The organism is Pseudomonas sp. 4CAES_32.4, from assembly GCF_058136335.1.
The window spans coordinates 5712844-5770514 of the sequence record NZ_CM176882.1; the positions used below are offsets into that span (position 1 = coordinate 5712844).

General features: G+C 60.2%; 50 protein-coding genes (2 of these 50 only partly in view). 26 read left to right on the plus strand and 24 right to left on the minus strand.

The features are described 5' to 3' along the window. Window positions 1–356, plus strand: partial view of a hypothetical protein gene (locus tag AC3Y64_RS25800; protein WP_489985689.1) — the 3' portion only. The gene continues 193 nt to the left of window position 1, outside the view; only the last 356 of its 549 coding nucleotides appear in the window; its start codon lies beyond the left edge, outside the window; it ends in the stop codon at window positions 354–356. 91 nt (window positions 357–447) lie between these two features. Here the strand turns inward: AC3Y64_RS25800 and fdhA are convergent, their stop codons facing one another. From fdhA to AC3Y64_RS25840, 8 genes are all read right to left on the minus strand, one after another. Then, window positions 448–1647 (minus strand): formaldehyde dehydrogenase, glutathione-independent, encoded by a 1200-nt coding sequence (gene fdhA, locus AC3Y64_RS25805; protein WP_489985690.1) that lies wholly within the window; start codon window positions 1645–1647, stop codon window positions 448–450. Window positions 1648–1848: 201 nt separating this feature from the next. After that, window positions 1849–2706 (minus strand): formyltetrahydrofolate deformylase, encoded by an 858-nt coding sequence (gene purU, locus AC3Y64_RS25810; RefSeq protein WP_008086918.1) that lies wholly within the window; start codon window positions 2704–2706, stop codon window positions 1849–1851. A 124-nt stretch (window positions 2707–2830) separates the two neighbouring features. After that, window positions 2831–3463, minus strand: a complete 633-nt coding sequence (locus tag AC3Y64_RS25815) for a sarcosine oxidase subunit gamma (RefSeq protein ID WP_064388160.1) — start codon at window positions 3461–3463, stop codon at window positions 2831–2833. 129 nt (window positions 3464–3592) lie between these two features. Continuing rightward, entirely contained in the window at window positions 3593–6610 is a 3018-nt protein-coding gene (locus AC3Y64_RS25820) for a sarcosine oxidase subunit alpha (protein WP_489985691.1), read from the minus strand. Then, complete coding sequence (locus AC3Y64_RS25825; protein ID WP_016986286.1) at window positions 6607–6936, minus strand: sarcosine oxidase subunit delta; 330 nt, start codon at window positions 6934–6936, stop codon at window positions 6607–6609. The genes AC3Y64_RS25820 and AC3Y64_RS25825 overlap by 4 nt, the downstream gene beginning before the upstream one ends. 14 nt (window positions 6937–6950) lie before the next feature. Beyond that, entirely contained in the window at window positions 6951–8201 is a 1251-nt protein-coding gene (locus AC3Y64_RS25830) for a sarcosine oxidase subunit beta (RefSeq protein WP_129395820.1), read from the minus strand. Between the two features lie 20 nt (window positions 8202–8221). After that, window positions 8222–9475: a serine hydroxymethyltransferase gene (locus AC3Y64_RS25835; protein WP_008086924.1), complete on the minus strand. Its 1254-nt coding sequence runs from the start codon at window positions 9473–9475 to the stop codon at window positions 8222–8224. A gap of 285 nt (window positions 9476–9760) precedes the next feature. Beyond that, on the minus strand, window positions 9761–10471 hold the full coding sequence (locus AC3Y64_RS25840; RefSeq protein WP_489985692.1) for a TraX family protein: 711 nt from the start codon (window positions 10469–10471) through the stop codon (window positions 9761–9763). Between the two features lie 126 nt (window positions 10472–10597). Here AC3Y64_RS25840 and AC3Y64_RS25845 point away from each other — a divergent pair, with 126 nt between their 5' ends. The 3 genes from AC3Y64_RS25845 to AC3Y64_RS25855 all read left to right on the plus strand — a co-directional run bounded on the left by AC3Y64_RS25845 (window position 10598) and on the right by AC3Y64_RS25855 (window position 13557). Further along, window positions 10598–11638, plus strand: coding sequence for a threonine aldolase family protein (locus tag AC3Y64_RS25845; protein WP_236431625.1), 1041 nt, complete (start codon window positions 10598–10600; stop codon window positions 11636–11638). Window positions 11639–11938: 300 nt separating this feature from the next. Further along, window positions 11939–12472 (plus strand): REP-associated tyrosine transposase, encoded by a 534-nt coding sequence (locus AC3Y64_RS25850; RefSeq protein ID WP_489985693.1) that lies wholly within the window; start codon window positions 11939–11941, stop codon window positions 12470–12472. A 260-nt stretch (window positions 12473–12732) separates the two neighbouring features. Beyond that, window positions 12733–13557 (plus strand): SDR family oxidoreductase, encoded by an 825-nt coding sequence (locus AC3Y64_RS25855; RefSeq protein ID WP_489985694.1) that lies wholly within the window; start codon window positions 12733–12735, stop codon window positions 13555–13557. Window positions 13558–13662: 105 nt separating this feature from the next. On the opposite strand, the gene gbcB is transcribed toward AC3Y64_RS25855, so the two are convergent. Then, entirely contained in the window at window positions 13663–14763 is a 1101-nt protein-coding gene (gbcB, locus tag AC3Y64_RS25860) for a glycine betaine monooxygenase reductase subunit (protein ID WP_489985695.1), read from the minus strand. 295 nt (window positions 14764–15058) lie between these two features. Here gbcB and gbca point away from each other — a divergent pair, with 295 nt between their 5' ends. After that, window positions 15059–16354, plus strand: a complete 1296-nt coding sequence (gene gbca / locus AC3Y64_RS25865; protein ID WP_008083155.1) for a glycine betaine monooxygenase oxygenase subunit — start codon at window positions 15059–15061, stop codon at window positions 16352–16354. A gap of 278 nt (window positions 16355–16632) precedes the next feature. After that, a complete protein-coding gene (locus AC3Y64_RS25870) occupies window positions 16633–16863 on the plus strand; it encodes a hypothetical protein (protein WP_489985696.1) in 231 nt (76 codons plus the stop codon). Window positions 16864–17164: 301 nt separating this feature from the next. On the opposite strand, the gene etfB is transcribed toward AC3Y64_RS25870, so the two are convergent. The 6 genes from etfB to AC3Y64_RS25900 form a co-directional block, all read right to left on the minus strand. Continuing rightward, window positions 17165–17935: an electron transfer flavoprotein subunit beta gene (gene etfB / locus AC3Y64_RS25875; RefSeq protein ID WP_489985697.1), complete on the minus strand. Its 771-nt coding sequence runs from the start codon at window positions 17933–17935 to the stop codon at window positions 17165–17167. Between the two features lie 9 nt (window positions 17936–17944). Beyond that, the gene (gene etfA / locus AC3Y64_RS25880) at window positions 17945–19165 is read right to left on the minus strand and encodes an electron transfer flavoprotein subunit alpha (protein WP_489985698.1); all 1221 of its coding nucleotides are present in this window, start codon (window positions 19163–19165) and stop codon (window positions 17945–17947) included. Continuing rightward, complete coding sequence (gene dgcB / locus AC3Y64_RS25885) at window positions 19165–21114, minus strand: dimethylglycine demethylation protein DgcB (protein WP_489985699.1); 1950 nt, start codon at window positions 21112–21114, stop codon at window positions 19165–19167. The genes etfA and dgcB overlap by 1 nt, the downstream gene beginning before the upstream one ends. A gap of 162 nt (window positions 21115–21276) precedes the next feature. Beyond that, window positions 21277–23337, minus strand: a complete 2061-nt coding sequence (dgcA, locus tag AC3Y64_RS25890; protein ID WP_489985700.1) for a dimethylglycine demethylation protein DgcA — start codon at window positions 23335–23337, stop codon at window positions 21277–21279. A 15-nt stretch (window positions 23338–23352) separates the two neighbouring features. After that, the gene (locus tag AC3Y64_RS25895; protein WP_005792152.1) at window positions 23353–23883 is read right to left on the minus strand and encodes a DUF5943 domain-containing protein; all 531 of its coding nucleotides are present in this window, start codon (window positions 23881–23883) and stop codon (window positions 23353–23355) included. Window positions 23884–23961: 78 nt separating this feature from the next. Then, on the minus strand, window positions 23962–24939 hold the full coding sequence (locus AC3Y64_RS25900; protein WP_008083166.1) for a dipeptidase: 978 nt from the start codon (window positions 24937–24939) through the stop codon (window positions 23962–23964). A 234-nt stretch (window positions 24940–25173) separates the two neighbouring features. Here AC3Y64_RS25900 and AC3Y64_RS25905 point away from each other — a divergent pair, with 234 nt between their 5' ends. Together AC3Y64_RS25905 and AC3Y64_RS25910 are read left to right on the plus strand one after the other, a co-directional pair. Further along, the gene (locus AC3Y64_RS25905) at window positions 25174–25575 is read left to right on the plus strand and encodes a lysozyme inhibitor LprI family protein (protein ID WP_463555965.1); all 402 of its coding nucleotides are present in this window, start codon (window positions 25174–25176) and stop codon (window positions 25573–25575) included. Between the two features lie 47 nt (window positions 25576–25622). Further along, window positions 25623–26039 (plus strand): DUF3010 family protein, encoded by a 417-nt coding sequence (locus tag AC3Y64_RS25910; RefSeq protein ID WP_053124561.1) that lies wholly within the window; start codon window positions 25623–25625, stop codon window positions 26037–26039. Between the two features lie 143 nt (window positions 26040–26182). Here AC3Y64_RS25910 and AC3Y64_RS25915 read toward each other — a convergent pair whose 3' ends face one another. Then, the gene (locus tag AC3Y64_RS25915; protein WP_489985701.1) at window positions 26183–27127 is read right to left on the minus strand and encodes a GlxA family transcriptional regulator; all 945 of its coding nucleotides are present in this window, start codon (window positions 27125–27127) and stop codon (window positions 26183–26185) included. Window positions 27128–27319: 192 nt separating this feature from the next. On the opposite strand from AC3Y64_RS25915, the gene AC3Y64_RS25920 reads away from it, so the two are divergent. From AC3Y64_RS25920 to AC3Y64_RS25940, 5 genes are all read left to right on the plus strand, one after another. Further along, window positions 27320–28264: a choline ABC transporter substrate-binding protein gene (locus AC3Y64_RS25920; protein ID WP_489985702.1), complete on the plus strand. Its 945-nt coding sequence runs from the start codon at window positions 27320–27322 to the stop codon at window positions 28262–28264. A 109-nt stretch (window positions 28265–28373) separates the two neighbouring features. Continuing rightward, on the plus strand, window positions 28374–29261 hold the full coding sequence (gene cdhC / locus AC3Y64_RS25925) for a 3-dehydrocarnitine:acetyl-CoA trimethylamine transferase CdhC (protein ID WP_016983621.1): 888 nt from the start codon (window positions 28374–28376) through the stop codon (window positions 29259–29261). Between the two features lie 141 nt (window positions 29262–29402). Then, window positions 29403–30368 carry an L-carnitine dehydrogenase gene (locus tag AC3Y64_RS25930; RefSeq protein WP_123454176.1) on the plus strand — a complete coding sequence of 322 codons (966 nt, stop codon included), beginning with the start codon at window positions 29403–29405 and terminating at the stop codon, window positions 30366–30368. A 133-nt stretch (window positions 30369–30501) separates the two neighbouring features. Further along, window positions 30502–30978 (plus strand): thioesterase family protein, encoded by a 477-nt coding sequence (locus AC3Y64_RS25935; RefSeq protein ID WP_489985703.1) that lies wholly within the window; start codon window positions 30502–30504, stop codon window positions 30976–30978. Window positions 30979–31369: 391 nt separating this feature from the next. Beyond that, window positions 31370–31633, plus strand: a complete 264-nt coding sequence (locus AC3Y64_RS25940; RefSeq protein WP_008083190.1) for a hypothetical protein — start codon at window positions 31370–31372, stop codon at window positions 31631–31633. A gap of 112 nt (window positions 31634–31745) precedes the next feature. Here AC3Y64_RS25940 and gbdR read toward each other — a convergent pair whose 3' ends face one another. Both gbdR and AC3Y64_RS25950 read right to left on the minus strand, forming a co-directional pair. After that, a complete protein-coding gene (gene gbdR, locus AC3Y64_RS25945; RefSeq protein ID WP_122594743.1) occupies window positions 31746–32849 on the minus strand; it encodes a choline metabolism transcriptional regulator GbdR in 1104 nt (367 codons plus the stop codon). Window positions 32850–33374: 525 nt separating this feature from the next. Next, complete coding sequence (locus tag AC3Y64_RS25950; protein ID WP_489985704.1) at window positions 33375–34751, minus strand: L-serine ammonia-lyase; 1377 nt, start codon at window positions 34749–34751, stop codon at window positions 33375–33377. Window positions 34752–35186: 435 nt separating this feature from the next. On the opposite strand from AC3Y64_RS25950, the gene AC3Y64_RS25955 reads away from it, so the two are divergent. From AC3Y64_RS25955 to choV, 3 genes are all read left to right on the plus strand, one after another. Continuing rightward, window positions 35187–36134 carry a choline ABC transporter substrate-binding protein gene (locus tag AC3Y64_RS25955; RefSeq protein ID WP_008085762.1) on the plus strand — a complete coding sequence of 316 codons (948 nt, stop codon included), beginning with the start codon at window positions 35187–35189 and terminating at the stop codon, window positions 36132–36134. Between the two features lie 66 nt (window positions 36135–36200). Then, on the plus strand, window positions 36201–37046 hold the full coding sequence (gene choW / locus AC3Y64_RS25960) for a choline ABC transporter permease subunit (protein ID WP_236427356.1): 846 nt from the start codon (window positions 36201–36203) through the stop codon (window positions 37044–37046). Continuing rightward, a complete protein-coding gene (choV, locus tag AC3Y64_RS25965; protein WP_158958442.1) occupies window positions 37043–38221 on the plus strand; it encodes a choline ABC transporter ATP-binding protein in 1179 nt (392 codons plus the stop codon). Before choW ends, choV begins: the two co-directional genes overlap by 4 nt. Before the next feature lie 190 nt (window positions 38222–38411). On the opposite strand, the gene AC3Y64_RS25970 is transcribed toward choV, so the two are convergent. Further along, window positions 38412–40352 (minus strand): BCCT family transporter, encoded by a 1941-nt coding sequence (locus AC3Y64_RS25970; protein WP_489988031.1) that lies wholly within the window; start codon window positions 40350–40352, stop codon window positions 38412–38414. Window positions 40353–40472: 120 nt separating this feature from the next. Further along, a complete protein-coding gene (locus tag AC3Y64_RS25975; RefSeq protein WP_064388135.1) occupies window positions 40473–40667 on the minus strand; it encodes a hypothetical protein in 195 nt (64 codons plus the stop codon). A 171-nt stretch (window positions 40668–40838) separates the two neighbouring features. Between AC3Y64_RS25975 and betI the strand changes: the two genes are divergently transcribed. The 9 genes from betI (at window position 40839) to yccS (ending at window position 54713) form a co-directional block, all read left to right on the plus strand. Further along, window positions 40839–41432, plus strand: a complete 594-nt coding sequence (gene betI / locus AC3Y64_RS25980) for a transcriptional regulator BetI (protein ID WP_038363121.1) — start codon at window positions 40839–40841, stop codon at window positions 41430–41432. Between the two features lie 88 nt (window positions 41433–41520). Next, window positions 41521–42993 (plus strand): betaine-aldehyde dehydrogenase, encoded by a 1473-nt coding sequence (gene betB, locus AC3Y64_RS25985; protein WP_489985705.1) that lies wholly within the window; start codon window positions 41521–41523, stop codon window positions 42991–42993. 145 nt (window positions 42994–43138) lie between these two features. Beyond that, a complete protein-coding gene (gene betA / locus AC3Y64_RS25990; RefSeq protein ID WP_489985706.1) occupies window positions 43139–44842 on the plus strand; it encodes a choline dehydrogenase in 1704 nt (567 codons plus the stop codon). A gap of 280 nt (window positions 44843–45122) precedes the next feature. Then, on the plus strand, window positions 45123–46565 hold the full coding sequence (locus AC3Y64_RS25995) for a TldD/PmbA family protein (protein WP_489985707.1): 1443 nt from the start codon (window positions 45123–45125) through the stop codon (window positions 46563–46565). Continuing rightward, window positions 46565–47902: a TldD/PmbA family protein gene (locus tag AC3Y64_RS26000; protein ID WP_158958450.1), complete on the plus strand. Its 1338-nt coding sequence runs from the start codon at window positions 46565–46567 to the stop codon at window positions 47900–47902. The genes AC3Y64_RS25995 and AC3Y64_RS26000 overlap by 1 nt, the downstream gene beginning before the upstream one ends. Window positions 47903–48041: 139 nt before the next feature. Further along, complete coding sequence (mdtD, locus tag AC3Y64_RS26005) at window positions 48042–49469, plus strand: multidrug transporter subunit MdtD (RefSeq protein WP_150729902.1); 1428 nt, start codon at window positions 48042–48044, stop codon at window positions 49467–49469. 128 nt (window positions 49470–49597) lie between these two features. Beyond that, window positions 49598–50935: an ATP-dependent RNA helicase DbpA gene (gene dbpA, locus AC3Y64_RS26010; protein ID WP_230669476.1), complete on the plus strand. Its 1338-nt coding sequence runs from the start codon at window positions 49598–49600 to the stop codon at window positions 50933–50935. Window positions 50936–51072: 137 nt separating this feature from the next. Continuing rightward, window positions 51073–52251 carry a BaiN/RdsA family NAD(P)/FAD-dependent oxidoreductase gene (locus AC3Y64_RS26015; protein ID WP_489985708.1) on the plus strand — a complete coding sequence of 393 codons (1179 nt, stop codon included), beginning with the start codon at window positions 51073–51075 and terminating at the stop codon, window positions 52249–52251. 278 nt (window positions 52252–52529) lie between these two features. Further along, window positions 52530–54713, plus strand: a complete 2184-nt coding sequence (gene yccS, locus AC3Y64_RS26020) for a YccS family putative transporter (RefSeq protein ID WP_489985709.1) — start codon at window positions 52530–52532, stop codon at window positions 54711–54713. A gap of 142 nt (window positions 54714–54855) precedes the next feature. Here the strand turns inward: yccS and AC3Y64_RS26025 are convergent, their stop codons facing one another. Then, on the minus strand, window positions 54856–55593 hold the full coding sequence (locus AC3Y64_RS26025; RefSeq protein ID WP_242209559.1) for a substrate-binding periplasmic protein: 738 nt from the start codon (window positions 55591–55593) through the stop codon (window positions 54856–54858). A gap of 255 nt (window positions 55594–55848) precedes the next feature. On the opposite strand from AC3Y64_RS26025, the gene AC3Y64_RS26030 reads away from it, so the two are divergent. Beyond that, window positions 55849–56301: a GNAT family N-acetyltransferase gene (locus AC3Y64_RS26030; protein WP_158958458.1), complete on the plus strand. Its 453-nt coding sequence runs from the start codon at window positions 55849–55851 to the stop codon at window positions 56299–56301. Between the two features lie 123 nt (window positions 56302–56424). On the opposite strand, the gene AC3Y64_RS26035 is transcribed toward AC3Y64_RS26030, so the two are convergent. The 3 genes in view from AC3Y64_RS26035 to AC3Y64_RS26045 are tightly spaced (at most 45 nt apart) and all read right to left on the minus strand, a layout consistent with a single transcriptional unit that may run on beyond the window. Beyond that, on the minus strand, window positions 56425–56721 hold the full coding sequence (locus AC3Y64_RS26035; protein WP_003229005.1) for a winged helix-turn-helix domain-containing protein: 297 nt from the start codon (window positions 56719–56721) through the stop codon (window positions 56425–56427). A gap of 26 nt (window positions 56722–56747) precedes the next feature. After that, the gene (locus AC3Y64_RS26040; RefSeq protein WP_489985710.1) at window positions 56748–57239 is read right to left on the minus strand and encodes a M48 metallopeptidase family protein; all 492 of its coding nucleotides are present in this window, start codon (window positions 57237–57239) and stop codon (window positions 56748–56750) included. 45 nt (window positions 57240–57284) lie between these two features. Beyond that, a protein-coding gene (locus AC3Y64_RS26045) for a putative bifunctional diguanylate cyclase/phosphodiesterase (protein WP_489985711.1) crosses the window boundary here: on the minus strand, window positions 57285–57671 show its end. The gene runs 1737 nt beyond the window's last position; 387 of the gene's 2124 nt are visible here — the last part of the coding sequence; its start codon lies beyond the right edge, outside the window — the gene reads right to left on this strand; the stop codon is at window positions 57285–57287.

Genomic DNA, 57671 nt, shown 5'->3' on the forward strand with positions numbered 1-57671 from the left:
CATCGGCCGGCGTTTACCTGATCAACTACCCGGGTTATCTGTCATTGAGAGGCAAGTGCAAGGAGCCCGCGCGTTTGCAGACACGCAAGATACTTCACTCGAACAACGTAATTCCTTATTACAGCGGCGCCCCGACCATCGTCATTGCACTTCACGATATTCACGTGACCTGTAGCGTTAAACAAAAGTCAACCGGAGCCGTCATTGAAACCCTGTACCACAATGACGAAAACCCGGACGACACCCCTGTACGATATAAAAACGAAGATGACTTCGATAGCGAAGAAGCCTTCAATAAATACCTTGAACGCGAGAGCCTGGATTCCAAAATTTTCGCCATGCTGCAACACGGCTGATAACTAAACCTGTTCAAACACAATAATTTTCAATTAAAAAAGGCGACTTAGAGTCGCCTTTTCTTATTCTGCGGAAATCATTGCCTGAGCCTTACGCCGCACTAAACAACTTATGCGGATCAATCACAAACTTCTTCGGCACACCCGCATCGAACTCGCCGTAACCTTCCGGCGCCTGATCGAGGCTGATCACCTGCACGCCCACCACTTCAGCGATGTTGATGCGATCCCACATGATCGCCTGCATCAGTTGGCGGTTGTACTTCATCACTGGCGTCTGCCCAGTGTGGAAGCTGTGGGATTTGGCCCAGCCCAGACCGAAGCGGATACTCAGGCTGCCCATTTTTGCGGCGGCGTCGACGGCGCCCGGATCTTCGGTGACGTACAGGCCCGGAATACCGATCTTGCCGGCAACACGTACCACGCCCATCAGCGAGTTGAGCACGGTGGCCGGCGCTTCGGCTTTCACGCCGTCGTGGCCATGGCCGCGCGCTTCGAACCCAACGCAATCCACCGCGCAATCCACTTCCGGCTCGCCCAGCAGTGCGGCGATCTGTTCGTGCAGTGGCGTGTCTTGCGACAGGTCGACGATTTCAAAACCCTGCGCCTTGGCGTGAGCGAGGCGGATGGTGTTGACGTCGCCGATGATCACCACCGCCGCACCGAGCAGACGCGCAGAAGCAGCAGCGGCCAGACCGACCGGGCCGGCGCCCGCGATGTAAACGGTGCTGCCCGGACCCACGCCAGCCGTGACGGCGCCGTGGTAACCGGTTGGCAGAATGTCGGAGAGGCAGGTCAGGTCACGGATTTTCTCCATGGCTTTGTCGCGGTCCGGCAGTTTCAGCAGGTTGAAGTCGGCGTACGGCACCAGCACGTATTCGGCCTGGCCACCGGTCCAGTCGCCCATGTCGACGTAGCCGTAAGCGCCGCCGGCACGGGCCGGGTTAACGGTCAGACAGACGCCGGTGTGTTGCTCTTTGCAGGAACGGCAGCGCCCGCAGGCAACGTTGAACGGTACGGAAACCAGATCGCCGATTTTCAGGTTTTCGACGTCGGAGCCTTTTTCGATCACCTCACCGGTGATCTCGTGGCCCAGCACCAGCCCGGTCTGCGCCGTGGTACGGCCACGCACCATGTGTTGGTCGGAGCCGCAGATGTTGGTGGAGACCACGCGCAGGATCACACCGTGTTCAATCTTCCTGCCGCGCGGGTCCTGCATTTTCGGATAGTCGATTTTCTGTACTTCGACCTTGCCAGCGCCGAGATACACCACACCACGATTGCCAGACATGCTTTCACCTCGCTGTTGTTTTTATGGAACCGCGTTGCCCAGGCAGGCAGCGCGTTGAATGCTCGGGTACAGATGCTGTTTATGTGTTGCCTGTTATGGCCTCATCGCTAGCAGGGCTAGCTCCCACAGGGGTTTTCGGTTGTTCACAAATTCTGTGTCCACCCGAATCACTGTGGGAGCTGGCTTGCCAGCGATGGCGATCTAAAGAACCACCGTGCGATTGGCGTTGAGAAACACCCTCCGCTCAATGTGATACCCCACCGCCCGCGCCAACGTCAGGCCTTCGATATCCCGCCCCTTGGCAATCAGATCCTCGGGGTAATGACTGTGATCCACCGCTTCGACGCCCTGGGCAATGATCGGCCCTTCGTCGAGATCGTTATTGATGTAATGCGCCGTCGCGCCAACCAGTTTCACGCCCTTGTTATAAGCCTGGTGATACGGCTTGGCGCCTTTGAAACCCGGCAGTAACGAGTGATGAATGTTGATCGCCTTGCCATCGAGCTTGCGGCACAACTCCGGCGACAGCACCTGCATGTAGCGGGCGAGGATCACCAGTTCGGCGCCGGATTCTTCAATCACCTGCCACACCTGACGTTCCTGCGACGGTTTGTCGTTGGGGTCGAGGGGGAAATGGTAGTAGGGAATCTGGTGCCAGTCGGCCAGCGGTTTGAGATCGGGGTGGTTGGAGACCACCGCCGCCACGTCCATCGACAACTGGCCAATGCGCTGGCGGTAGAGCAAATCGTTGAGGCAGTGATCGGCCTTGGAGACCATGATCACCACTTTTGGCCGGTAGTTCGGCGCGGTCAGCTCGAAGATCATGCCAAACGCCTGCCCGCGTTCGGCGAGGCCGGCGCGGAAGGACTGCTCGTCGAAACCGTCGGGCTGACGGAATTCCACGCGGATGAAGAAACGCCCCGAGAGGCGGTCATCGAACGAATGGTGCTCGGTGACGTAGCAGCCCTGCTCGAACAGAAAACGCGTGACCGCGTCCACCGTGCCGAGGACGCTGGGGCAGTCGGCGGTCAGAATCCATGTGTCTGGGGCGCGGCTCATATTTTTTCCTCTGATCGTTCCCACGCTCTGCGTGGGAATGCCGCCATGGACGCTCTGCGTCCGCTTTTGGGACGCGGAGCGTCCCGAGATGCGTTCCCACGCAAAGCGTGGGAACGATCATCCATCAAGCCTGAACGCTCAACCCGTACTCAGCCGAAGCATCCTGCAACCACAACCACCAGTAATCCGAGAAGCTGCGACGGATCAGCAGCTCCCAGGTGTCTTCTGCGGTATGACGAATCATCAGCTGCGACTTGGCGAACACCGTGCCGACCGCTTTGCCGACCGGAAAACTGTTCGGGTGCACGTCGTAGCTGGTGGACTTCATCAGCACCTGACGCACGTTCGGCCCGCTCAGTTCGAGCACTTGCTGGCCGCCGCTGACGTTGACGATCGCGATGTGCAGATCGCCCAGCGCTTCACGCAGTTTCTGTTCGGCGGCGAACTCTTCACCGCTTGGCACGATCAGCAGCCACTCGTCCGGGCCCATCCATTGCAGACTGGTTTCGCCTTTGACGATGACGCTGAGGGCGCCGGGCAGTTCGATGCCCAAGGCCTTGTGTACGCCAGCGGCGAACGCGGCATCGTGGCCATCGCCACGGATGGTTAGATGGCCGAGGAGTTTCTTTTCACGCACGATCACGCCGGCGTTCTTGCGACCCTTGCCGACCAGGCTGGCGAGGTCGGCATGGTGCAGCGACGACTCGGCCTTGGCCCCGGTGGTCGGGCGTTGTTGGTACACGTTGGCTGTGGTCATAAAGCACCTTCCTGAATTCGTAATCCCTGTGGGAGCGGGCTTGCCCGCGATTGCGATCCGTCAGTCACAGATGTGTTGTCTGATCTGACGCCATCGCGGGCAAGCCACGCTCCCACAGGTACTGTGGGGTCAGATGTTCTGGCGATCACCCTTCGGATCGAAGAACACCGAAGAAACGATTTCCGCCTCGATCACGCTGCCATCGGCCAGCGGTGCAAACACCCGCTCACCGAGGCGCTTCAGACCGCCCTTGACCACACCCATGGCAAACGAATAGCCGAGGGAGTTGTGCGCGTAGCTGGAAGTCACGTGGCCGACCATGGTCATCGGAATCGCTTGCTTGGTGTTGAACACCAGTTGTGCGCCCTCCGGCAGCCACACGTTCGGATCGATCGGTTTCAGACCGACCAATTGCTTACGCTGATCCTTCACGCAGTCTTCACGGTTCATGCCGCGCTGGCCGATCCACGAGAACGGTTTGGTGCGACCCACACACCAGCCCATGTTCAGGTCGTCCGGGGTCATCGAGCCGTCAGTGTCCTGGCCAACGATGATGAAACCCTTCTCGGCGCGCAGTACGTGCATGGTTTCAGTGCCGTACGGGGTCAGGTTGTACTGCTTGCCGGCCTCGGCGATTTTCTCCAGCACGCCCATCGCATAGTCGGCCTGCACGTTGACTTCGTACGACAGCTCACCGGTGAACGAGATGCGGAACACCCGCGCCGGCACACCGCCGACCAGACCTTCTTTCCAGGTCATGAACGGGAACGCTTCATTGCTCAGATCGATGTCGGTCACGGCGCTGAGCAGCTTGCGGCTGTTCGGACCGGACAGGGTCATGGTCGCCCAGTGGTCGGTGACGGAGGTGAAGTAAACCTTCATGTCCGGCCATTCGGTCTGGTGGTACAGCTCCAGCCATTGCAGCACGCGAGCCGCGCCGCCGGTGGTGGTGGTCATGACGAAATGGTTGTCGGCCAGACACGCCGTCACACCGTCGTCGAAGACCATGCCGTCTTCTTTGCACATCAAACCGTAGCGCGCCTTGCCCACGTCGAGTTTGGTCCAGGCGTTGGTGTACACGCGGTTGAGAAACTCGCGGGCATCCGGGCCTTGAATGTCGATCTTGCCGAGGGTCGAGGCGTCGAGCAGGCCAACGCTGTCGCGCACAGCTTTGCATTCACGCTTCACAGCGGTATGCAGGTCTTCACCGTTTTTCGGGAAGTACCATGGGCGCTTCCACTGGCCGACGTCCTCAAACTCGGCGCCGTTCTTCACATGCCAGGCATGCAGCGCGGTATGACGAACCGGCTCGAAGATATGCCCACAGTGACGACCGGCCACGGCGCCGAAAGTCACCGGCGTGTAGTTCGGGCGGAACATCGTGGTGCCCATCTGCGGGATGGTCACGTTCAGCGAGCGAGCCGCAATGGCCAGACCGTTGACGTTGCCGAGCTTGCCCTGATCGGTGCCGAAGCCCAGTGCGGTGTAGCGTTTGACGTGCTCGACCGACTCGAAACCTTCGCGGGTTGCCAGCTCAATGGCGGCAGCGGTCACGTCGTTTTGCAGGTCGACGAATTGCTTCGGCGCCCGTGCGCTGTTCTTTTCATGCGGCACCTGGAACAGCGCCAGCGTCGGTTCTTCGTGACGACTAAGGGCTTTCGGCAGCACGCCTTCGACGGTCTGGAAACCGGCTTCAGCGGCAGCGCGCACGCCGCCTTCAAACCCGTCAGCGAGCGAATCACCGAGACCGTAAACGCCGTTGATGCCACCGACGCACACGCGTTTCTGCGGTGCTTCGCCCGGTACGAAACCGAGGATGTCTTCACGCCAGGTCGGCTTGCCACCGAGGTGCGAGGCCAAGTGAACGACCGGGCTGTAACCGCCGGAACTGGCGACCACATCGCAGTCGAGCCATTCGCCCGGGCTGGTCACCGCGTGCGCTTTGACGTCAATTGCAGCGACGCGAGCAGCGCTGACGCGTTTGCTGCCACGGGCCTCGATGACGGCGCTGCCGGTGAGGATACGAATACCTTTGGCGCGGGCTTCTTCCACCAGCGCACCACGCGGATTGCTACGGGCGTCGGCGATGGCCACCACTTGCAGACTGGCATCGAGCCAATCCAGTGCCACGCGATAAGCGTGATCGTTGTTGGTCGACAGAACGAGCTTCTTGCCCGGTGCCACGCCATAACGACGCACGTAAGTCGACACAGCGCCGGCAAGCATGTTGCCCGGCACGTCGTTGTTGCCGTAAACCAGCGGACGCTCGCAAGCACCGGTCGCCAGCACCACTCGCTTGGCGCGGACACGGTGGATGCGCTGACGCACCTGACCGATCGGCGCACGGTCACCGAGGTGATCGGTGAGGCGCTCGTGAATGGTCAGGAAGTTATGGTCGTGGTAACCGTTGACCGTGGCGCGCGGCAACAGCAGCACGTCCGGAGTGTTCTTCAGTTCAGTGATGACACTGGCGACCCAATCCATCGCCGGTTTGCCGTCGAGGCTTTCGCGGGAGTCGAGCAGGCTGCCGCCGAACTCTTCCTGCTCATCGGCAAGAATCACTCGGGCACCGCTGCGCGCAGCGGCCAGTGCAGCCGCCAGACCGGCAGGGCCAGCGCCGACGATCAGCACGTCGCAGTGCTGGTTCATGTAGTCGTAGGTGTCCGGATCGACTTCGGTTGGCGAACGGCCAAGACCGGCAGCCTTGCGAATGTACTTCTCGTAAGTCATCCAGAACGATTGCGGATACATGAAGGTTTTGTAGTAGAAACCCGGCGGCATCAGCTTGCCGCCGACCTTGCCGAGAATGCCCATCATGTCGTTGTTGACGCTCGGCCAGCCGTTGGTGCTGGTCGCAACCAGACCTTGATACAGCGCCTGTTGCGTAGCGCGTACGTTAGGAATCTGCGTGGCTTCGGTAGCGCCGATCTGCAGCACCGCGTTCGGCTCTTCGGCACCGGCGGCGAAGATCCCGCGAGGACGCGAATACTTGAAGCTGCGGCCAATGATGTCGACGCCGTTGGCGATCAGCGCGGCGGCCAGCGAGTCACCCTCGAAGCCTTTGTAGCTCTGACCGTTGAAGGTGAAGCTCAGCACTTTGTTGCGGTCGATCCGTCCACCGTTGGACAGGCGATTGGTCTGGCTCATACCTTCTCTCCCAGCGCCGTCGTGGCTGTTTTCGCCGTATCAGCCTTGTCGGTGAATTGCGGCTTGGTGCCGATCTTGTAGGTTTCGAGAATCTCGTAGGTCACGGTGTCGCGAGTGACGTTGAAGTACTGACGGCAACCGGCGACGTGATCCCACAGCTCGTGGTGCAGACCGCGCGGGTTATCGCGGAAGAACATGTAGTCGCCCCACTCCTCGTCGGTGCAGGCGCCAGGGTCGAGCGGGCGCGGAATGTGCGCCTGACCGGATGCGTGGAATTCCTCTTCGGAGCGCAGTTCGCCGCAGTGAGGACAGAAGATATGCAACATGGGGATTTCTCCTGTTAGTGGGCGACGGCAGCAGCGCCGTGTTCGTCGATGAGTGCGCCGTTGTGGAAGCGGTCGATGGAAAACGGTGCGGCCAACGGGTGCATTTCACCCTTGGCCAGACTCGCGGCAAACACGTTGCCCGAGCCAGGAGTCGCTTTGAAGCCACCGGTGCCCCAACCGCAGTTGAAGAACATGTTCGGTACCGGGGTTTTCGAAATGATCGGGCAAGCGTCCGGCGTGGTGTCGACGATGCCGCCCCACTGACGGTTCATGCGTACGCGCGACAACACCGGGAACATCTCGACGATGGCCTGAATGGTGTGCTCGATCACCGGATACGAACCGCGCTGGCCGTAGCCGTTGTAGCCGTCGATACCGGCGCCGATCACCAGGTCGCCCTTGTCGGACTGGCTGATGTAACCGTGCACGGCGTTGGACATGATCACGCTGTCGATAATCGGTTTGATCGGCTCGGACACCAGCGCTTGCAGCGGATGGGATTCGATCGGCAGGCGGAAACCGGCGAGCTTGGCCATGTGCCCGGAGTTACCAGCGGTGACCACACCGACGCGCTTGGCGCCGATGAAACCCTTGTTGGTTTCAACACCGATGCACACGCCGTTTTCCTTGCGGAAACCGATCACTTCGGTCTGCTGGATCAAGTCCACACCGAGGGCGTCGGCGGCACGGGCAAAGCCCCAGGCCACGGCATCGTGACGGGCCACGCCGCCGCGACGCTGAACAGTTGCGCCCATCACCGGGTAGCGAGTGTTTTTCGTGCAGTCGAGGTACGGAATCTCGTCAGCGACTTGCTTGGCGTTGAGCAACTCGCCATCGACGCCATTGAGGCGGTTGGCGCTGACCCGACGCTCGGAATCACGGATGTCCTGCAGGGTGTGGCACAGGTTATAGACGCCACGCTGGGAGAACATCACGTTGTAGTTGAGATCCTGCGACAGGCCTTCCCACAGTTTCATCGCGTGTTCGTAGAGGTGCGCCGACTCGTCCCACAGGTAGTTGGAACGAACGATGGTGGTGTTGCGCGCGGTGTTACCGCCGCCCAGCCAGCCCTTCTCGACCACGGCGACGTTGGTGATGCCGTGTTCTTTCGCCAGATAGTAGGCCGTCGCCAGACCGTGCCCGCCGCCGCCGACGATGACCACGTCGTAGACCTTTTTCGGCGTCGGCGTGCGCCACATGCGCTGCCAGTTTTCGTGGTGGCTGAGGGAGTGTTTGAAGAGGCCGAAGCCCGAATAGCGTTGCATAGTCAGTTACTCCAGAACACTCAGCGATAAACCGGGAAGTCAGCGCACAGGGCCGACACTTGCTGGGCGACATTGGCCTCGACATCGGCATCGCCGAGGTTGTCGAGGATGTCGCAGATCCAGCCAGCCAACACTTCGCACTGGGTCACTTTGAAACCGCGAGTAGTGACCGCCGGGGTGCCGATGCGCAGGCCCGAGGTCACGAACGGCGATTGCGGGTCGTTCGGCACGGCGTTCTTGTTGACGGTGATGTGCGCACGACCAAGGGCGGCGTCGGCGTCTTTACCGGTCAGGCCCTGACGGATCAGGCTGACCAGGAACAAGTGGTTGTCAGTACCGCCGGACACTACATCGTAGCCACGTTTGATAAACACGCTGGCCATCGCCTGAGCGTTGTCGATCACTTGCTGCTGATAGGCCTTGAAGCCAGGCTCCAGCGCTTCCTTGAAGCACACGGCTTTACCGGCGATGACGTGCATCAGCGGGCCGCCCTGAGCGCCGGGGAATACGGCGGCGTTGAGCTTCTTCTCGATCTCTTCGTTGGACTTGGCGAGGATCAAGCCGCCACGTGGGCCGCGCAGGGTTTTGTGCGTGGTGGTAGTGACCACGTCAGCGTAAGGCAGCGGGTTCGGGTACAGACCGGCGGCGACCAGACCGGCAACGTGGGCCATGTCGACGAACAGCAGCGCGCCGACCTTGTCCGCGATCTGACGGAAGCGCGGGAAGTCCAGAGTTTTCGAGTAAGCGGAGAAACCGGCGACGATCATTTTCGGTTTGGATTCGACGGCGAGACGCTCGACTTCGTCGTAATCGATCAGCCCGGTGTCAGTGTTGATGCCGTACTGCACAGCGTTGTAGAGCTTGCCCGAGGACGACACTTTGGCGCCGTGGGTCAGGTGACCGCCGTGGGCCAGGCTCATGCCGAGGATGGTGTCGCCCGGCTGGATCAGCGCCAGGTAAACAGCACTGTTGGCCGAGGAACCGGAGTGTGGCTGGACGTTGGCGTAATCGGCGCCGAACAGTTGCTTGGCGCGTTCGATGGCCAGCGCTTCGACTTTATCGACGTGCTCGCAGCCACCGTAGTAGCGCTTGCCCGGATAGCCTTCGGCGTATTTGTTGGTCAGGCCGCTGCCTTGCGCTTCCATCACGCGTTTGCTGGTGTAGTTCTCTGACGCGATCAGCTCGATGTGATCTTCCTGACGTTGCTCCTCGGCATTCATCGCCGCCAGCAGTGCATCGTCGTAACCCTGGATCTGGTCTTGCTTGCTGAACATCGCGTCTCTCCCAGCGGCATCTGTGCGCCATTCGTCTCGGTAAGGCACTGGCAATCACGGCAGTGCCCTTTGATGCCGATGGTATGACCGGCGCAGACAGCTCAAATGCCTGCGCGCGCCACGCAAAGGTGCGTTTACGACATGGCTGGAAATGCGTTTTCCAGACTCGATCTCGAAAACACTGGAGAACCCTGTGGGAGCTGGCTTGCCAGCGATGGCGGTGTCATATCTGGCATCGATGGCGGCTGACCCACCGCTATCGCTGGCAAGCCAGCTCCCACAGGGTTAAGCGGTGATTTGACGGATAAGTAGCAACAGCAGGAAATGCGCGGGGTAAAGGGCGTAAGCCCAGCGCCGCATCGGCGCTGGCTGGAGATGTCGCACATGTCGCAACAGGAACATTCCGAGCATTGGCGCAAACAGACATGTGGCAATGCCAAGGATCGCGACGCTGCTACCGAATCTTGCCGAGTCGTAAAGCACCTGCCATTGATTCGCTGCGAGACAAATCACACCCGGCAGCAGGCTGAAGTACCACGGAAGGCGAAACACCCACAGCATCGCCAGCGGCAACAGCACGCCGAAGAAGCCAAACATCAGTCGCTCCGTGAACACGGCGGCCAGCACCAGCGCCGCGACACCCAGTAATCGCGACATGATCGATGGATCCTGCCATCCGCGCGCCACCAGTAAACCCAGCGCCAGCGTCGGCATCACATTCAACGTATCCGGCTCGGGAATGTACAACCGATAGGGAATCTCGCTCACCGCACTGAACAGCAACAACCAGCCCAGGTAGCGCCATTCCATCCTCCGCGATCCATCACGGGAAAGATTAGCCGCCATCGCCAGGCAAAACCATGGAAACGCCAACCGCCCCGGCACATACAACCAATCGGCGGAGAACCCGACATATCGCAGGTGATCGAGCAACATGCTCAACAGCGCCAGCCACTTGAGCAGATCCAGCGCGCCGTCGCGTTTACTCAGGTGCATAATCGGCCTGTGTCCTTGTAATGTTCAGACAGCGACATCCCGTGTGCTCCCCGGAAGATCTTCGGTAAAGTGCGCACCATCATTGACCACGAGCCTTCACAAGAGTCTCGACCACGGAAGCCGGCCATGACCGACAAGAGCCAACAATTCGCCAGCGACAACTATTCCGGAATCTGCCCTGAAGCCTGGGCAGCCATGGAACAGGCCAACCATGGCCACCAACGCGCGTATGGCGACGATGAATGGACCGCACGCGCGTCCGACCATTTCCGCAAACTGTTCGAAACCGACTGCGAAGTATTCTTCGCCTTCAACGGCACTGCCGCCAACTCGCTGGCCCTGTCGTCGCTGTGCCAGAGTTACCACAGCGTGATCTGCTCGGAAACCGCCCACGTCGAAACCGACGAATGCGGCGCTCCGGAATTCTTCTCCAACGGCTCGAAACTGCTGATCGCCGGCACTGAAAACGGCAAGATCACCCCGCAATCGATCCGCGAAGTAGCCCTCAAGCGCCAAGACATCCACTACCCGAAACCGCGCGTGGTCACCCTGACCCAAGCCACCGAAGTCGGCAGCGTCTACACCCCGGAAGAAGTCCGCGCCATCAGCGCGACTTGCAAAGAACTGGGCCTGCACCTGCACATGGACGGCGCACGCTTCTCCAACGCCTGCGCGTTCCTCGGCTGCTCGCCGGCGGATCTGACCTGGAAGGCCGGTGTTGACGTGCTGTGCTTCGGCGGCACGAAAAACGGCATGGCCGTGGGTGAAGCGATCCTGTTCTTCAACCACAAACTGGCGGAAGACTTCGACTATCGCTGCAAACAGGCCGGGCAACTGGCGTCGAAAATGCGCTTCCTCTCGGCACCGTGGGTCGGCATCCTCGAAAACGACGCCTGGCTCAAATACGCCCGCCACGCCAACCACTGCGCGCAATTGCTGGCGGAACTGGTCAGCGACATCCCCGGCGTCGAACTGATGTTCCCGGTGCAGGCCAACGGCGTGTTCCTGCAATTGTCGGAACCGGCCATCGCCGCCCTGACGGCGAAGAACTGGCGCTTCTACACCTTCATCGGCAAGGGCGGCGCACGCTTTATGTGCTCCTGGGACACCGAAGAAGAACGCGTCCGCGAACTCGCCCGCGACATCCGCGAAGTCATGTCCGCCTGACCTTACGCTGACTGATCGTTCCCACGCTCCGCGTGGGAACGCCTCTCGGGACGCTCCGCGTTCCGTCCCCAGACGCTCAACACCGCTATGACGCAGAGCGTCAGTGGCTGCATTCCCACGCGGAGCGTGGGAACGATCTTCGGTCGGGAATGATTTTTCCCACCGGCACTTCAGACTTCTCTGCTAGCGCGATCTCTTCGCCCGCCTCACCCTGATCGTTCCCACGCTCTGCGTGGTAACGCATCCCGGGACGCTCCGCGTTCCATTCCCATCGCACCTCAAGATTCAAGGAAGAATCCCATGGGCCGCAGCCGCTACACCATTACCGAAACCGACAAACCGTATTTCCTGACGTGCACGATCGTGGAATGGTTGCCGTTATTCATCCGCCCCTACATCGTCGACCACCTGCTCAACTGCTGGCGTTATCAACAAACCCACCATCACTTGAAGCTGTACGGCTACGTGATTCTGGAAAACCATCTTCACTTCGTCGCTCAGGCGCCCGACCTGAGTAAATGCCTCAGCCAATTCAAATCATTCACTGCTCGACAGATTATCGATGACCTGCAAAGCAAAGGCGCGGACAAAGCTCTGCAACGCCTGCGCTTTAGCAAACGCGCGCATAAGCAGGATCGGGTGTACCAGTTATGGCAAGAAGGTTCTCACGCAGAGATGGTTTATAGCGAATCGGTGATGCGCCAAAAGCTTGAATACATCCACAACAATCCAGTGAAACGCGGATATGTGGACTTGCCGGAGCATTGGCGTTATTCGAGTGCCAGGGACTATGCGGGGATAGAGGGGCTGATTGAGGTTCAGTGCTGGTATTGATGGGACGCAGAGCGTAAGAACGATCAGATCTGACTCCACCCCACTGATCATTCCCACGCTCCGCGTGGGAATGCCTCTCGGGACGCTCCGCGTTCCAGCCTCACCACTGTCGACATGCTTAACACCGCTATGACGCGGAGCGTCGACGGCTGCATTCCCACGCGGAGCGTGGGAACGATCATGCCCTTCTGCCCTGAAAGACTTGGTCTACATTGTCTGTCGAGCCCTCCGCTCACATAACAATAAGCAGGAGCATCGGCATGTCGTTACAAGGCAAAACCCTGTTCATCACCGGCGCCAGCCGTGGCATTGGCCGTGAGATTGCGCTGCGTGCCGCCAGGGACGGGGCCAATATCGTCATTGCGGCGAAAAGCGCCGAACCTCACGCCAAACTGCCCGGCACCATTCACAGTGTCGCGGCGGAAGTCGAAGCGGCGGGCGGCAAGGCCTTGGCGTTGCAGGTGGATGTGCGTGATGAGGACGGCGTACGTCAGGCTCTCGCCCAGGCTAACGAACATTTCGGCGCGATCGATGCGCTGGTGAACAACGCCGGGGCGATCAAGTTGACCGGTGTGCAGCATATCGAACTCAAGCGTTTCGACCTGATGCACCAGATCAACACCCGCGCGGTGCTGCTGTGCAGCCAGGCCGCCCTGCCCTATCTGAAGAAATCCGCGGGGCACATTCTCAATCTGTCGCCGCCGTTGAATCTGGCGACTAAATGGTTTGCGCAGTTCAGCCCCTACACCGTGACCAAATACGGCATGAGCATGCTGACGCTGGGGATGAGCGAGGAGTTCGCCAGTTACGGGATCAGCGTCAATTCGCTGTGGCCGCAGACGATGATTGCCACGGCGGCGATCGAGTTTCAGTTGGGCAATCGCGAGTCGTTCAAGCAGGCGCGCCTACCTTCGATCATGGCGGATGCGGCGCATTTGATTCTGGAGAGCAGCGGACGGCAGATTACCGGGCGACTGTTGATTGATGAAGAGATTTTGCGTGAGAGCGGTGTGACCGAGTTCGATCACTACCGGTTCGAACCGGACAGCACTGCCACCCTGATGCCCGACCTGTTCGTGGATTGAACACAATCCATGTAGGAGCTGCCGCAGGCTGCGATCTTTTGATCTTGCCCTTAAAAACAAGATCAAAAGATCGCAGCCTTCGGCAGCTCCTACACAGGAATTCCGTCAGAAATCGATGCGCACATCCCCTTTAGGCACACTGCAACACGACAAGATAAACCCTTCGGCCTCGTCGTCCTCGGTGATCCCGCCGTTGTGCTCCATCTCCACTTCGCCGCCCAGCTTGAGCACTTTGCACGTCCCGCAAATGCCCATGCCGCAGGCTTTCGGAATCATCAATCCGAGCTTGGCCGCCGCCGCATGCACGGTTTCGCCCGGTGCCACACGAATGCTCTTGCCGGACGAAGTGAACTCGACCTGATGCAGGTCGGCGATATCGACTTCCGGCGCGTCGGCTGCCTGCTCCGCCTGCTCCACAGCATCGGCGCGCGCCTCGGGTGGCGTGGCGCCGAAGGATTCTTCGTGATAACGCGACATGTCGTAGCCGGCCACTTCCAGCAGGCGCTTGACCGCGTTCATGTACGGCGTCGGGCCGCAACAGAACACTTCGCGCTCAAGGAAGTCCGGCACCATCAGTTCGAGCATCTTGTGGTTCAGGTAACCGCGATACCCAGCCCACGGCTCACCCAAGCCGTGCTTCTCACAAATCAGGTGCAGGCTGAAGTTGTCGATCCGCGACGCCATGTGTTCCAGCTCGCGGTGGTAAATGATGTCTTTGGGCGAGCGCGCGCTGTGGATAAAGGTCATGTCGACGTTGGCGTTGGTGTCGTAGAACCAGCGCGCCATCGACATGCACGGCGTGATCCCGACGCCGCCGCTGAGATAGAGGACTTTCGGGCTCGGGAAGTCGATGGCATTGAACAGCCCGACCGGCCCGTGCACCGCCAATTCCTGCCCTTCATGCAGCGTGTCGTGCAGCCAGTTCGAGACCTTGCCGCCCGGCACGCGCTTGATCGTCACCGAAAAGCTGTACGGCACCGACGGCGAACTGGAAATGGTGTACGAGCGCATGATCGGCTGGCCTTCGATTTCCAGCTCCAGGGTGACGAACTGCCCGGGCTTGAAGAAGAACAGGATCGGCTGGTCAGCCATAAAACAGAAGGTGCGCACGTCCCAGGTTTCCTGGATGACTTTGACGCAACGGACGATGTGTCGGCCATTGGCCCAGGTCTGGGTGGTGACCGGATTCAGGAAGCTGTTGGACATGCTGTTCTCCACGGCCGACTGTCGGCCTCATGTCGGCGATTCTGCGTATAGCGCGAACCGCCCGTTTACCTATCCGCGACATCGGCATACTTATCGCGACCAGCCCCCAACCACCGGGGGTTGCGCGTCGGGAACAGATTGCACCATGTCGCCCATGGATAAGGTTCCGCCCTGCGCCGGGCCCACACTCGCCCCAACACCAAGACAGCTTCTTTACACCTTGCGTAGCACCCGTTGCAGCACACCTGATCAGCCACTTTCGCCGGCCACGCAGATGGCCTTGAGGATTACATCGATGGACGTCACCGCAAAAATCAGCCTGGGCGATCCGCTGGAACCCGCACGCAAGGCCACCGCACAAATGCTCCAGGAGCGCGAGCGGACCTTTTCGCTGCCACAACCGTTCTACAGCGATGAGCGGCTGTTCGATATCGATATGCAGGAGATCTTCCAGAAAGAATGGTTGATCGCCGGCATGACCTGCGAGATCCCGGCCAAAGGCAACTACCTGACGCTGCAGATCGGCAAGAACCCGATCATCGTCATTCGTGGCGCCGAAGGCGTGGTCCATGCCTTCCACAACGTCTGCCGCCACCGTGGCTCGCGCCTGTGCACCAGTGAAAAGGGCAAAGTCGCCAAACTGGTCTGCCACTACCACCAGTGGACATACGAGCTGGACGGTCGCCTGCTGTTCGCCGGCACCGAAATGGGCGCCGACTTCGACATGAAGCAGTACGGCTTGAAACCGGTGAACGTGAAGACCGCCGGCGGTTACATCTTTATCAGCCTGGCGGAGAATCCACCGGCCATTGATGACTTCCTGTCGACACTGAACCACTACATGGAACCGTACGACATGGAGAACACCAAGGTGGCGATTACCACCACCTTGATGGAAAAGGCCAACTGGAAACTGGTGCTGGAAAACAACCGCGAGTGCTACCACTGCAACGCGTCGCACCCGGAACTGCTGAAAACCCTGCTGGAATGGGACGACGTCACCGACCCGCGCGCCGATCAGGCGTTCAAGGACCACGTCGCTGCGTCCGCTGCCGCGTGGGAAGCCGAGAAGATTCCTTATGCCCACGCCAGTTTCGGCCTGCGCAACCGCATCGTGCGCATGCCGCTGCTCAAGGGCACCGTGTCGATGACCCTCGACGGCAAACAGGGCTGCGCGAAACTGATGGGCCGGATCAAGAACCCGGACCTCGGCTCGATGCGCATCCTGCACCTGCCGCACTCGTGGAACCACTGCATGGGCGACCACATCATCGTCTTCACCGTGTGGCCGATCAGCGCGCAGGAAACCATGGTCACCACCAAGTGGATCGTGCACAAGGATGCGGTTGAAGGTGTCGATTACGACGTCGAGCGCATGCGCCAGGTGTGGGATGCGACCAACGATCAGGACCGTCGTCTGGCGGAAGAGAACCAGCGCGGGATCAATTCGACGGCTTATCAGCCTGGGCCTTACTCGAAGACTTATGAGTTTGGTGTGGTCAACTTTGTGGACTGGTACAGCGAACGCCTGCTGAACAACCTCGGCGCCGAGCCTGCGCCTTACCTTAAAGGTGTTCCTGTGCAGGGCTAAAAGCAAAAGCATCGCTGGCAAGCCAGCTCCCACAGGGTTTTGCGGTGACCTTATATTTTCTGAGCACCTCTGAACCTGTGGGAGCTGGCTTGCCAGCGATGGCGCCTTGACATTCACCATCAAGCTCCGCTGTATAAATTCTGACCAATAATCCCACACCCCATACCCACCAAGCCCCCCAGCCTTCCGCAAACAAGTTATCCACACACCCACCCACAGCAAATGGGGACAACTGTGGATGACTCGAAAAATATCCCCCTGATTTGCAAAGAAAAACCGTGACTTATCCAGAAGCATGGTTTCTAAAATACATTGATTGTTTTTTGATCAACAACCTGCAAGCCACGCCATTCGTGGCCTTCAGCGGATGGCAAACACCTTATCCACAGAAGCGCCAACAGAGAACGGGGGTAACTTTGCCTGGGCTGTGGAAAAGCACTGAGGGCGGTGAAAAATCAGTCTCCAAGGGAGATTTATTCGGTCATCACTGCAGAATGATCATTAATTGATCAACTCTCTGAAAGCCACGTTTCATATAGCTCTCAGCGGACAGCGAACATCTTATCCACAGAAGCGCCAACAGAGATTGGGGGCAACTTTCCAAGTTATCCTGGCGAAAAAGCACCGAAAATCCGTGACTTAGGTTGATTGTTTTTTGATCGGAGGGCTGTAGGGCTTGATTGGCGCGGGGTGTAGAGAGGGGCGAACATGTTATCCACAGATCCGCCAACAGGGATTGTGGGTAAACCGCAACTCTCACCCCAGCCCTCTCCCTGTACGTACAGAGAGAGGACCAAGGTGAGGGGCTTTTCAGCGGACGACGCCCTCTTCGATCAGCAACTTGAGGATCGCTTCGGCGCCGGCCTGTGCGGTCACGCCTTTGAGCACTTGCCCCCCGCCGCCACTGGCCTTGGCCGTTGCGGCCTTCATCCGGTCAGCGCCGCTTTTGGCTTTGATTACTTTCAGGCGTTTAGGCCTTGGTTTGGCCGGTTGCAGGGTGGCGACAGGCAGGAGTTCATCGTCGACAACCTCGACGTCATCAGCCTCCAATACGCCACGTCGTGCCGGTCCGTAGGCGCTCTGCCGAGGCTTCGGCGCAGCGTTATCCACAGTCGCGAGAAACGGCAGCTTCACCTTCAAGCGACGTCGTTGCCCACGCGGCAACGCTTGCAGCACCAGCGCCGAGCCGTCGTTGATCGACTCGACCTGCGCCAACCCGACCACCAACGGCCAGCCCAGACCTTCGGCGAGCAGGAACGGCAGCATCCCCGAGCCTTCACCGGTTTCCGCCTGGCTGCCGGTCAGCACCACTTGCGCACCGGCATCACGCAGATACGCAGTCAACGCTGGCAAGGCATCGGCACCAGCGGGCTGCTCGAGCACATGCATCTGCTCCAGGCCCATGCCCAGATAGGCGCGCAGCGCCGGCTCTGCAACGTCGCCGGCATGCAGCACTTGCAGGTTATCCCCAGCCAGTTGCAGTCCCAGTTCCACAGCACGGGCATCCTGGTCGGCGCGGCGTGGCCGCCCGGAAGTCGGGTGGGCGCCGATTGAAACCAGACTGATAATCTTCGTGTTCATAGCGTTTCCTTAAGCCGCATCGCGCTTGGCTTCGTTGCGGTAAGCCGCCACCGCCTCGATCAACGCCTGAAGAATCTCTGCGCTCTCGCCGATCACCGAAAGGTCAGCGCGCTTGATCATGTCGCAACCCGGATCGAGGTTGATCGCCACCACCTTGTCGCAAGCGCCGATGCCTTGCAGGTGCTGGATCGCCCCGGAGATACCCACAGCCACATAGACCCGCGCGGTAACCCAAGTGCCGGACGCGCCGACCTGGCGATCTCGCGCCATGAAGCCGTCGTCCACTGCCACCCGCGACGCGCCTTCTGTAGCACCGAGTGCTGCCGCCGTTTCATGGAACAGCGCCCAATCCTTCACGCCATTACCGCCGGAGAATATGAACTCCGCTTCGGCCATAGGAATCGCCGCCGGGTCCACCGCGACCGCACCGAGATCTTCGATCCGCGACAGACTGCGCGCAACGCTTGTGGATAACTCCACAGGCAAGGCTTCATGGCGGGTTTCGCTGACCGGCTCAGCGCATTCGGCGGCAGCCAGAATCAACCGCGCAACCGGCCGGGCAAGGTCTTGTAACCCGGCGCCAGCACGACCGATGCACTCCTGATCCTTGACCTGCCAGACCCGTGTGGCCGGGCGTTCGCCCAGCGCCGCAGCAAAGCGTCGACCGAGTTCGCCGCCACCGCTGCGACTGTCCGGCAGCAGCCAGTGACGCGGGTTGAACTGGTTATCCACAGCCCGCAAACCTTGCACCCGCTGTTCCGGCGCATAACCGCTGAACTGTTCGCCTTCGAGCACCAGCAAGCGATCGACGCCGGCGGTGGCGAAAGTGCTTTCCTTGTGCTCGCCAAAGACCACGGCCAACACCGCGCCGTCGTGGCCGGCGAGTTGATGGGCGAGGCCGAGCAAGTCGCGGTCATGGCTGCTCAAGCGGCCACCGACCATGTCCGGCACCACGGTGATATAGAACGCCGGGGCCGGCACTTGATGCAGCGGCAATTGCACTTCCACAGCAGCAGAACGTTTGACCGCCCCGCCCTGTTGCGCGCCGCTGCGGTCGATACGCTTGATGCCGTTGGGGCCGATAAAACCGATGCCGTGCAGGTTCTTGCGGATGACGCCATTCGGGCCCATCCAGCTGTGTTGCGCCGGTTGCATGGCCGCGTGCAGCGGGTGCAGGCGGTTACGGGCAATCCATTCAGCGCGTGGGTCGCGGCGGATAATGTCGCTCATCAGTGGGCCTCCGCAGGTTCACGTTTGGCCGGGGTAGCAGGCTTGCTTGGCGCGGCGTCTTCGAGCAGCGCGTCGGCGACCAGTTCGGCGATGTCCTTGATCAGCGGACGCGGTTCGACCACGCCTTCGAGCATCGCCGTGCACTGTGGACAACCCACGGCCACCAGTTCGGCGCCGGTCTCGCGGATGTCTTCCATGCGCATATCGGGAATCCGCTGCTTGCCCGGAATGTCAGTGATCGGTGCCCCACCGCCACCGCCGCAGCAGCGCGAACGGAAGCCGGAACGTTGCATCTCTTTGACCTCAATGCCGAGGGCACGCAGCACTTCTCGCGGCGCTTCGTACTCGCCGTTGTAGCGGCCCAGGTAGCACGGATCGTGATAGGTCACGCTGTTGCCTTTGTGCTGACCGAGATTGAGCGCACCGGCCTGAATGATTTCGGCCATGTAGGTGCTGTGGTGCTGCACCAGGTAGTTGCCGTCGAACGCGCCGTACTCGTTTTTCAGCACATGGAAGCTGTGCGGATCGCAGGTGACGATGCGGTTGAAGCTGTATTTGCCCAGGGTCTGGATGTTGCGTTTCGCGAGCAATTGGAACGTCGCTTCATCACCAAGACGCCGCGCCACGTCGCCGCTGTCACGCTCTTCGAGGCCGAGCACGGCGAAGTCGACTTTTGCCGCTTTCAGCACTTTGACGAACGCGCGCAAGGTGCGCTGATTGCGCATGTCGAAGGCGCCGTCGCCGACCCAGAACAGCACGTCGGTGGATTTCTTTTCGCTGAGCAGATTGAGGTTCAAGTCCGCCGCCCAGTTCATCCGCCCGCCCGGAGCAAAACCGCCGGGGTTGTCGGTCGCGATGAGGTTTTCGAGGACTTCGGCGCCCTTGTTCGGGGTCGCGCCTTTTTCCAGGGTCAGGTGACGGCGCATGTCGACGATGGCATCGACGTGCTCGATCATCATCGGGCACTCCTCGACGCAAGCACGGCAGGTAGTGCACGACCACAGGGTTTCGGCGTCGACCAAGCCGTTGACGATCGGTTGATGTGGATTGCCTGAGTGTTCGCCAACAGGTTTGCCGGGGTACGGACTGCCAGCGAACTTGGCATCGGTGCCGCCAGCGAGGCCGACGACCATGTCCTGAATCAGTTTTTTCGGGTTCAGCGGTTGGCCAGCGGCGAACGCCGGGCATGCGGCTTCGCATTTGCCGCACTGCACGCAGGCGTCGAAACCAAGCAACTGGTTCCAGGTGAAATCCTTGGGTTTCTCAACACCCAGCGGCGCTGACGGATCATTGAGATCCAACGGTTTCAAACCGGTGGAACGACCGCCGCCAAAGCGTTCGGCGCGACGGTGCCACGCCAGGTGCAACGCACCAGCGAAGGCGTGTTTCATCGGCCCGCCCCAGGTCATGCCGAAGAACAACTCCGACACGCCCCACAGCACACCAATCCCCAGAATTGCCGCAAGCACCCAGCCGCCGAAGTTCTCCGGCAGAATCCCGGCCACCGGCAAGGTCAGCAGAAAGAACGACGCCGAGAACGCCAACAGGCTTTTCGGCAGACGCATCCACGGGCCTTTCGACAGCCGCGCCGGCGGGTTGCGCCGACGCAGATAAACGAAGATCGCGCCGACAAACATCACTGCCGTCATCAGCAGCAACGCGTAACCAAGAATGCGGTTATGCAGGCCGAAACCGTGTACCAGCAGCGCCAGCACAATCGACGCCACCGCACCGCCCGCTGTAGCGACGTGGGTGTTGGCGATGTATTTGTCCCGGGCGACGACATGGTGCAAGTCGACCATGTAACGCTTGGGCATGGCCAACAGACCGCCGATCAGATCGACCTTCGAGGCCCGGCCCCGACGCCACATGGCCACCCGCCGCAACGCGCCGAGGACACCGAGGCCCAGAGCGGCGAACAACAGGATTGGAAGAAGGGTGTTCAACATGGTGAAGCTCCCACCAGTACAACCTGGAGAAACACGGCGTTCAATGATCGTTCCCACGCTCTGCGTGGGAATGAATCCCGGGACGCTCCGCGTCCCAAAGCGGACGCGGAGCGTCCATTGCGGCATTCCCACGCGGAGCGTGGGAACGATCGTTCGCGAGGCTTAGAAGTCTTTGCACAACCGTAGGGCGTCATAGATCGCGGCGTGGGTGTTGCGCTGCGCCACGCAGTCGCCGATGCGGAACAGCAAGTAGCCATCGCCCGCCTCGCTCAGCGAAGGTTGTGGCTGGATCGCGAACAACGCTTCGACGTCGATCTGACCCTTGTTGCGCGAACCCTCTTTGAGCGCGTAGTAGATTTCCTCATCCGGGCGCACGCCGTTTTCCACCACCACCTGATCGACCACCCGCTCCTCTTTGGCGCCGGTGTATTCGTTTTCCAGCACCGCGACCAGTTTGTCGCCTTCGCGGTAGACCTTCTCGAGCATCATGTCGCCGGTCATGATCACTTCTTTCGGGTACATGCTGCGGTAGTAGGTCGGGAACGACGTACCGCCGATGGCCACGCCCGGTTTGATGTCGTCGGTGACGATCTCGACCTGGCTGCCCTTGTCGGCGAGGAAGTCGGCAACCGACATCCCGGTGAACTCGCAAATGGTGTCGTAGACCAGCACGTTCTTGCCCGGCGCAACCTTGCCGTCGAGCACGTCCCAGCTGCTGACCACCAGCCCTTCAGCGGCGCCCCAGTGTTCGTTCTGCTCCAGATATGGATGCCCACCAACCGCCAGCACCACCACGTCCGGACGCAAGTCCATGATGGTGTCGGCATCAGCCGCCGTGCCCAGGCGCAGATCGACTTTTAGCCGCGCCAGCTCCAGCTGGAACCAACGGGTGATGCCGGCGATCTGGTCACGCTGCGGTGCTTTCGACGCCGTGGTGATTTGCCCACCAATGAATTCTTTCTTCTCGAACAGGGTCACGTCGTGGCCACGTTCGGCGGCAACACGTGCCGCTTCCATCCCGGCAGGGCCGGCACCGACGATGACCACTTTGCGTTTCGGCCCGGTGGATTTCTCGATGATGTGCGGCACGCCCATGTATTCACGGGACGTCGCGGCGTTCTGGATGCACAGCACGTCGAGGCCTTGGTACTGACGGTCGATGCAATAGTTGGCGCCGACGCACTGTTTGATCTGGTCGATCTGGCCCATCTTGATCTTGGCGATCAGGTGCGGGTCAGCGATGTGCGCGCGGGTCATGCCGACCATGTCGACGTAACCGCCCTCAAGAATGCGCGTGGCCTGGTTCGGGTCCTTGATGTTCTGTGCGTGCAGCACCGGCACCTTGACCACTTCCTTGATCCCGGCGGCCAGATGCAGAAACGGCTCCGGTGGATAACTCATGTTCGGAATCACGTTGGCCAGGGTGTTGTGGGTGTCACACCCCGAGCCGACCACGCCGATGAAATCGAGCATGCCAGTGTCGTCGTAGTACTTGGCGATCTGCTTCATGTCCTCGTGGGACAAACCGTCCGGGTGGAACTCGTCACCGCACAGACGCATGCCCACGCAGAAGTCCTCACCGACCTCGGCGCGCACGGCTTTCAGCACTTCCAGACCAAACTTCATCCGGCCCTCAAAAGTGCCGCCCCATTCATCGGTACGCTTGTTGACGCGCGGGCTCCAGAACTGGTCGATCATGTGCTGGTGAACGGCAGACAGTTCGACGCCGTCAAGACCACCGGCCTTGGCCCGGCGCGCAGCCTGAGCGTAGTTGCCGATCACCCGCCAGATTTCTTCCGGCTCGATGGTTTTGCAGGTCGCGCGGTGCACCGGTTCACGGATGCCCGACGGCGACATCAGGGTCGGCCAGTTGAAGCCGTCCCAGCGCGAGCGCCGGCCCATGTGGGTAATCTGAATCATGATCTTGGCGCCGTGCTTGTGCATGGCGTCGGCCAGATTCTGGAAATGCGGAATGATCCGGTCGGTCGACAGGTTGACCGAGCTCCACCACTCCTGTGGGCTGTCGACGGCGACTACGGAGGAACCGCCACAGATCGCCAGGCCGATGCCGCCCTTGGCTTTCTCTTCGTAATACTTGACGTACCGGTCGGTGGTCATGCCACCGTCAGTCGCGTAGACCTCGGCGTGCGCGGTGCTGAGCACGCGGTTGCGGATGGTCAGTTTGCCGATCTGGATCGGCTGGAACATTGCTTCGAAAGCCATGGCGGGTTCCTCGACTTACAACGGCTTGACGGTGAACAGCCCGTCGTCGTGGCCTTCTTCGGAGCCACCGTAGACTTGCTCGGCAACCGTGCGAATCTTGCTGCCGCGTGCCTCAAGAATCTGGTCCATCGCACCGGCAAACCAACCGGTGAACATGTAGTCGACCTTGCGCCCGACCTTGCCGTAGACGTAGACGAATGCGGAGTGCTCGAGCTTGACGCTGGCGGTGCCTTTGTCGAGGTCGATGTCCTGGATCTTGAACAGGCCCCAGCCGCGTTGCGACAGACGCTTCATGTAGTGCTCGAACACCGCGACGCCTTCCAGGCCGTGGCATTCGGCTTCTTTTTCGCACCAGTGCCAGGCGGATTTGTAGCCGGCTTTGTAGAGGATCTCGGCGTAGGCGTCAGCGCCCAGAACCTCTTCGATGCCCATGTGGTTGTTGACGAAGAAATGCCGTGGCACGTAGAGCATCGGCAGGGCGTCGGAGGTCCAGACACCGGTCTCGCTGTCGACTTCGATTGGCAATTGCGGGGCGATCTTGGCCATGGAAACTTAACTCCAGAAAATTTTGTGTGTTGCCCCCAGCGCGGACGGCCGGGGGAAAGGATTCAGAAGTGCGGCGGCTTATTCGCCCCAGACATCCTTGAGGACGTTGACCCAGTTCTCGCCCATGATCTTGCGCACCACGCGCTCGGGATGGCCGCGCTTGAGCAGGGTTTCGGTCAGGTTCGGGAACTCGCCGACGGTGCGGATGCCCAGCGGGTTGATGATCTTGCCGAAGCTGGTCAGACGGCGGGCGTAGCCCTTGTCGTGGGTCAGGTATTCGAAGAAGTCCTGGCCGTGACCCTGGGTAAAGTCGGTGCCGATGCCGATGGCGTCTTCGCCGACGATGTTCATCACGTATTCAATCGCTTCGGCGTAGTCGTCGATGGTCGAATCGATGCCCTTGGCGAGGAACGGCGCGAACATGGTCACGCCGACAAAACCGCCATGGTCGGCGATGAACTTCAGTTCTTCATCGGACTTGTTGCGCGGGTGCTCTTTGAGGCCCGACGGCAGGCAGTGGGAGTAGCACACCGGTTTTTTCGATTCGAGGATCACTTCTTCAGAAGTCTTGGAGCCGACGTGGGACAGGTCGCACATGACGCCCACGCGGTTCATCTCGGCAACGATTTCGCGACCGAAACCCGACAGGCCGCCGTCACGCTCGTAGCAACCGGTGCCGACCAGGTTCTGGGTGTTGTAGCACATCTGCACAATGCCGACGCCGAGCTGCTTGAACACCTCGACATAGCCGATCTGGTCTTCAAACGCGTGAGCATTCTGGAAGCCGAAGAGGATGCCGGTCTTGCCCTGCTCCTTGGCTTTGCGGATGTCGGCGGTGGTGCGCACCGGCATCACCAGGTCGCTGTTGTCGCGGATCAGCTTCTGGCTGGCGGCGATGTTGTTCACGGTCGCCTGAAAGCCTTCCCACACCGACACAGTGCAGTTGGCTGCCGTCAGACCGCCCTTGCGCATGTCTTCGAACAGCTCGCGGTTCCATTTGGCAATGATCAGACCGTCGATAACGATGCTGTCGGCGTGTAATTCGGCTGGGCTCATCAGGCGTCCCCTTATTGGCGATTCATGCGCCGAATCGTCTGCCGGCGCTTTGGGGCCAGCATATGCCTCGGTGCCGGGGCGACCGGGTGCAAAAACGACAGGGGAATTGCCGAAAGCGTCAATCCGCGACAAAGGGTCGCCAGACGCTCCGATCAGCTACCTGTTCAAGCCCGCACGCTTGAGCCAGAATCTCCCGCATCTTGGAAACACCACTGGATTAGAGCGGCGACAACAATGAAATCGATCTTCCTGGCTTTGGCACTGCTTGCGACCGGCGTACACGCCGCCGAAGAGTCCGACAACAACCCGTGCGACGCCGTCGAAAACGACGTCCAGACCCTGGAATGCTCAGCCTACAGCCGCACCACCGCCGAAGACTTGCTCAAGGACAACTACGCCAGCCTCAACGAACGCATGCAGACGGCGTATGGCAAGAACCCGACACAACTGGCCGACATCACCGCCAAGATCAAGACGGCTCAGCAGCAGTGGCTGAAGACACGGGATGCCGATTGCGCGGTGGAAGCGTTCCCGGCGACGGCGGGGAGCAAGGCTTTTACCATTGCGCAGAATGACTGCGTGGCACGGATGAGTGATGAACGGTCGGAGTTTTTGGAGTCGATTGGGCAGGAGTGAGTGTCTGAGCTGTAAGCTGCCCTCCTATAGCCAATCTAGGTAATCACATGAACATCTGCGGCATCGAAATCAAAGGCAGCGAAGCGATTATCGCCGTGGCCGCTCTGGACGGTTCGACCCTGAGCCACGTTCCCCTTGCCACCAAGAAGATCGCCCTCGACGAGGATGACGAGGCGGCAAACGTGAAGTTGTTCGCGGCGCAGGTGGCGTCGTTTGTGCGGGAAAATTCGGTTGATCGGATTGCGATCAAGAAGCGCAGCAAGAAGGGTGAGTTTGCCGGTGGTCCGACGACGTTCAAGATTGAAGGGATTTTGCAGTTGCTGGATGGGTGCGAGGTGACGTTGTTGTCGCCGCAGACGATCAATGCGCAGGCGAAGAAGCATAATTTCGAGCTGCCGGGGACGCTGAACAAGTATCAGCACGAGGCTTATAAGGCCGCGTGTTCGGCGTTGGTGAAGAAGTAACCCGATTCCCGAAATCACCTTGGAACCTGTGGGAGCGGGCTTGCCCGCGATGGCGGTGTGTCAGGCAATAACAATGTTGGATGTGCTGGCCTCATCGCGGGCAAGCCCGCTCCCACAGGGTTCTAGGGTGTTGCTGAAACCACTCAGGCCTGGGCGGTGCGGCGATCTTCGCGGGGGCAGCGAGCAAATTTGGCGCGGTAACTGCGGGTGAAATACGACGGTGATTCAAACCCGCAGGCGATGCTGACTTCGAGCACGCTCATGTCGGTCTGCCGCAGCAACTGCCGGGCCTTTTCCAGTCGCAGGCGCAGATAGAAATTGCTCGGCGTATCGTTCAGGTGCAGTCGAAACAACCGTTCCAGTTGCCGCCGCGTCACTTTGATCGATTCCGCCAATTGCAGCGTGGTCAGGGGCGGTTCGCTGTGCTGCTCCATCTCGCCGATCACTTGCACCAGTTTCTTGTTGTTGATGCCATAACGCGTGGCGACTTCCATGCGCTGGTGGTCTTTGCGCGGACGGATGCGCCCCAGCACAAACTGCTCGCTGACCTGAATCGCCAGTTGCGGGCCGTGAGCCTGGGCGATCAGATCGAGCATTAAATCGATCGAGGCCGTGCCACCGGCTGAGGTGATGCGCCGACGGTCGATCTCGAATAATTCCTGGGTCACGCTGAGCTGTGGATAAGATTCCTTGAAGGCATCGATGGCTTCCCAGTGCATGGTCAGACGATAGCCGTCGAGCAGACCAGCCTCGGCCAGCACAAAGCTGCCGGAATCGATGGCGCCGAGGGTGACGCCTTCGTTATCAAGTCGGCGCAGCCAATGCTCCAGCGCCGGAGTTGCGAACTTCAACGGTTCAAATCCCGCTATCACCAATAACGTCGCGCCTTTCTTCAACGGCTCCAGCGCTGCGTCTGCGTTAACCGACATACCGTTACTCGCCAGCACCGCCCCGCCATCGGCACTCAACACATGCCAGCGATACAACTCGCCGCGAAAGCGGTTGGCCACGCGCAGCGGTTCGATGGCGGAGATAAAGCCAATGGCGGAGAACCCCGGCATCAGCAAAAAGTAGAAATCCTGGGACATGGGCGCCTTCGGTTGGCGGGTAACGTGGCTCGTTGATACGCCGTTTGCCAGCGGCATTCAAGCGTGCAGGTCGCTACAGTGCAAATGCCAGTCGCCGCAGTGCACTTTCATGGGCGTATAGCTGCGTAACTTTGCATCACCGGCACGACAGATGCCGGAACTCACAATAAACGACCTGCCGAGGAACCCGACATGAAACGACTGATCAGCAGCTGTGTTCTTGCACTCAGCGGTACCGCTTTCTTGAGCGCCAGCGTCATGGCGGCCGACCCGGCATCGTGCCAGAACGTGCGCATGGGCGTGGTCAACTGGACCGACGTGATCGCCACCAGTGCCATGACCCAGGTTCTGCTCGACGGCCTCGGCTACAACACCAAACAAACCAGCGCGTCCCAGCAAATCATCTTCGCCGGGATTCGCGACCAGCGTCTGGACCTGTTCCTCGGTTACTGGAACCCGCTGATGACCCAGACCATCACCCCGTTCGTCGACGCCAATCAGGTCAAAGTCCTCGAAGCACCAAGCCTGAAAGACGCCCGCGCCACCCTCGCAGTACCGACTTATCTGGCCGACAAGGGCCTGAAAACCTTTGCCGACATTGCCAAATTCCAGAAAGAACTCGGCGGCAAGATCTACGGTATCGAACCAGGCTCGGGCGCCAACACGCAGATCAAGGCAATGATCGCCAAGAACCAGTTCGGCCTCGGCAAGTTCCAGTTGGTCGAGTCCAGCGAGGCCGGCATGCTCGCCGCCGTCGACCGCGCTGTGCGCCGCAAGGAGGCCGTGGTGTTCTTCGGCTGGGCGCCGCACCCGATGAACGTCAACGTGCAGATGACTTATCTGACCGGCAGTGAAGACGCCCTCGGCCCGAACGAAGGCATGGCCACCGTGTGGACCGTCACCGCGCCGAAATACGCCGAGCAGTGCCCGAACATCGGTCGCTTGCTGACCAATCTGACGTTCACCGCCGAGGACGAGAGCCGGATGATGCAACCGCTGCTCGATCACAAGGACGCTTTCGAATCGGCCAAGCAATGGCTCAAGGATCACCCCGAAGACAAGCAGCGCTGGCTGGAAGGTGTGACCACTTTCGATGGCAAACCGGCCGCTGAAAATCTCCAGCTGACCAGCAAATAAACCTCTATTGAAAAACCCGCTCTCCCAGATGGGAGGGGCAAATGAACCACGCTTCGCAGCCCCGAAAAGGGCTGCGGACAGACCCATCACGCCTGAAGGAAACCGCACCATGAACCACGACGTCATCATCACCTGCGCACTCACCGGTGCTGGCGACACGACCGCCAAGAGCCCGCACGTGCCGGTCACCCCGAAACAGATCGCAGCGGCAGCCGTTGAAGCGGCCAAGGCCGGCGCCACCGTCGTGCACTGCCATGTACGCGATCCGCAAACCGGCAAGTTCAGCCGTGACGTGGCGTTGTACCGCGAAGTGATGGAGCGCATCCGCGAGGCGGACGTCGACATCATCGTCAACCTCACCGCCGGCATGGGCGGAGACCTGGAGATCGGCGCTGGCGAGAATCCTATGGAGTTCGGCCCGAACACCGATCTGGTCGGCCCGCTGACCCGCCTGGCCCACGTTGAAGAGTTGCTGCCGGAAATCTGCACCCTCGATTGCGGCACCCTGAACTTTGGCGATGGCGACACCATTTACGTCTCCACCCCAGCGCAACTGCGCGCCGGCGCCAAGCGCATCACCGAGTTGGGCGTTAAGGCCGAACTGGAGATTTTCGACACTGGGCATCTCTGGTTTGCCAAGCAGATGATCAAGGAAGGCTTACTCGACAACCCGTTGTTCCAGCTGTGCCTGGGCATCCCGTGGGGCGCGCCGGCGGACACCACCACGATGAAAGCCATGGTCGATAACTTGCCCGCCGACGCAGTGTGGGCCGGGTTCGGGATTGGTCGGATGCAGATGCCGATGGCCGCGCAAGCGGTGCTGCTGGGCGGAAACGTGCGGGTCGGGCTGGAAGACAACCTGTGGCTGGACAAGGGTGTGTTGGCGACCAATGGCCAACTGGTCGAACGCGCCACCGAGATCCTCAGCCGGCTCGGCGCTCGCGTGCTGACGCCGGCTGAGGGCCGTAAAAAGATGGGCCTGACCCAGCGCGGCTGAACGACCACTTATTTCCCCCTGTAGGAGTGAGCCTGCTCGCGATGGCGTCGGTACATCCGATGCATCTCCAGCGGAAGAAGAACCGCTATCGCGAGCAGGCTCACTCCTACAGTTTTTTCGAGACCCATTCAGGAAATCGCCATGAGCTTTATCACCGAAATCAAAACCTTCGCCGCCTTGGGCAGCGGTGTCATCGGCAGTGGCTGGGTCGCGCGCGCCCTCGCCCATGGCCTGGATGTGATCGCTTGGGATCCGGCGCCCGGCGCTGAAGCGGCACTGCGCAAACGCGTGGCCAATGCCTGGGGCGCGCTGGAGAAAAACGGTCTGGCGCCGGGCGCTTCGCAGGATCGTCTACGCTTTGTCGCGACCATCGAAGAATGCGTGCGTGATGCCGATTTTATTCAGGAAAGCGCCCCGGAACGTCTGGAGCTGAAACTCGATCTGCACAGCAAAATAAGCGCTGCGGCCAAGCCCAATGCGTTGATCGGATCAAGCACGTCGGGCCTGCTGCCGAGCGAATTCTACGAGAGCTCAACGCACCCGGAACGCTGCGTGGTCGGTCATCCGTTCAACCCGGTGTATCTGCTGCCACTGGTGGAAGTGGTCGGTGGCAAAAATACCGCGCCGGAAGCCGTGCAAGCGGCGATGAAAGTCTACGAATCCCTCGGCATGCGCCCTTTGCATGTGCGCAAGGAAGTGCCGGGATTCATCGCCGACCGCTTGCTTGAAGCGCTGTGGCGTGAAGCGCTGCACCTGGTCAACGACGGTGTCGCGACCACGGGCGAGATCGACGATGCGATCCGTTTTGGCGCTGGTCTGCGCTGGTCGTTCATGGGTACGTTCCTGACTTACACCCTGGCTGGCGGCGATGCCGGCATGCGCCACTTCATGTCGCAATTCGGCCCGGCGTTGCAGTTGCCATGGACGTATCTGCCGGCACCGGAACTGACGGACAAGCTGATTGATGATGTGGTCGATGGCACCAGCGATCAGCTCGGCCGCCACAGCATTTCGGCGCTGGAACGCTATCGTGATGACTGCCTGCTGGCGGTGCTTGAGGCGGTGAAGACCACCAAGGAAAAGCACGGGATGGCGTTCAGCGAATAGTCCGTTTACTGATCGTTCCCATGCTCCGCGTGGGAATGCAGCCCGGGACGCTCCGCGTCCCAGAAGCGTGACGCTGAGCGTCACAAGAGGCGGTCCCACGCAGGGCGTAGGAACGATCGCGTCAGGAGAAAACATGCCCACCCTCACCACCTACCAAACCAGAATCATCCCCGACTGGGTCGACTACAACGGCCATCTGCGCGATGCCTTCTACCTGCTGATCTTCAGCTATGCCACCGACGCCTTGATGGATCGCCTCGGCATGGACAGCAACAACCGCGAAGCCAGCGGCAATTCACTGTTCACCCTCGAACTGCACCTCAACTATCTGCACGAAGTGAAGCTCGACACTGAAGTCGAAGTGCGCACACAGATCATCGGCCACGACAGCAAACGCCTGCACCTCTATCACAGCCTGCACAAGGTTGGTGAAGATCAGGAACTGGCTGGCAACGAGCAAATGCTGTTGCACGTCGACCTCGCCGGCCCGCGTTCGGCGCCGTTCGGTCCAGAGACTTTGAGCCGCCTGCAAAGCATCGTCGCCGAGCAACAAGACCTGCCCGCTCCCGCTTACATCGGCCGCGTCATCGCGCTGCCACCTGCCCGTTAGACCGAGTCATCGTTCATCGCCAGCAGGGCTGGCTTCTACATTGGATTTGGCTGTGCACAAATTTTGTGTTCACCGCAGATCACCTGTGGGAGCTAGCCCTGCTAGCGATTGCAGGCAACTCGGTCTTCCTGATTCACAGCCAAAAAAAAGCCCCGATACCAGCCGTGACAGGATCGGGGCGCAAGCTACTGTTGAGGAGCTGCCGTGCGAGGGTGACCAAACCTTCGTGAAGCGAGCCTGCGCCAGTGTGCCCACTCCCCTTTCGATCGAGTTAGCCGAAAACGACCTGTTCATAGTCGTCCCAGCCACACGGACAAAACGCCCTTGCCGTGCCCCGTCCAGCCTTACAGAATCAAACCACGACCTCCGATGCCACAGAAGGATTTGCGTGATGATGTACGCCGATTTGATTGACCAGGAAGATCTGTTGGGCCAACTCAAAGCGTTGGGTATTCAAGTCCCGAGCGGCACGACCGCCGAGCAGGCCTGCGAGTGCGCAGTGCGCGGTCTGGATAATGTTCGTGCGTTTGAACTGCGCAAGATGGTCAAGGACATGTACACCAGCGGCGCCAGCATCCAGCCGGCGGTGCGTCAGGCGATCGACAAGCAGTTGTTGCCGGCATTGGCCGACTACCAGCAAAGCCATAGCGCCTGACAGACCGCCATCGCTGGCAAGCCAGCTCCCACAGTGATCCGGGCCGACACAACATTTGTGTACTGCACAGACCCTGTGGGAGCTGGCTTGCCAGCGATGAAGCTGACTCGGTCTACAGCCTTACGCTGGCAAACGTCGACTCATTGCGCGCCTGACTCAACGCCGACATCGGCCCCGACAGCGGCGACATCACGATCGCCTGTGGCAGCGGCAGCATCGCCACTTGCTGGGCGGTGTTGGAGCCTACGCGTTCGTCACGCGGCGGAATGCCGAAGTATTCGCGGTAGCACTTGGAGAAGTGCGGCGTCGACACGAAACCACATACCGACGCCACTTCGATGATCGACATCGGCGTCTGCTTGAGCAGTTGCCGGGCGCGAATCAGGCGCAACTTCAAGTAGTAACGCGACGGCGAGCAGTGCAGGTATTTCTGGAACAACCGCTCCAGCTGTCGACGCGACACGGCGACGTACACCGCCAGTTCGTCGAGGTCGATCGGCTCTTCCAGATTGGCTTCCATCAGCGCGACGATTTCCTGCAGTTTCGGCTGGTTGGTGCCGAGCATGTGCTTGAGCGGCACGCGCTGGTGATCCTGTTCGTTGCGGATACGTTCGTAGACGAACATTTCCGAGATCGCGGCGGACAGCTCACGGCCATGATCGCGGCTGATCAGGTGCAGCATCATGTCCAGCGGCGCGGTGCCGCCGGAGCTGGTGAAACGGTTACGGTCGAGCGTAAACAAACGCGTACTCATGGCCACGCGCGGGAAAGCTTCCTGCATCGCCGCCAGACATTCCCAGTGCACGCTGCAATCGAAACCGTCGAGCAGGCCGGCGCAGGCCAGTGCCCAACTGCCGGTGCACACGGCGCCGAGACGCTTGGACTGGCGTGCCTGGCTTTGCAGCCACGAGACGTGTTCACGGGTAACGGTGCGTTGAATGCCGATGCCGCCGCAGACAATCACGGTGTCGAGCGGCGGGGCTTTGTGCATGGAAGCGTCGGGAGTGATTTGCAGACCGTCACTGGCCCACACCTGGCCGCCATCGACGGTGAGGGTGCTCCAGCGATACAGCTCGCGACCGGACAATTGGTTGGCCATGCGCAGGGGTTCTACGGCGGAGGCCAGAGAAATCAGCGTGAAATTGTCCAGCAGCAGAAAGCCGATGGATTGAGGCGCACGGTTCTGGGGTTGGGCCCCGGAGTTGAACGACGTCATCGCGGTATCTCCTCACACAAAGCGGGTGATGGCCTCAGGCGGAGGCTCTTGTTATTGCCATCGTTCTCGCGTGGGAGACGGGCTTTGTTATGACAGAGCAATTGCCATGCCTAAAATTGGATGGCCGTTCAATAACTCCTGAAAACGACCTCTCGACGTGTCTATACGAGACATCCGACGAAAGGTATTTCGAAGTGCCATCAGCGGTGGAGAAAGCCGTGCTCCAGCCTCTGTGAGCAGATCGGTAGCACTTGTGGGAACTGGCCTGCGCGCAGTTTGCGGGGAGTGTCACCGCAAGCACGGGTGACGGACGGTAGGAGGGGTGAAAGGCATGTAACAGGTGGGAAGGACTCTTATCTGATTGCGACGCGCTAAAAGGTGGCGTGATTGATTGCCTGTGTTCTTTTGGTGAGCAGTTTTGACTGGTCTGGCCCAATCGCCAGCAGGGCTGGCTCCCACATTTGATCTGCGTCGTTTACAAATCCTGTGGGAGCTAGCCCTGCTAGCGATTGGAGCGACGCGGTCTCAGCACTCCACAGCGCTGACCGCCAGGCCACCCCGCGATGTCTCTTTATATTTATCATGCATGTCGGCGCCGGTATCGCGCATGGTGCGGATCACCCGATCCAGCGAGATAAAGTGCTGACCATCCCCGCGCAACGCCATCTGCGCCGCATTGATCGCCTTCACCGCCGCAATCGCATTGCGTTCGATGCATGGCACTTGCACCAGGCCGCCGACCGGATCGCAAGTCAGTCCAAGGTTATGCTCCAGGCCAATTTCCGCCGCGTTGCACAACTGCTCCGGCGTAGCACCCAGAATCTCCGCCAGCCCCGCCGCTGCCATTGCGCACGCCGAGCCGACTTCGCCCTGACAGCCCACCTCGGCACCGGAGATCGAAGCATTCTTCTTGCACAGAATCCCCACCGCCGCCGCACCGAGGAAGTAGTCGACCACGTTGGCGTCCGTCACCGCTTCGCTGAATTTCATGAAGTAGTGCAACACCGCCGGGATGATTCCCGCCGCGCCATTGGTCGGCGCCGTGACCATGCGTCCGCCCGCCGCGTTCTCTTCATTCACCGCCAACGCAAACAGGTTGACCCACTCCATCGCACTGAGCGTCGAGCCGATCACATTGGGCTTGCCCAACTCCTGCAGACTGCGGTGCAACTTCGCCGCACGCCGCCGCACATTCAAACCGCCGGGCAGGATGCCTTCGTGTTTGAGGCCCTGCTCGACGCAATCCTGCATCGCCCGCCACAGCTTCATCAGCCCGGCGCGAATCTCTTCTTCACTGCGCCAGACCTTTTCGTTGGCCATCATCAATTCGGCAACGCGCAGGTTGTTCTTTTTGCACAACTCCAGCAGCTCGACCGCGCTGGAGAAGTCATAAGGCAATTCCGTGCGATCCAGATCGACCACACCACTGGACGCCTGCGCTTCATCGACGACAAAGCCGCCACCGACCGAATAGTAGGTGTCGCGATGCAACTCAGCGTGATCGCCCTCGGCAACAATCGTCATCGCATTGGGGTGGAATGGGAGGTTCTCATCGATCAGGCGCATGTCCCGTGCCCAGACGAAAGGCACCTCCAGGCGACCATCGAGTAAAAGTGTGTGAGTTTCACGCAGCGCCTGAATACGCGGGCCGATCTGCGACGGGTCGATTGCGTCCGGCCATTCGCCCATCAGGCCCATGATCACCGCGTTGTCGCTGCCGTGACCAATACCGGTGGCCGACAGCGAGCCGAACAATTGCACTTCTATACGACGCACCTGTTCCAACTGGTGCTTGTCCCGCAGCGACTCGACAAACAACGCCGCCGCACGCATCGGCCCGACGGTGTGGGAACTGGAAGGGCCGATGCCGATTTTGAACAGGTCGAAAACGCTGATAGCCATTGCTGCAGAGCTCCTGAGGATGCCGGTCCGGGACGCAAAAGCGCCCGCTGGCGGAGCTGCTACGCTCAGGCTGCGATCCGCCGGAATGCCCGCATCATCAGGCTTTTGTCGGTGAGCACGGCGTCTGACACCGACGCACTCATGTCCACCAGCGCCGCGCCGTTTTCACCCCGGTTTCACCGTTTTCATGCGGTTCAGATGGCCAATCGGGGCGAAAAAAAGCTGTAAACGACGTCACTGACACTGGATACGACCATCCCTGTACTGGATACGACCCCCCCTGTAGGCGTCAGATTTTCACTGGTACATGATCGTTATGACTCGATTGCAAGGCGCCGTGACAGAGCTGTCTCCAGAACGCCATCCAACCGCAACCTATAAGTGCGGTGGTCCACAGTCGGAACACTGCCAAAAAAAACACCAAGGAGTCCATCCATGAAAGGTTCCCCGTCGTTGTTGTTGGCCGCGATGCTGAGTCTGCCGTTACTGGCGCAAGCCGCAGAACCGGCGCAATGCAGTACCGTTAACTTCTCCGATGTCGGCTGGACTGACATCACCGCGACCACCGCGACCACCTCTGTTGTGCTCAACGCCCTCGGCTACAAGACCAAAACCACCATGATCTCCGTGCCCGTGACCTACAAGTCGCTGGCCGACGGCAAGAACATGGACGTGTTCCTCGGCAACTGGATGCCGACCATGGAAAACGACATCAAGGCCTACCGCGACGCCGGCACCGTGGAAACCGTGCGCACCAACCTCAAGGGCGCCAAGTACACCCTCGCCGTGCCGCAAGCCTTGTATGACAAAGGTCTGCATGACTTCGCCGACATCGCCAAATTCAAGAAAGAACTCGACGGCAAGATCTACGGCATCGAGCCTGGCAACGACGGTAACCGTCTGATCCAGAGCATGATCGACAAGGACGCTTTCGGCTTGAAGACCGCCGGTTTCAAAGTCGTCGAATCGTCGGAAGCGGGCATGCTCTCGCAAGTGGATCGTGCGCAGAAACGCGACACCGCTGTGGTGTTCCTCGGCTGGGCGCCGCACCCGATGAACAAGCGCTTCAAGATTCAATACCTGACCGGCGGCGATGATTTCTTCGGCCCCGATTTCGGTGCGGCGACCGTGGCGACCAACACCCGCAAGGGTTACGCCGAGGAATGCAGCAACGTTGGTCAGTTGCTGAAGAACCTGGAGTTCAACGTCGACATGGAAAGTGAACTGATGGGCAACATCCTCGACGACAAGATGAAGCCCGACGCGGCCGCCAAGGCCTGGCTGAAAAAGAATCCACAGGTGCTCGATACCTGGCTCGCTGGCGTGACCACCATTGACGGTAAACCAGGCCTGGAGGCCGTGAAAGCCAAGCTGAATCAGTAATCGCTTATGCCGAGGGAGCTTGCTCCCTCGGGCTGTTTATTTCCTTGCATGCGGACGTTCACTACCATGCTGATTGATCAGAAAATACCTTTAGGCCAGTACATCGCGGGCTTCGTTGAATGGTTGACGCAACACGGCGCCAACACCTTCGACGCAATCGCCGTGACCCTGGAAACGATGATCCACGGCGTGACGTTTGCGCTGACCTGGTTCAACCCTTTTGTCTTGATCGGCCTCATCGCCCTGCTCGCGCATTTCATCCAGCGCAAATGGGGATTGACCGCTTTCGTCATTGCTTCCTTTCTGCTGATCCTCAATCTGGGGTACTGGCAGGAAACCATGGAAACCCTCGCCCAGGTGCTGTTCGCGACCCTGGTCTGCGTGGTCATCGGCGTGCCGTTGGGCATCGTCGCCGCGCACAAACCGATGTTCTACACGTTAATGCGTCCGGTACTCGATCTGATGCAGACCGTACCGACCTTCGTTTACCTCATTCCTACCCTGACCCTCTTCGGGCTGGGTGTGGTGCCGGGCCTGATCTCTACGGTGGTGTTCGCCATCGCTGCGCCGATCCGCCTGACCTACCTGGGCATCCGCGATGTCCCGCAAGAACTGATGGACGCCGGCAAGGCCTTCGGCTGCTCGCGTCGCCAATTGCTCTCACGGATCGAACTGCCTCACGCCATGCCGAGCATCGCGGCCGGCATCACCCAGTGCATCATGCTGTCGTTGTCGATGGTGGTGATCGCCGCACTGGTCGGCGCCGACGGACTCGGCAAACCGGTGGTCAACGCACTGAACACTGCTGATATCGCCCTGGGCTTCGAAGCGGGCCTGGCGATCGTACTGCTGGCGATCATGCTCGACCGTATCTGCAAACAACCCGACGCCAAAGTAGGGGGTGACGCATGAGCATAATTCGCTTCGAAGACGTAGACGTAATCTTCTCCAAGGATCCACGCGAGGCACTCAAGCTGCTCGATCAGGGCATGACCCGCAACGAGATCCTGAAGAAAACCGGACAGATCGTCGGCGTGGAAAAAGCCACGCTGGATATCAACAAAGGCGAAATCTGCGTGCTGATGGGCCTGTCCGGTTCGGGCAAGTCGAGCCTGCTGCGCTGCATCAACGGCCTCAACACCGTGAGCCGTGGCAAGCTGTTCGTCGAGCATGAAGGCAAACAGATCGACATCGCCTCCTGCACCCCGGCCGAACTGAAAATGATGCGCACCCAACGCATCGCCATGGTCTTCCAGAAGTTCGCCCTGATGCCGTGGCTAACGGTGCGCGAGAACATCAGTTTCGGTCTGGAAATGCAGGGTCGCCCGGAAAAGGAACGCCGCAAGCTGGTCGATGAAAAACTCGAACTGGTCGGCCTGACCCAATGGCGCAACAAGAAGCCTGACGAACTCTCCGGCGGCATGCAGCAGCGCGTCGGTCTGGCGCGGGCGCTGGCGATGGACGCTGACATTCTGTTGATGGACGAACCGTTCTCGGCGCTCGACCCGCTGATCCGTCAGGGTCTGCAAGATGAACTGCTGGAACTGCAACGCAAGCTGAACAAGACCATTGTCTTCGTCAGTCACGACCTCGACGAGGCACTCAAATTGGGTAGCCGCATTGCGATCATGAAGGACGGCCGGATCATCCAGTACAGCGTGCCGGAAGAGATCGTACTGAACCCGGCGGACGACTATGTGCGTACGTTCGTGGCGCACACCAATCCGCTCAACGTGCTGTGCGGTCGCAGCCTGATGCGCACGCTGGACAACTGCAAACGCATCAATGGTTCGGTTTGCCTGGATCCGGGCGGCGATTCCTGGCTGGATCTGGCTGAAGGCAACACCATCAAAGGCGCACGGCAGAACGGCTCGGTGCTGAACCTGCAGAACTGGGCACCGGGGCAAGCGGTGGAAGGGCTGGAGCGTAAACCGACGCTGGTGGATTCGAATATCGGCATGCGTGACGCCTTGCAGATTCGTTATCAGACCGGCAACAAACTGGTGCTGCACGATAACAATCATGTGGTGGGGATCCTGGGCGACAGCGAGTTGTATCACGCGTTGCTGGGCAAGAACCTGGGCTAAGAACCCCAGACACAAAAACGCCGTGAGAGGATCGCGGCGTGATCGTTCCCACGCTCTGCGTGGGAATGCAGCCCGAGACGCTCCGCGTCCCACAACAGCGGACGCGGAGCGTCCATTGATGCATTCCCACGCGGAGCTTGGGAACGATCATGCAAAAGGGGCTCAATCGAGCCCCTTTTGATTTAGCGGTTTAGCTATAAACCCGGCCAAGGAGCTGCCGATGGCTTTCAAACTGATCGAGCACATCCCGCGTGATCTGATCCTGCGTGAAGCCCATCAGGTCGTAATCCTGGCTGCCGTTGTGCAAATACACTTCAGCGCGGTAGTAACGCTGGCGCGCTTCATCGGACTGGGCCGATTCGGTCGGGGTCGCCAGGTAGCCGTCCAGGCTGACTTCGTAGACGAAAGGGTTGCCCTCTTCCATCTCGACGCGCACGCCCATGCAGCGCTTGGATTTACCCAACAGCGTCTGCACTTCCAGACCCTGCGCACGCATCTGCGCGGTGGCATCTTCCAGCGCCGGGCTGACCTGCTTGTCCATGAAGCGCTGCACCACCGATTGGCTCGGCTGCAGATCCAGTTGCGTCAGACGCTCGCTGAAACCGCGACGACCGCGCTCCGCCAGTTGCGCTTGCTCCTGTTCGATCTGCACGTCCTGGCGCATCGCCTTGTGCAGGCCGAACATGAAGCAGATCAACACCACCGAGAACGGCAGACCGGCGAGCACCACCATGGTTTGCATGGCTTCGAAGTTACCGGCAAACAGCAGACCGATGGTCACCAGGGTGATCACCACCGACCAGAAGATCCGCAGCCAGTGCGGCGCGTCTTCGTCGACGTTGCCGCCCTTGCAGGACAGATTCGCCATCATCACCGCGCCAGAGTCGGCCGGGGTCAGGAACAGCACGAAGCCAACAAAGATCGACACACCGATGACGACTTTCGACGCCGGGTAGTGTTCAAGCAATTGATAGATGGCCATCGACGGCTGTTCCAGTGCCGTCTTGCCAAGCTCCACCGCCCCCTGGTTCATCACCAGATCCAGTGCCGAGTTACCGAAGATCGACAGCCAGGCCAAGGTGAAGCCCAGCGGAATCAGCAATACGCCGGCGACCAGTTCACGCACGGAACGACCACGGGAAATACGCGCGATGAACATGCCTACGAATGGTGCCCAGGAAATCCACCACGCCCAGTAGAACAGCGTCCACAGGCCCAACCAGCGGTCGGACTTGGCGCTGTCGCCTTCATAGACGTACAGGTCGAAAGTCTTCAGCACCACGCCATTCAGATAGTCACCGATGTTCTGCACGAAGCCGTTGAGCAGGTGCAGGGTCGGGCCGAACAGCAGCACGAAAATCAGCAGACCGCTGAACAGCACGATGTTCAGGTTGGACAGACGGCGGATGCCGTTTTCCACGCCGGACACCGCAGCGATGGTCGCCACGGTGCTCATCACGATGATCACGATCAACAGGTTGGTGTTGCTGTGTTCCATGCCGAACAGGTTTTCCAGGCCCGAGGACACTTGCAGCGAACCAATCCCCAGATTCGTCACCAGACCCAGCAGGGTCACGAACATGCCGAAGCCGTCCACCGCGTGACCGGCCGCGCCTTTAACCCAACGCTCGCCAACCAGCGGATACAGCGCCGAACGCAGGGCCAGCGGCTGGTTATGACGGTAAGCAAAGTACGCCACGGCCAGACCGACCAGTGCGTAGATCGCCCAGCCGTGCAGGCCCCAGTGCAGGAACGTCAGTTGTACTGCCTGACGCGCGGCCATGTTGGTGGCCGAGGCGCCTTCCGGCGGATTGAAGTAGTGATCCAGTGGCTCCGACGCGCCGAAGTACAGCAGCGAAATACCGATACCCGACGAGAACAGCATCCCCGCCCAGGCGCCGTAACTGAAATCCGGGGTGTCATCCTTGCTGCCCAGTTTGAGTTTGCCGTACGAGGAGAACGCCAGGCCGACGACAAACACCAGGTAGGCGGCGATCACCACCATGTAGTACCAGCCGAAGCTGCGCGACAACCAGGCCTGAGCGATACCCAACAGTCTGCCGGCCTCTTGCGGGGCGATGATCAGAATGGCGGTCAACAACAGAATCAGCGCGGTAGAGGTGTAAAACACCCAACCGTTGACCGTCACCTTCTCGGGCGGGGTCTTTATAAGCGAGGCAGAACTCATGGCACAAATGCTCCAGGCAGTGCGAGAGAAGAACACAAGGCAACACGGAACCCGACCAATCGGTTAGTTGGCAGCCGACCGGCGGGTGATATAAAGACACCCCGAAAAAAGCCCGAACCTGCCGAAATGGCGCTGCGAATCGCTTTCGTGGCCGAAGGTGGACGGACGTTCATCCGAAACCTGGCCCTGAGCGTCTTGCCCTTTCAACACGTCCATCGAATCGCGAACCGCGCCATGCCCCACGCAGGTTTCGAGCATTTTCGGATGTCGGTTTTATCGCCACTTACATGTAGGAAAAATCTGTAGGCAGCGACGATTTGTCGCAGAGCTTATTCTTTGTTGATTGAACGTTCAATCAAAACAAAATAGACTGGCCCTCAATCCGATAGGCGTTATTCGCCGCTCGGAAGGCCTAAGGAGATGTGCAAGATGCCCAAGGTCGGTATGCAACCCATCCGCCGCCAACAACTGATCGAAGCCACTTTGCAGGCGGTCGATCAGGTCGGAATGGGGGACGCCAGCATTGCGCTGATCGCCCGTTTGGCCGGTGTCTCGAATGGCATCATCAGTCATTACTTTCAGGACAAGAACGGCCTGATTGCCGCCACGATGCGGTATCTGATGACCGCCCTCAGCGAGAGCGTCACCGCGCGCCGTCAGGCGCTGGCAGATGACAGCCCACGGGCGCATCTGCAGGTGATCATCGAAGGCAACTTCGACGCCAGCCAGGTCAATGGCCCGGCAATGAAAACCTGGCTGGCCTTCTGGGCCACCAGCATGCACCAGCCGTCTTTGCACAGGTTGCAGCGGATCAACGATCACCGTCTGTATTCCAACCTGTGCTGCGAGTTCCGCCGCGTGTTGCCGCTCGAAGATGCGCGCAGCGCAGCGCGAGGACTGGCAGCGTTGATTGACGGCTTGTGGTTGCGCGGCGCTTTGTCGGGAGACGCTTTCGACACGGCGCAGGCGCAACAGATCGCTTACGAATACATGGATTTCCAATTGGCCAAGAAGGTGAGCTAGAGCACACAGAAAACGCTCGGCCCCTCACTGCCACCGCAGCTTCAGCGCGGTGGTCAACGCCAACCACCAATGCACTTGCGAGGACACTATGGCCCGTTTCGAACTGCAAAAACTTTACATCGATGGTGCGTACTCTGACGCCGGCAGCGATGCCACCTTCGAAGCCATCAATCCGGCTAACGGTGAAGTCCTCGCACAGGTGCAACGTGCGACCAAGGAAGACGTCGAGCGTGCTGTGGTCAGCGCTGAAAAGGGCCAGAAAATCTGGGCCGCGATGACCGCCATGGAGCGTTCGCGCATCCTGCGTCGCGCCGTCGACATCCTGCGCGAGCGCAACGATGAACTGGCCGCGCTGGAAACCCTGGACACCGGTAAATCCTTCTCCGAAACCAAGTACGTCGACATCGTTACCGGCGCCGACGTGCTGGAATACTACGCAGGCCTGGTGCCGGCCATCGAAGGCGAGCAGATCCCGCTGCGCGACACTTCTTTCGTCTACACCCGTCGCGAGCCGCTGGGCGTGGTTGCCGGTATCGGCGCGTGGAACTACCCGATCCAGATCGCGCTGTGGAAATCCGCGCCAGCCCTGGCGGCCGGTAACGCGATGATCTTCAAGCCGAGCGAAGTCACTTCGCTGACCACCCTGAAACTGGCCGAGATCTACACCGAAGCCGGCGTTCCAAACGGTGTGTTCAACGTACTGACCGGCAGCGGCCGTGAAGTCGGCACCTGGTTGACCGAGCACCCGCGCATCGAAAAAATCTCCTTCACCGGCGGCACCGACACTGGCAAAAAAGTAATGGCCAGCGCTTCGGCTTCGTCGCTGAAAGACGTGACCATGGAACTGGGCGGCAAGTCCCCGCTGATCATCTGCGACGACGCCGACCTCGATCGCGCTGCCGACACCGCGATGATGGCCAACTTCTACAGCTCCGGTCAGGTCTGCACCAACGGCACTCGCGTGTTTGTACCAGCGCACCTGAAAGCCGCCTTCGAAGCCAAGATCGTTGAGCGCGTTGCACGCATCCGCGTCGGCAACCCGGAAGACGAAAACACCAACTTCGGCCCACTGGTCAGCTTCGCGCACATGGAAAGCGTGCTGAACTACATCGCCAAGGGTAAAGAGCAAGGCGCTCGCGTGCTGTGCGGCGGCGACCGTCTGACCGACGGCGAATTCGCCAAAGGCGCATTCGTGGCACCCACCGTGTTCACCGACTGCACCGACGACATGACCATTGTTCGTGAAGAAATCTTTGGTCCGGTGATGGCGATCCTCTCCTACGAAACCGAAGAAGAAGTGATCCGCCGCGCCAACGACACCGACTTCGGCCTGGCCGCCGGTATCGTCACCAAAGACCTGAACCGCGCCCACCGCGTGATTCATCAACTGGAAGCCGGTATCTGCTGGATCAACGCCTGGGGCGAGTCCGACGCAAAAATGCCGGTCGGCGGTTACAAGCAGTCGGGTGTTGGCCGTGAGAACGGGATCAGCTCTCTCAATAACTTCACCCGCATCAAGTCCGTGCAAGTCGAACTGGGTGAGTACGTTTCAGTTTTCTGATGAGCTGATCAGCTCCAAGCGGCAAGTTTCAAGCTGCAAGTAAAAGCAGTTTGGAGGTTGCCGCCCTCCCCGATTTCGAAGCCACCGCTCGCTGCTTTTACTTGCAGCTTGAAGCTTGTGGCTTGCAGCTCCCTCAGGAGAACTTATGACTCAAGAATTCGACTACATCATCATCGGTGCCGGCTCGGCCGGTAACACCTTGGCGACCCGTCTGACTGAAGACGCTGGCGTCACCGTTCTGCTGCTCGAAGCAGGCGGCCCTGACTACCGTCTCGACTTCCGCACGCAAATGCCAGCTGCCCTGGCGTTCCCGCTGCAAGGTCGTCGTTACAACTGGGCTTACGAAACCGACGCCGAGCCACACATGGACGGTCGCCGGATGGAATGCGGTCGCGGCAAAGGCCTCGGCGGTTCCTCGCTGATCAACGGCATGTGCTACATCCGTGGCAACGCGATGGACTACGACGGCTGGGCGAAACTGCCAGGCCTGGAAAACTGGTCGTACCTCGACTGCCTGCCGTACTTCCGCAAAGCCGAAACCCGCGACATCGGCCCGAACGATTACCACGGTGGCGAAGGCCCGGTCAGCGTGACCACGCCGAAGGCCGGCAACAACCCGCTGTTCCACGCCATGGTTGAAGCCGGCGTGCAGGCCGGTTACCCGCGCACCGAAGACTTGAACGGCTACCAGCAGGAAGGCTTCGGCCCGATGGACCGCACCGTGACGCCGAAAGGCCGTCGTGCTTCCACCGCCCGTGGCTACCTCGACACCGCGAAAAAGCGTTCGACCCTGACCATCGTCACCCACGCCCTGACCGACAAGATTCTGTTTGAAGGCAAGCGTGCGGTTGGCGTGCGTTACCTGGTCGGCGATGCTGAAGAGCGCGTTGAAGTCAAAGCACGCAAGGAAGTCCTGCTGTGCTCCGGCGCCATCGCTTCGCCGCAGATTCTGCAGCGCTCCGGTGTCGGCCCGGCGAAACTGCTGGAAAGCCTCGACATCCCGGTCGTTCACGATCTGCCGGGCGTTGGTGAAAACCTGCAGGATCACCTTGAACTGTACCTGCAATACGCGTGCACTCAGCCAGTTTCGCTGTACCCGTCGCTGCTCTGGTACAACCAGCCGGCCATCGGTGCCGAGTGGCTGTTCAACGGCACTGGCATCGGCGCCAGCAACCAGTTCGAAGCCGGCGGTTTCATCCGTTCGCGTCCGGAATTCGAATGGCCGAATATCCAGTACCACTTCCTGCCGGTGGCGATTAACTACAACGGCAGCAACGGTGTGAAAGAGCACGGTTTCCAGGCGCACATGGGTTCCATGCGCTCACCAAGCCGTGGTCGCATCCAAGCCAAGTCGAAAGACCCGCGCCAGCACCCGAGCATCCTGTTCAACTACATGGCCACCGAGCAGGACTGGCAAGAATTCCGCGACGGCATCCGCCTGACCCGTGAAATCATGCAGCAACCGGCACTCGATCAATACCGTGGCCGCGAAATCAGCCCGGGCATCGAAGTGCAAACCGATGAGCAACTCGACAAGTTCATCCGCGAGCACGCCGAAACCGCGTTCCACCCGTCCTGCTCGTGCAAGATGGGCACCGACGAAATGGCGGTGGTCGATGGCGAAGGTCGCGTGCACGGCATGCAGAGCCTGCGTGTGGTCGATGCTTCGATCATGCCGATCATCACCACCGGTAACCTGAACGCGCCGACGATCATGATCGCCGAGAAAATCGCCGACAAGATCCGTGGCCGCCAGCCGTTGCCGCGCAGCACCGCGCCGTACTACGTCGCAGGCGATGCGCCAGTGAAGGGCAAGCCGATGCGTGATATCACGCCTGCTGCTCAGTAAGACATAACACCGCGTCACGGCTAATCGCTGGCAAGCCAGCTCCCACAGGGTTTTGTGTCGTACACACATAATGTGTTCAGCAAAAAACCTGTGGGAGCCTGGCTTGCCAGCGATGGGGCCTTCAGACTCAGCACAAATTCCCCTGCTGCACAGTAAATCCCCCTACACCCCCTCTTCACTTGATCCTACCCCCACGCAGGCCTACTCTAGACCTCGCGCAACCGTTTCACCCCCTCCCCGCCGCTGCTCTACCGCTTCCCCCTGACAAGGAGGTTCCCGAATGTTCGATTTCCACCCCCAGCTCAAGCAGCGCTTCGCTGCCTTGCGCACGGGCGCTGAGTTCTTTTCCCTGCGGTATGTACGCGAGTCCGGCCAGTACCTGTCGGTGCGCAAGAACGTCGCCGAACCGCCGAGCCTGAGCCGTGACGAAGGCGCGATGCTCACCGTTCGCGTCAACGGCGTTGAGGCTTACGCGGCGACCAACGACCTGTCGCAACAAGGCCTGCAAGCCGCGCTAGAACGCGCCGAAATTCAGGCCCGTCGCCTCAAGCCGCACGCCTTGCTCGACCTGCGCGATCAGCCAGTGTCCAGTGATCGCGCTGATTACTTTTCGCCCAATCTCGAACAACCCTTCCCGCCTCTGAGCGAATGCTTTGAGCTGCTCGGCGCGGAATCCGCCTCGGTGCCAAAGGATGAGCGCCTGGTGAATTGGCAGGTGAGCATTGGCATTACCCACGTCGAACAGATCTACCTGAGCAGCGCCGGGGCCGAATTGCGCCAAGCCCAGCGCTTCGTTTACCCAGGCCTCGATGTCACCGCCTACGACGGCAATGACAGTCAGACCCGCAGTCTCGGTCGCGAGAACTTCGGCCAACAGGGCGGCGCTGACGTGATCAGCCGTTGTGGCCTGATCGGCGCCGGCCCGCAGGTTGCTGATCAAGCGTTGCAACTGCTGCTCGCGCCGAACACCCCGCAAGGTCCGCGCGACCTGCTGTTGATGCCGGATCAGATGATGCTGCAGATCCACGAATCCATCGGCCACCCGCTGGAGCTCGACCGCATCCTCGGCGACGAGCGCAATTACGCCGGCACCAGTTTTGTCAAAGCGAGCGACTTCGGCAGCCTGCAATACGGCTCGAAGCTGCTCAACGTGACCTTCGATCCGGGTATCCCCGAAGAACTCGCCAGCTATGGCCATGACGACGACGGCACCGAGGCCAGCAAACAATTCCTGATCCGCGAAGGGCTGCTGCTGCGTCCGCTGGGTGGTGCGCTGTCGCAATACCGTGCAGGGATGGAGGGCGTCGCCAACAGCCGCGCCTGCGGTTGGAACCGCGCACCGATCGACCGCATGGCCAACCTCAATATCGAACCCGGCGACCAGCCGCTTGAGCAGTTGATCAAAGGCATCGAGCACGGCATTTTGATGAGCACCAACCGCTCATGGTCGATCGACGATGCGCGCAACAAATTCCAGTTCGGCTGCGAATGGGGCCAGTTGATCGAAAACGGTGAACTGAAAGGCGTGGTGAAAAATCCGAACTACCGGGCGATTTCCGCGCACTTCTGGAAAAGCCTGCGCGCCGTCGGCGATGCCAATACCGTCAAGGTGCTGGGCACGCCGAACTGCGGCAAGGGTGAACCGAACCAGGTGATCCGCGTCGGCCATGCTTCGCCGGCCTGCGTATTCAGCAACGTTGATGTGTTTGGGGGAGACGCCTGATGAGCATTTCGAAGAGTCAGTCCGACGCCTTCAAGGTCATGGTCGAGTGGCTGCGCGACAGCGTCCGCGAGCCGGAGCAGTTCACCCTCAGCTATGCCGCCGAATCTTCAGCGTTCGTGCGTTTCAACCACGCCAAAGTGCGTCAGGCCGGCCAGGTTCAGCAGGCCAGCATTGTCCTGAAGCTGATCAACGACGGGCGTCACGCTGACCTGCAGGTCACCCTGTCCGGTGATCAGGAAGGCGACCTGCAACGCCTCGCCGAAGGTCTGCAACAACTGCGCGAAACTCTGCCGCTGCTGCCGCAGGATCCGTATCTGCTGCTCAATCACAATGGCTGGCAGAGCAAGAATGTGCAGGAACATCCGCTGCCGGACACGGAACAGGTGGTCGATGAAATCTGCGCCGCCGCTGAAGGTCTGGATTTGGTGGGCTTCTATGCTGCCGGCCCGATCAGCCGTGGTTTCGCCAGTTCTTCGGGGGCGTTTGGCTGGCATCAGGCCAACAGCTTCAACTTCGACTTCAGCCTGTTCCATGAGAACGGCGAAGCGGTGAAAGCCAGCTATGCCGGGCATGATTGGAGCAGCGAAGGTTTCGCCAAGCGCTTCGGCCAGGCCCGCGAGCAACTGGAGTTTCTCGGTCGTCCACTGCGCACCTTGGCGCCGGGGCAATACCGCGCGTACCTGGCACCGGCGGCACTGGAAGAAATCATGGGCATGCTGAGCTGGGGCGGTTTCTCCGCGCAGTCGATTGCCAGCAAGAGCAGCCCGTTGCAGAAGTTATATGTCGGCGATCAGGCGTTCAGTCCGCTGGTGTCGCTGGACGAAAAGGTCAGCGAATCGCTGAGCCCGGCGTTTTCCGGCGAAGGGTATCCGCGCAGCGATCTGCGGCTGATCGTCGAAGGCAAGGCTGGCGATCAACTGGTCGGCTCGCGCAGTGCCGCTGAATATGGTCTGACCGCCAACGGCGCCAGCGGCGGTGAATCGCCGAGTGCATTGAACATGGCAGCCGGTGATCTGTCCCAAGCAGAGATCCTCAAGCAGTTGGGCACCGGGTTGTATATCAGCAACCTGTGGTATCTGAACTTCTCGGATCAACCGGCGGCACGCATGACCGGCATGACCCGCTTCGCGACCTTCTGGGTCGAGAACGGCGAGATTCAGGCGCCGGTCAGCACCATGCGTTTTGACGACAGCGCTTACAGCTTGCTCGGTTCGCAGCTGGAAGCGTTGACCGCCGAGCGCGAATTGCTGCTGTCGGCGAGTACGTACAGCCAGCGCAATACGTCGTCGGCGTTGCTGCCGGGGGCGCTGGTGAGCCGTTTGACCTTGACCCTCTGACGGCGATCGTTCCCGCGCTCTGCGTGGGAATGCAGCCGGGGACGCTCTGCGTCCCAGCCAAAAGCGGACGCCAAGCGTCCGTTGAGGCATTCCCACGCAGAGCGTGGGAACGATCATCAAACAGACAACAAGAGGTTCCATGCCCAACCGCCCGCCTCTCGACGCCATCACCGCCCGCTGGTTGCCGTGGGTCGTCGCCATTGCGTTCTTCATGCAGTCCCTCGACGGGACCATCCTCAACACCGCGCTGCCCGCGATGGCCCGCGATCTCGCCGAAGACCCCTTGCGCATGCAGGGCGTGATCATCGCCTACATGCTCACCGTGGCCTTGCTGATCCCCGCCTCGGGCTGGATCGCCGACCGCTTCGGCACCAAGAAAATCTTCTTCGGCGCGATCCTGCTGTTCAGCTTCGGCTCACTGCTCTGCGCGCTGTCGAGCAGCCTGAGCATGCTGATCGGCGCCCGTGTCATTCAGGGGCTGGGCGGCGCGTTGATGCTGCCGGTCGGGCGACTCGTCGTACTGCGCGCTTATCCGCGATCCGAGCTGGTGCGGATCATGGGTTTCATCACCATCCCCGGCCTGCTCGGCCCGCTGATCGGCCCGACCATGGGCGGCTGGATGGTCGAATACCTGACGTGGCACTGGATCTTTTTAATCAACCTGCCGGTCGGCGTGATCGGTTGCTACGCGGTGTGGAAATTCATTCCCGACCTGCGCGGCACCGAGCGCACGCGGTTCGATAGCCTCGGCTTCCTGCTGTTCGGCGCGGCGATGATCCTGATCACCATCGCCATGGAAGGCCTCGGCGAATTGCACCTGCCGCACCTGCGCGTGATGTTGCTACTGTTCGGCGGCATGGCCTGTCTGGCGGCGTACTGGTTGCGCGCCGGGCACATCGAAAACCCGCTGTTCGCGCCGTCGCTGTTCAAGACCCGCACCTTTGCCGTCGGTATTCTCGGCAACCTGTTCGCGCGTTTGGGCAGCGGTGCACTGCCGTTTCTGGTGCCGCTGCTGCTGCAAGTGGCGCTGGGTTATTCGCCGTCGCAAGCGGGGATGAGCATGCTGCCGCTGGCTGCTGCGGCGATGATCGCCAAGTGGGTGGCGCGCCCACTGATCGAGCGCCTGGGTTATCGCATCGTGCTGACCGGCAATACGCTGGCACTGGGGATCATGCTGGCAAGCATGGGCTTGGTCAGCGAACAGACGCCGTACTGGCTGTTGCTGTGCCTGCTGGCAGTGCTAGGCGCGATCAACTCGTTGCAGTTCACTGCGATGAACACGGTGACGTTGATTGATCTCGACGATGCCAGCGCCAGCAGCGGCAACAGCTTGCTCTCGGTGGTCGCGCAGTTGTCGTTGAGTCTCGGGGTTGCCTGCGCCGGCGCGTTGCTCGGCGGGTTTACTGCAGAGATCGGTAACGATGGTGTCGAAACCGTGCTCGGCGCGTTCCAGCTGACCTTCGTCACCGTCGGGATCATGGCGATGCTGGCGGCGACGATCTTCTCGCAACTGTCGAAAGAAGACGGCCGCCGCGCCAAACGTCCGGAAGAACACATCGAACATTAATCACTGTTCGTCCAGAACTTTCGAGGAAAGTGGCACGGGGCTGCTACACTGCGCGACATTTTGTTTTGCAGGCCAGTCCCGTGACCACCATCGCCACCGCTTTTAATACTCTGCCGCTGTCCGCCGCCATGCTGGCTAACCTCGAATCCCTCGGTTATGCCCAGATGACGCCGATCCAGGCGCAGAGCTTGCCGGTGATCCTCAAAGGGATGGACCTGATCGCTCAGGCCAAGACCGGCAGCGGCAAGACTGCCGCCTTCGGCATCGGCCTGCTGAACCCGATCAACCCGCGCTACTTCGGTTGCCAGGCGCTGGTGATCTGCCCGACCCGTGAGCTGGCTGACCAGGTCGCCAAGGAAATCCGTCGTCTGGCCCGCGCCGAAGACAACATCAAAGTCCTGACCCTGTGCGGCGGCGTCTCGTTCGGCCCGCAGATCGCTTCGCTGGAACACGGCGCGCACATCATCGTCGGCACCCCGGGCCGTATTCAGCAGCACCTGCGCAAGGGTTCGCTGGTCCTCGATGGCCTGAATACGCTGATCCTCGACGAAGCCGATCGCATGCTCGACATGGGTTTCTACGACGCCATCGAAGACATCATCGTCAAGACTCCGGAGCGTCGTCAGACCCTGCTGTTCTCCGCGACTTACCCGGTGGGCATCAAGCAACTGGCGTCGAAATTCATGCGTGACCCGCAAACGGTGAAAGCTGAAGCGTTCCACGATGACACCCAGATCGAGCAGCGCTTCTACGAGATTTCTCCGGAAGACCGCATGAGCGCAGTGACCAAAGTCCTGCACCACTTCCGCCCGGCGTCCTGCGTGGCGTTCTGCTTCACCAAGCAGCAGGTTCAGGAAACCGTTGATCACCTGACCGCCAAAGGCATTTCCGCTGTCGGCCTGCACGGCGATCTGGAACAGCGTGACCGCGATCAGGTGCTGGCGATGTTCGCCAACCGCAGTACTTCGGTACTGGTTGCCACCGACGTTGCCGCCCGTGGTCTGGACATCGATGCGCTGGACATGGTGATCAACGTCGAACTGGCGCGCGATTCGGAAATCCACATTCACCGCGTCGGCCGTACCGGTCGTGCTGGCGAGAAAGGCATCGCGATCAGCCTGGTTGCTCCGGGTGAAGCGCATCGCGCCCAAGCCATCGAACAGCTGCAGAAATCGCCGCTGAACTGGGATCAGGTCGATAACCTCAAGTCCCAGGGCCTCGCCCCGTTGCAGCCGCCGATGACCACCCTGTGTATCGGTGCTGGCCGTAAAGACAAGGTGCGTCCGGGCGACATTCTCGGTGCGCTGACTGGTGATGCCGGCATTCCGGGTGCGCAGGTGGGCAAGATCGCGATCTTCGACTTCCAGGCTTATGTCGCCGTGGACCGCACCGTGGCCATGCAGGCCTTGCAGCGCTTGAACGATGGCAAGATCAAGGGCCGTTCGCTGCGCGTGCGCATCCTGTAAGAACAACGTAACTCCCCTGTAGGAGCTGCCGCAGGCTGCGATCTTTTGACTTTGTTTTTAAAGAGCAAGATCAAAAGATCGCAGCCTGCGGCAGCTCCTACAGTTCGTTTTGTGGTGATATTTCAGAGGACACCGTTTTGCGCTCTACCGAAGTCATGATCATTGGCGCTGGCGCCGCTGGGTTGATGTGTGCACTGACCGCCGCCGGGCGTGGGCGTCAGGTGTTGCTGCTCGACCACGCGAACAAGGCCGGCAAGAAAATCCTGATGTCGGGCGGTGGCCGCTGCAATTTCACCAACATGTACACCGAACCGAGCAACTTCCTCTCGCAGAACCCGCATTTCTGCAAATCCGCACTGGCGCGCTACACCCAGTGGGATTTCATCGGCATGGTCGGGAAGCACGCCGTGCCGTACCACGAGAAAAAACTCGGTCAGTTGTTCTGCGATAACAAGTCCAGCGACATTCTTGAAATGCTCCTGACCGAGTGCGATCAGGCCGGCGTCGAGTTGCATCTGGACACCTCGATCCAGACCATCGAGAAGGTCGAAAGCGGTTACCTGCTCGACACCACCCTCGGCCAGATCCAGTGCCAATCGTTGGTCATCGCCACCGGCGGGCTGTCGATCCCGACGTTGGGCGCCACCGGTTTCGGTTATCAGGTCGCCAAGCAGTTCGGCCACGAATTGCTGCCGACCCGCGCCGGCCTGGTGCCGTTCACCATCACCGATCAGCTCAAGGAATTGTGTACCGAGCTGTCCGGGACTTCGGTGGATTGTCTGGTCAGCTGCAACGATCAGAGCTTCCGCGAGAACATTCTGTTTACCCATCGCGGCCTCAGTGGCCCGGCGATCTTGCAGATATCCTCGTTCTGGGAATCTGGCGACACGGTGGAGATCAACCTGCTGCCGGATCACGACGCCGCGAGCTGGCTGCAACAGCAGGTGACCGAGCGCCCGAACAGCGAGTTGAAAACGTTGCTGGGTGAAATCTTCACCAAGAAGATGGCCAACTTGCTGGCGGACAACTGGTTTGTCTCCAAGCCGATGAAGCAGTACACCCACGCGGAGCTGGCGGAAATCGCCGAGAAGCTGGGCAGCTGGAAAGTCGTGCCGGCGGGGACTGAAGGTTATCGGACTGCCGAGGTAACGCTCGGTGGCGTTGATACTCGCGAAGTGTCGTCGAAAACCATGGAATCGCTGAAAAGCCCTGGCCTGTACTTCATTGGCGAAGTGCTCGACGTCACCGGTCACTTGGGCGGCTTCAACTTCCAGTGGGCCTGGGCCTCCGGCTACGCTGCCGCGCAGTACGTCTGATCCCTTTCTTTCGAATGTGAAATGCAATTCCTGTGGGAGCTGGCTTGCCAGCGATGAGGTCGGTACATCCAACATCTTTGTTGACTGTCAGGCAGCCATCGCTGGCAAGTCGAATCGTCGCACCGCAGCTCCCACAGGGTTATGTGCCCAATCCAAGATTTAATCCGGCACAAGATCTCAAAGGAACACTTTTTGCTGCCAGATGTGATCGGCGCCATTGCGTCGGCGTCATTACTGGCTCAATTTAGCGGCATAGCCTCGGAAGGCCTTCGCACTTCATGTCCTCGACCTCGTTTCGTCAGTCTTTGCGGCGCCTGTGGGCGCTGGATAAATTCAGCTACAGCGTGCGGGTGTTCATCGCCCTGACCGGCAGCATGGCGCTGTGCTGGTATCAGGATGAAATGGCCCTGCTGATCCCGTTGTTCCTGGGGATCATCGCCAGCGCCCTGGCTGAAACCGACGACAGTTGGCAGGGCCGCCTCAACGCCCTCGCCGTGACGCTGGTGTGCTTCAGCATCGCAGCGCTGTCGGTGGAACTGCTCTTCCCCTACCCCATCGTGTTTGCCATTGCCCTGGCGCTGGCGAGTTTCGGCCTGACGATGCTCGGTGCGCTCGGCGAGCGTTATGGCGCGATTGCCTCAGCGACGCTGATTCTGTCGGTGTACACGATGATCGGTGTGGATCAGCGCGGCGGCGCGGTCACTGATTTCTGGCACGAACCGATGCTGCTGGTCGCCGGCGCTGCGTGGTACGGCTTGCTCTCGGTGCTGTGGCAGGCGCTGTTTTCCAATCAGCCAGTGCAGCAAAGCCTGGCGCGATTGTTCCGCGAACTGGGTTTCTATCTGAAGCTGAAAGCCTCGCTGTTCGAACCGATCCGCCAACTCGACGTCGAAGCCCGGCGTCTGGAACTGGCCCAGCAAAACGGTCGCGTGGTCGCTGCGTTGAACAGTGCCAAGGAAATCATTCTGCACCGGGTCGGTAACGGCCGCCCCGGCTCGAAAGTCAGCCGCTACCTGAAGCTGTACTTCCTCGCCCAGGACATCCACGAACGCGCCAGCTCCTCGCACTATCCGTACAACGCCCTCGCCGATGCGTTTTTTCACAGCGATGTGCTGTTCCGCTGCCAGCGCCTGTTGCGCCAGCAAGGCAAGGCCTGCCGCGCCTTGGCCGAATCGATCCAGATGCGCCAGCCATTCATTTACGACGCGAGTTTCGCCGAAGCCCTGAGCGACCTCGACGCCTCCCTCGAACACCTGCGCATCCAGAGCAACCCGGCCTGGCGCGGATTGCTCCGTTCGCTGCGCGCACTGGCGGCCAACCTTGGCACCCTCGACCGCTTGCTCAGTGACGCGAGCAACCCCGACGCCCTGGCCGACGCGACCGACAGCAGCCTGCTCGACCGCTCGCCGCGCAACCTCAAGGACGTCTGGATTCGCTTGCGCACGCAACTGACGCCGACGTCTTTGCTGTTCCGTCACGCCCTGCGCCTGCCGCTGGCGCTGAGTATCGGCTACGGCATGGTGCATCTGATTCACCCGTCGCAGGGTTACTGGATCATCCTCACCACGCTGTTCGTCTGCCAGCCAAACTACGGCGCCACCCGACGCAAACTCGGTCAGCGGATCTTCGGCACCGCCATTGGCCTGACCGTGGCGTGGGCGCTGTTCGACCTGTTCCCGAGCCCGCTGGTGCAGTCGTGTTTCGCCATCGCCGCCGGCGTGGTGTTCTTTACTAACCGCACCACCCGTTACACCTTGGCGACGGCTGCGATCACCATCATGGTGCTGTTCTGCTTCAACCAGGTCGGCGACGGTTACGGGCTATTCCTGCCTCGGCTGTTCGATACATTGCTTGGTAGCCTGATCGCAGGCCTGACGGTGTTTCTGTTCCTGCCGGACTGGCAGGGTCGACGCTTGAACAAAGTGCTGGCCAACACCCTGACCTGCAACAGCATCTACCTGCGCCAGATCATGCAGCAATACGCCGCCGGCAAAAGCGACGACCTCGCCTATCGGCTGGCCCGACGCAACGCGCACAACGCCGATGCCGCGCTGTCGACGACGCTGGCGAACATGCTCATGGAGCCGGGGCACTTCCGTAAGGAAGCCGACGTGGGTTTCCGTTTTCTGGTGCTGTCGCACACGTTGTTGAGTTATCTGTCAGGGCTGGGTGCGCATCGCGAGACCCAGTTGCCAGCAGAGGTGCGCGAGCATTTGATTGATGGCGCTGGGGTGAAGCTGGCGGCGAGCATCGACGAAATCGCCCAAGGTCTGGCGAACAAGCAGCCGGTGGCGATTCAGAGTGACGAAGAAGAAGCGCTGGCCAATGAGCTGGAGCAGATGGCCGATGAAATTGATGAAGGGCAGCGGTTGGTGCAGACGCAACTTGCGCTGATTTGCCGGCAGTTGGGGCCGTTGCGGACGTTGGCGGCGCATCTGATCAAGGACACCGCTGAAGTTTGAGGTGGCCGGACTGGCGCCATCGCTGGCAAGCCAGCTCCCACAGGATTTGTATACACCGTGAAACCAGTGGGAGCTGCGGTGCGACGATTCGGCTTGCCAGCAATGAAGCCATCAGCAACAACACAACCCTGAAATCAGAAACTCACATCCCATGCTGCCTCAACAACTTGTCATAACTCCCATCCGCCTTCATCGCCGCAATCGCCTTGTCAAACCCCGCGACAATCTGCTCATGCTGCGGATTCTTCAGGCTCACCAGAATATGCAGGCTGTTCTCACTCAACGGCTTGGGCAAAAATTCCACCGAATTGCGCACCCTGGCTGATTCCCGCGCCAGGTAATACTTCGCCACGTACTCATCCTCCAGCGTCAACTTGACCCGGTCCGCCGCGAGCATGCGCACGGCCATGGCGAAGTTATGCACAGGGACTTTTTGCAAAGCCGTGTCGGCATCGAACGGCGCCGAATAGGCATAGCCGCGCACCACGGCAATCGGATAGGTGTGCAGTTGCTGCAGATTGGAGTAATCGAGAGGCGTGTCTTTGCGCTTGAGAAAACGGATGCGATTAAGCAGATACTCCCCGGAAAACTGCCCGAGTTTCGTCCGCTCGTCGTTGTACCAGGCGTTGACCAGCACGTCGTAACGCCCTTCACCCACACCGAGCAGCGCCCGTGCCCAAGGCACCTGTTCATATCCACTGGCGTAACCGGCCCGGGCCAGCGCGGTGCTGACGATGTCGGTGGCCAGTCCACCGTTGACCAGCGTGTCGTCGGTAAAGGGTGGCCAGATATCAAACACCAGCCGCAGCTTCTCCGCTGCGGCGGTCTGAGCCAGCAAGAGCAATCCGATCAAAGCAAAGGCTCGATGCAGTCGCGGCATGCTTGAAAATCCTTAGCGGGCGAGTTGCCCAGCATGTTTTCAGTCAAAACCCCAAGGCCCCTTACCGGCAAAACCCAGGCACTAACCTTAGCTCAATGGAGCCAAGGCACCGTGCTCTCCTGCAGATTACACAAAGAAGTCACCAGCGCGCGAAAGGAATGATGGCATTTTGATCTTTGTCACAGACTCTTACGCCATGCAGACATCAATGGCGAGGACGCTTAGTATCGGGCGACACGTACAAGGAATCGGAAAATGACAGTCGAGTGGATCTGCAAACATCACAGCGACCTGGGTAAAGAACAGCTGTACGCGCTGTTGAAACTTCGGTCAGACGTGTTCGTGGTCGAACAGAAATGCGCCTACCCGGACCTCGACGGCCAGGATCTGGAAGGCGACACCTATCACCTGATGGGCTGGGAAGATGATCAGCTGATGGCTTACCTGCGCTTGCTCGATCCGGAATCCCAGGGCGGCGACGTGGTGATTGGCCGAGTGATCACCGCACCGCAAGGGCGCGGCAAAGGACTGGGTCACGAAATGATGGAGCAGGCGTTGAAACAGGCGGAAAAGCATTGGCCGCAGGTGCCGATCTATCTGTCGGCGCAGGCGCATTTGCAGGGGTACTACGGCAAGTACGGGTTTGTTGTGGCGGGTGAGGAATATCTGGAGGATGACATTCCGCATATCGGGATGCGTCGTTCTTAAGGGCCTCATCGCTGGCAAGCCAGCTCCCACAGGGTTCTACGATGAACACAAATTTTGTGTACGACTGATAAACCTGTGGGAGCTGGCTTGCCAGCGATGGCGTCAGCTCGATCACTGCAAGAATCAAGGGTATTCAAGCACTGCCTTGATCTGCCGCAAATTCCGCTCGATCCACCCGCGATCAATCGCTCCCCACTCACGAATCCGATAGCGCCCGGCATGGTTGCGTGCGCCCTCTTCCTGCTCGAATTCGCAGACGATATCCAGATCGGCCAACGCCGCAATCGTGTCCTGCGCGGTGCGCCGGGGCATGCCGGTGACTTCGGTCAGCGCCGGCACACTCGGCGCCAGACCGCTATCGATCAGATACGCCACATAAAGGCGGCGGTAAAAGCTGCTTTTGGTCTTGCTGACGTCCATCCCCACCTTCCTGGTTGCGACTGTTGTTACTGCATGTCCCGCCACGTCAGGTAAACACGCAGATCAAATTCGATCTGGTGATACCCCGGCAGCATGTGTTCACACAATTTATAAAACGCCTTGTTGTGATCCGACTCTTTGAAGTGCGCCAGTTCGTGCACGACGATCATTTTCAGAAAGTCCGGCGCGGCGTCCTTGAACAGCGAGGCGATACGAATCTCTTTCTTGGCCTTGAGCTTGCCACCCTGCACCCGCGACACCGTGGTGTGCAGGCCGAGCGCGCGATGAGTCAGGTCGAGGCGGTTGTCGAACAGCACCTTGTCGATGGCCGGAGCGTTGCGCAGGTATTCCTGCTTTAGATCCAGCGCGTAGCTGTACAACGCCTTATCGCTCTGCACATCGTGCCGCCCCGGATAACGCTGGCTCAGGTAATCACCCAAGCGCCCTTCGGCGATCAGTTGGCGCACCTGATCCTGCAATTGCGCGGGATAGGCCTGGAGGTACTTCAACACAGTCATGGACGGGCGACACGGTTCGAAAAAAGGTGCGCCAGTGTAGCGAATTCAACCGGGCAGCGCGCTCCAGTCAAAGGGCTCGGCAAAACTCGCCGCGTCTTCGGCGATCAATGGCCGGGCGACGAGGAAGCCTTGCACGTATTCGCAACCGTGGGCCTGCAGCCATTGGTATTGCTCGATGGTTTCGACACCCTCGGCAATCACCAGCAAACCGTATTGCTTACACAGGTTGATCACCGTGCTCACCAGCGAAGCGTCGCGTGCCGAGTCCGGCAATCGGGCGATGAGGTGGCGATCAAGCTTGAGCGTGTCCAGTTCCAGATCGCGCAAATGCGCCAGCGAGCAGGGCCCGGAACCGAAGTCATCCAACGCCACCCGCACCCCGAGATTGCGCAACAGACGAAGCTGCTTGCGGGTTTCATCAGGGTTCTGCAT

What these genes read in the sequence shown, in the direction of transcription:
- AC3Y64_RS25820 (WP_489985691.1), bottom strand. Translation starts at nt 6,610, where the DNA reads ATGAGCCAGACCAATCGCCTGTCCAACGGTGGACGGATCGACCGCAAC.
- AC3Y64_RS26000 (WP_158958450.1), top strand. Translation starts at nt 46,565, where the DNA reads ATGAGCATTTCGAAGAGTCAGTCCGACGCCTTCAAGGTCATGGTCGAG.
- cdhC (WP_016983621.1), top strand. Translation starts at nt 28,374, where the DNA reads ATGAACCACGACGTCATCATCACCTGCGCACTCACCGGTGCTGGCGAC.
- AC3Y64_RS25950 (WP_489985704.1), bottom strand. Translation starts at nt 34,751, where the DNA reads ATGGCTATCAGCGTTTTCGACCTGTTCAAAATCGGCATCGGCCCTTCC.
- dgcA (WP_489985700.1), bottom strand. Translation starts at nt 23,337, where the DNA reads ATGGCTTTCGAAGCAATGTTCCAGCCGATCCAGATCGGCAAACTGACC.
- AC3Y64_RS25895 (WP_005792152.1), bottom strand. Translation starts at nt 23,883, where the DNA reads ATGGCCAAGATCGCCCCGCAATTGCCAATCGAAGTCGACAGCGAGACC.
- AC3Y64_RS25995 (WP_489985707.1), top strand. Translation starts at nt 45,123, where the DNA reads ATGTTCGATTTCCACCCCCAGCTCAAGCAGCGCTTCGCTGCCTTGCGC.
- AC3Y64_RS25940 (WP_008083190.1), top strand. Translation starts at nt 31,370, where the DNA reads ATGATGTACGCCGATTTGATTGACCAGGAAGATCTGTTGGGCCAACTC.
- AC3Y64_RS26030 (WP_158958458.1), top strand. Translation starts at nt 55,849, where the DNA reads ATGACAGTCGAGTGGATCTGCAAACATCACAGCGACCTGGGTAAAGAA.
- AC3Y64_RS25845 (WP_236431625.1), top strand. Translation starts at nt 10,598, where the DNA reads ATGACCGACAAGAGCCAACAATTCGCCAGCGACAACTATTCCGGAATC.
- AC3Y64_RS26025 (WP_242209559.1), bottom strand. Translation starts at nt 55,593, where the DNA reads ATGCCGCGACTGCATCGAGCCTTTGCTTTGATCGGATTGCTCTTGCTG.
- AC3Y64_RS25825 (WP_016986286.1), bottom strand. Translation starts at nt 6,936, where the DNA reads ATGTTGCATATCTTCTGTCCTCACTGCGGCGAACTGCGCTCCGAAGAG.
- etfA (WP_489985698.1), bottom strand. Translation starts at nt 19,165, where the DNA reads ATGAGCGACATTATCCGCCGCGACCCACGCGCTGAATGGATTGCCCGT.
- betI (WP_038363121.1), top strand. Translation starts at nt 40,839, where the DNA reads ATGCCCAAGGTCGGTATGCAACCCATCCGCCGCCAACAACTGATCGAA.
- AC3Y64_RS25835 (WP_008086924.1), bottom strand. Translation starts at nt 9,475, where the DNA reads ATGTTCAGCAAGCAAGACCAGATCCAGGGTTACGACGATGCACTGCTG.
- AC3Y64_RS25930 (WP_123454176.1), top strand. Translation starts at nt 29,403, where the DNA reads ATGAGCTTTATCACCGAAATCAAAACCTTCGCCGCCTTGGGCAGCGGT.
- dgcB (WP_489985699.1), bottom strand. Translation starts at nt 21,114, where the DNA reads ATGTTGAACACCCTTCTTCCAATCCTGTTGTTCGCCGCTCTGGGCCTC.
- AC3Y64_RS25975 (WP_064388135.1), bottom strand. Translation starts at nt 40,667, where the DNA reads ATGCTCGAAACCTGCGTGGGGCATGGCGCGGTTCGCGATTCGATGGAC.
- AC3Y64_RS25915 (WP_489985701.1), bottom strand. Translation starts at nt 27,127, where the DNA reads ATGTCCCAGGATTTCTACTTTTTGCTGATGCCGGGGTTCTCCGCCATT.
- purU (WP_008086918.1), bottom strand. Translation starts at nt 2,706, where the DNA reads ATGAGCCGCGCCCCAGACACATGGATTCTGACCGCCGACTGCCCCAGC.
- AC3Y64_RS25900 (WP_008083166.1), bottom strand. Translation starts at nt 24,939, where the DNA reads ATGAGCCCAGCCGAATTACACGCCGACAGCATCGTTATCGACGGTCTG.
- betA (WP_489985706.1), top strand. Translation starts at nt 43,139, where the DNA reads ATGACTCAAGAATTCGACTACATCATCATCGGTGCCGGCTCGGCCGGT.
- AC3Y64_RS26040 (WP_489985710.1), bottom strand. Translation starts at nt 57,239, where the DNA reads ATGACTGTGTTGAAGTACCTCCAGGCCTATCCCGCGCAATTGCAGGAT.
- AC3Y64_RS25840 (WP_489985692.1), bottom strand. Translation starts at nt 10,471, where the DNA reads ATGCACCTGAGTAAACGCGACGGCGCGCTGGATCTGCTCAAGTGGCTG.
- mdtD (WP_150729902.1), top strand. Translation starts at nt 48,042, where the DNA reads ATGCCCAACCGCCCGCCTCTCGACGCCATCACCGCCCGCTGGTTGCCG.
- AC3Y64_RS25830 (WP_129395820.1), bottom strand. Translation starts at nt 8,201, where the DNA reads ATGCAACGCTATTCGGGCTTCGGCCTCTTCAAACACTCCCTCAGCCAC.
- gbca (WP_008083155.1), top strand. Translation starts at nt 15,059, where the DNA reads ATGGACGTCACCGCAAAAATCAGCCTGGGCGATCCGCTGGAACCCGCA.
- AC3Y64_RS25815 (WP_064388160.1), bottom strand. Translation starts at nt 3,463, where the DNA reads ATGACCACAGCCAACGTGTACCAACAACGCCCGACCACCGGGGCCAAG.
- etfB (WP_489985697.1), bottom strand. Translation starts at nt 17,935, where the DNA reads ATGAACACGAAGATTATCAGTCTGGTTTCAATCGGCGCCCACCCGACT.
- AC3Y64_RS25920 (WP_489985702.1), top strand. Translation starts at nt 27,320, where the DNA reads ATGAAACGACTGATCAGCAGCTGTGTTCTTGCACTCAGCGGTACCGCT.
- AC3Y64_RS25955 (WP_008085762.1), top strand. Translation starts at nt 35,187, where the DNA reads ATGAAAGGTTCCCCGTCGTTGTTGTTGGCCGCGATGCTGAGTCTGCCG.
- AC3Y64_RS25935 (WP_489985703.1), top strand. Translation starts at nt 30,502, where the DNA reads ATGCCCACCCTCACCACCTACCAAACCAGAATCATCCCCGACTGGGTC.
- fdhA (WP_489985690.1), bottom strand. Translation starts at nt 1,647, where the DNA reads ATGTCTGGCAATCGTGGTGTGGTGTATCTCGGCGCTGGCAAGGTCGAA.
- AC3Y64_RS25855 (WP_489985694.1), top strand. Translation starts at nt 12,733, where the DNA reads ATGTCGTTACAAGGCAAAACCCTGTTCATCACCGGCGCCAGCCGTGGC.
- AC3Y64_RS25850 (WP_489985693.1), top strand. Translation starts at nt 11,939, where the DNA reads ATGGGCCGCAGCCGCTACACCATTACCGAAACCGACAAACCGTATTTC.
- choV (WP_158958442.1), top strand. Translation starts at nt 37,043, where the DNA reads ATGAGCATAATTCGCTTCGAAGACGTAGACGTAATCTTCTCCAAGGAT.
- AC3Y64_RS25910 (WP_053124561.1), top strand. Translation starts at nt 25,623, where the DNA reads ATGAACATCTGCGGCATCGAAATCAAAGGCAGCGAAGCGATTATCGCC.
- gbcB (WP_489985695.1), bottom strand. Translation starts at nt 14,763, where the DNA reads ATGTCCAACAGCTTCCTGAATCCGGTCACCACCCAGACCTGGGCCAAT.
- betB (WP_489985705.1), top strand. Translation starts at nt 41,521, where the DNA reads ATGGCCCGTTTCGAACTGCAAAAACTTTACATCGATGGTGCGTACTCT.
- dbpA (WP_230669476.1), top strand. Translation starts at nt 49,598, where the DNA reads ATGCTGGCTAACCTCGAATCCCTCGGTTATGCCCAGATGACGCCGATC.
- AC3Y64_RS26035 (WP_003229005.1), bottom strand. Translation starts at nt 56,721, where the DNA reads ATGGACGTCAGCAAGACCAAAAGCAGCTTTTACCGCCGCCTTTATGTG.
- yccS (WP_489985709.1), top strand. Translation starts at nt 52,530, where the DNA reads ATGTCCTCGACCTCGTTTCGTCAGTCTTTGCGGCGCCTGTGGGCGCTG.
- gbdR (WP_122594743.1), bottom strand. Translation starts at nt 32,849, where the DNA reads ATGACGTCGTTCAACTCCGGGGCCCAACCCCAGAACCGTGCGCCTCAA.
- choW (WP_236427356.1), top strand. Translation starts at nt 36,201, where the DNA reads ATGCTGATTGATCAGAAAATACCTTTAGGCCAGTACATCGCGGGCTTC.
- AC3Y64_RS25905 (WP_463555965.1), top strand. Translation starts at nt 25,174, where the DNA reads ATGAAATCGATCTTCCTGGCTTTGGCACTGCTTGCGACCGGCGTACAC.